Source organism: Streptosporangium sp. NPDC020145, from assembly GCF_040631275.1.
Lineage (GTDB): Bacteria > Actinomycetota > Actinomycetes > Streptosporangiales > Streptosporangiaceae > Streptosporangium.
This window is the reverse complement of sequence record NZ_JBEXZT010000002.1, coordinates 113,076-170,746: the sequence shown is the minus strand read 5'-3', so window position 1 is coordinate 170,746 and position 57,671 is coordinate 113,076. Positions and strand designations below refer to the sequence as shown.

50 protein-coding genes (2 of these 50 cut by a window edge) are annotated in these 57,671 nt (G+C 71.1%); 29 read left to right on the top strand and 21 right to left on the bottom strand.

The features are described 5' to 3' along the window. The 7 genes from ABZ463_RS03390 to ABZ463_RS03360 form a co-directional block, all read left to right on the top strand. Positions 1-313: the 3' end of an LLM class flavin-dependent oxidoreductase gene (locus ABZ463_RS03390; RefSeq protein ID WP_352009887.1), read on the top strand. Its footprint begins 545 nt before the window's first position; only the last 313 of its 858 coding nucleotides appear in the window; its start codon lies beyond the left edge, outside the window; its stop codon occupies positions 311-313. An 87-nt stretch (positions 314-400) separates the two neighbouring features. Next, positions 401-1,999, top strand: a complete 1,599-nt coding sequence (locus tag ABZ463_RS03385; protein ID WP_352009886.1) for an MFS transporter — start codon at positions 401-403, stop codon at positions 1,997-1,999. A gap of 303 nt (positions 2,000-2,302) precedes the next feature. Continuing rightward, positions 2,303-3,739 (top strand): ABC transporter substrate-binding protein, encoded by a 1,437-nt coding sequence (locus tag ABZ463_RS03380; protein ID WP_362772481.1) that lies wholly within the window; start codon positions 2,303-2,305, stop codon positions 3,737-3,739. Then, entirely contained in the window at positions 3,736-4,695 is a 960-nt protein-coding gene (locus tag ABZ463_RS03375) for an ABC transporter permease (RefSeq protein ID WP_362772478.1), read from the top strand. The genes ABZ463_RS03380 and ABZ463_RS03375 overlap by 4 nt, the downstream gene beginning before the upstream one ends. Further along, positions 4,692-5,537 carry an ABC transporter permease gene (locus ABZ463_RS03370; protein WP_352009883.1) on the top strand — a complete coding sequence of 282 codons (846 nt, stop codon included), beginning with the start codon at positions 4,692-4,694 and terminating at the stop codon, positions 5,535-5,537. Before ABZ463_RS03375 ends, ABZ463_RS03370 begins: the two co-directional genes overlap by 4 nt. After that, positions 5,534-7,201: an ABC transporter ATP-binding protein gene (locus ABZ463_RS03365; protein ID WP_362772474.1), complete on the top strand. Its 1,668-nt coding sequence runs from the start codon at positions 5,534-5,536 to the stop codon at positions 7,199-7,201. The genes ABZ463_RS03370 and ABZ463_RS03365 overlap by 4 nt, the downstream gene beginning before the upstream one ends. Beyond that, positions 7,198-8,079 carry a glutathione S-transferase C-terminal domain-containing protein gene (locus tag ABZ463_RS03360; RefSeq protein WP_352009881.1) on the top strand — a complete coding sequence of 294 codons (882 nt, stop codon included), beginning with the start codon at positions 7,198-7,200 and terminating at the stop codon, positions 8,077-8,079. Before ABZ463_RS03365 ends, ABZ463_RS03360 begins: the two co-directional genes overlap by 4 nt. A gap of 110 nt (positions 8,080-8,189) precedes the next feature. On the opposite strand, the gene ABZ463_RS03355 is transcribed toward ABZ463_RS03360, so the two are convergent. Both ABZ463_RS03355 and ABZ463_RS03350 read right to left on the bottom strand, forming a co-directional pair. Next, the gene (locus ABZ463_RS03355) at positions 8,190-8,432 is read right to left on the bottom strand and encodes an acyl-CoA carboxylase epsilon subunit (RefSeq protein WP_362772470.1); all 243 of its coding nucleotides are present in this window, start codon (positions 8,430-8,432) and stop codon (positions 8,190-8,192) included. 8 nt (positions 8,433-8,440) lie between these two features. After that, a complete protein-coding gene (locus ABZ463_RS03350) occupies positions 8,441-9,952 on the bottom strand; it encodes an acyl-CoA carboxylase subunit beta (RefSeq protein ID WP_352010170.1) in 1,512 nt (503 codons plus the stop codon). Positions 9,953-10,221: 269 nt separating this feature from the next. Here ABZ463_RS03350 and ABZ463_RS03345 point away from each other — a divergent pair, with 269 nt between their 5' ends. Continuing rightward, positions 10,222-10,830: a response regulator transcription factor gene (locus ABZ463_RS03345; RefSeq protein ID WP_352009879.1), complete on the top strand. Its 609-nt coding sequence runs from the start codon at positions 10,222-10,224 to the stop codon at positions 10,828-10,830. On the opposite strand, the gene ABZ463_RS03340 is transcribed toward ABZ463_RS03345, so the two are convergent. The 3 genes from ABZ463_RS03340 to cofD form a co-directional block, all read right to left on the bottom strand. Further along, complete coding sequence (locus tag ABZ463_RS03340; protein ID WP_362772467.1) at positions 10,795-11,769, bottom strand: histidine kinase; 975 nt, start codon at positions 11,767-11,769, stop codon at positions 10,795-10,797. The genes ABZ463_RS03345 and ABZ463_RS03340 overlap by 36 nt on opposite strands. A 344-nt stretch (positions 11,770-12,113) precedes the next feature. Further along, positions 12,114-13,433, bottom strand: coding sequence for a coenzyme F420-0:L-glutamate ligase (locus tag ABZ463_RS03335; protein ID WP_362772464.1), 1,320 nt, complete (start codon positions 13,431-13,433; stop codon positions 12,114-12,116). Then, the gene (gene cofD / locus ABZ463_RS03330) at positions 13,430-14,395 is read right to left on the bottom strand and encodes a 2-phospho-L-lactate transferase (protein ID WP_352009876.1); all 966 of its coding nucleotides are present in this window, start codon (positions 14,393-14,395) and stop codon (positions 13,430-13,432) included. The genes ABZ463_RS03335 and cofD overlap by 4 nt, the downstream gene beginning before the upstream one ends. Positions 14,396-14,656: 261 nt before the next feature. On the opposite strand from cofD, the gene ABZ463_RS03325 reads away from it, so the two are divergent. The 4 genes from ABZ463_RS03325 (at position 14,657) to ABZ463_RS03310 (ending at position 21,524) form a co-directional block, all read left to right on the top strand. Then, a complete protein-coding gene (locus ABZ463_RS03325; protein WP_362772461.1) occupies positions 14,657-16,585 on the top strand; it encodes a hypothetical protein in 1,929 nt (642 codons plus the stop codon). 229 nt (positions 16,586-16,814) lie between these two features. After that, positions 16,815-17,075 carry a WhiB family transcriptional regulator gene (locus ABZ463_RS03320; protein WP_012888122.1) on the top strand — a complete coding sequence of 87 codons (261 nt, stop codon included), beginning with the start codon at positions 16,815-16,817 and terminating at the stop codon, positions 17,073-17,075. A 178-nt stretch (positions 17,076-17,253) separates the two neighbouring features. Then, on the top strand, positions 17,254-20,115 hold the full coding sequence (locus tag ABZ463_RS03315) for a glycosyltransferase family 2 protein (protein ID WP_362772458.1): 2,862 nt from the start codon (positions 17,254-17,256) through the stop codon (positions 20,113-20,115). Beyond that, positions 20,112-21,524 carry a DUF5719 family protein gene (locus ABZ463_RS03310; RefSeq protein WP_352009873.1) on the top strand — a complete coding sequence of 471 codons (1,413 nt, stop codon included), beginning with the start codon at positions 20,112-20,114 and terminating at the stop codon, positions 21,522-21,524. Before ABZ463_RS03315 ends, ABZ463_RS03310 begins: the two co-directional genes overlap by 4 nt. Positions 21,525-22,052: 528 nt before the next feature. Here the strand turns inward: ABZ463_RS03310 and ABZ463_RS03305 are convergent. Further along, positions 22,053-22,448 (bottom strand): metallopeptidase family protein, encoded by a 396-nt coding sequence (locus ABZ463_RS03305; protein ID WP_352009872.1) that lies wholly within the window; start codon positions 22,446-22,448, stop codon positions 22,053-22,055. Positions 22,449-22,676: 228 nt separating this feature from the next. Here ABZ463_RS03305 and ABZ463_RS03300 point away from each other — a divergent pair, with 228 nt between their 5' ends. The 5 genes from ABZ463_RS03300 to ABZ463_RS03280 all read left to right on the top strand — a co-directional run bounded on the left by ABZ463_RS03300 (position 22,677) and on the right by ABZ463_RS03280 (position 27,201). Beyond that, on the top strand, positions 22,677-23,063 hold the full coding sequence (locus ABZ463_RS03300) for a DUF3499 domain-containing protein (protein ID WP_352009871.1): 387 nt from the start codon (positions 22,677-22,679) through the stop codon (positions 23,061-23,063). Between the two features lie 500 nt (positions 23,064-23,563). Continuing rightward, positions 23,564-24,919 (top strand): phosphomannomutase/phosphoglucomutase, encoded by a 1,356-nt coding sequence (locus ABZ463_RS03295; RefSeq protein ID WP_362772453.1) that lies wholly within the window; start codon positions 23,564-23,566, stop codon positions 24,917-24,919. A 4-nt stretch (positions 24,920-24,923) separates the two neighbouring features. Then, positions 24,924-25,097, top strand: coding sequence for a Trm112 family protein (locus tag ABZ463_RS03290; RefSeq protein WP_184712993.1), 174 nt, complete (start codon positions 24,924-24,926; stop codon positions 25,095-25,097). Then, on the top strand, positions 25,094-26,200 hold the full coding sequence (locus tag ABZ463_RS03285) for a bifunctional phosphoglucose/phosphomannose isomerase (protein WP_362772450.1): 1,107 nt from the start codon (positions 25,094-25,096) through the stop codon (positions 26,198-26,200). The genes ABZ463_RS03290 and ABZ463_RS03285 overlap by 4 nt, the downstream gene beginning before the upstream one ends. Positions 26,201-26,241: 41 nt before the next feature. Next, a complete protein-coding gene (locus tag ABZ463_RS03280) occupies positions 26,242-27,201 on the top strand; it encodes a cation diffusion facilitator family transporter (RefSeq protein WP_362772448.1) in 960 nt (319 codons plus the stop codon). Between the two features lie 10 nt (positions 27,202-27,211). Here ABZ463_RS03280 and ABZ463_RS03275 read toward each other — a convergent pair whose 3' ends face one another. The 3 genes from ABZ463_RS03275 to ABZ463_RS03265 all read right to left on the bottom strand — a co-directional run bounded on the left by ABZ463_RS03275 (position 27,212) and on the right by ABZ463_RS03265 (position 29,567). Then, positions 27,212-27,988: a response regulator transcription factor gene (locus ABZ463_RS03275; RefSeq protein ID WP_362772445.1), complete on the bottom strand. Its 777-nt coding sequence runs from the start codon at positions 27,986-27,988 to the stop codon at positions 27,212-27,214. Further along, entirely contained in the window at positions 27,985-29,163 is a 1,179-nt protein-coding gene (locus tag ABZ463_RS03270) for a histidine kinase (RefSeq protein ID WP_362772442.1), read from the bottom strand. The genes ABZ463_RS03275 and ABZ463_RS03270 overlap by 4 nt, the downstream gene beginning before the upstream one ends. A 68-nt stretch (positions 29,164-29,231) precedes the next feature. Beyond that, positions 29,232-29,567, bottom strand: a complete 336-nt coding sequence (locus tag ABZ463_RS03265) for a MerR family DNA-binding transcriptional regulator (protein ID WP_352009865.1) — start codon at positions 29,565-29,567, stop codon at positions 29,232-29,234. Between the two features lie 201 nt (positions 29,568-29,768). On the opposite strand from ABZ463_RS03265, the gene ahcY reads away from it, so the two are divergent. Both ahcY and ABZ463_RS03255 read left to right on the top strand, forming a co-directional pair. Then, the gene (gene ahcY / locus ABZ463_RS03260) at positions 29,769-31,196 is read left to right on the top strand and encodes an adenosylhomocysteinase (protein ID WP_352009864.1); all 1,428 of its coding nucleotides are present in this window, start codon (positions 29,769-29,771) and stop codon (positions 31,194-31,196) included. A gap of 63 nt (positions 31,197-31,259) precedes the next feature. Then, positions 31,260-32,501, top strand: coding sequence for an adenosylhomocysteinase (locus tag ABZ463_RS03255; protein WP_352009863.1), 1,242 nt, complete (start codon positions 31,260-31,262; stop codon positions 32,499-32,501). Between the two features lie 2 nt (positions 32,502-32,503). On the opposite strand, the gene ABZ463_RS03250 is transcribed toward ABZ463_RS03255, so the two are convergent. Further along, on the bottom strand, positions 32,504-33,163 hold the full coding sequence (locus ABZ463_RS03250) for a DUF305 domain-containing protein (RefSeq protein WP_362772437.1): 660 nt from the start codon (positions 33,161-33,163) through the stop codon (positions 32,504-32,506). Between the two features lie 184 nt (positions 33,164-33,347). Between ABZ463_RS03250 and ABZ463_RS03245 the strand changes: the two genes are divergently transcribed. Further along, complete coding sequence (locus ABZ463_RS03245; protein ID WP_362772434.1) at positions 33,348-34,757, top strand: hypothetical protein; 1,410 nt, start codon at positions 33,348-33,350, stop codon at positions 34,755-34,757. A 52-nt stretch (positions 34,758-34,809) separates the two neighbouring features. On the opposite strand, the gene ABZ463_RS03240 is transcribed toward ABZ463_RS03245, so the two are convergent. Next, on the bottom strand, positions 34,810-35,754 hold the full coding sequence (locus ABZ463_RS03240; RefSeq protein ID WP_362772431.1) for an RDD family protein: 945 nt from the start codon (positions 35,752-35,754) through the stop codon (positions 34,810-34,812). A 48-nt stretch (positions 35,755-35,802) separates the two neighbouring features. Then, positions 35,803-36,327, bottom strand: coding sequence for a pyridoxamine 5'-phosphate oxidase family protein (locus tag ABZ463_RS03235; RefSeq protein WP_352009859.1), 525 nt, complete (start codon positions 36,325-36,327; stop codon positions 35,803-35,805). Between the two features lie 100 nt (positions 36,328-36,427). Between ABZ463_RS03235 and ABZ463_RS03230 the strand changes: the two genes are divergently transcribed. Beyond that, on the top strand, positions 36,428-36,919 hold the full coding sequence (locus ABZ463_RS03230; protein ID WP_352009858.1) for a helix-turn-helix domain-containing protein: 492 nt from the start codon (positions 36,428-36,430) through the stop codon (positions 36,917-36,919). On the opposite strand, the gene ABZ463_RS03225 is transcribed toward ABZ463_RS03230, so the two are convergent. Both ABZ463_RS03225 and ABZ463_RS03220 read right to left on the bottom strand, forming a co-directional pair. Then, entirely contained in the window at positions 36,888-37,580 is a 693-nt protein-coding gene (locus tag ABZ463_RS03225; RefSeq protein WP_352009857.1) for a phenylalanine--tRNA ligase beta subunit-related protein, read from the bottom strand. The genes ABZ463_RS03230 and ABZ463_RS03225 overlap by 32 nt on opposite strands. Before the next feature lie 90 nt (positions 37,581-37,670). Continuing rightward, positions 37,671-38,507, bottom strand: a complete 837-nt coding sequence (locus ABZ463_RS03220) for an arylamine N-acetyltransferase (protein ID WP_362772426.1) — start codon at positions 38,505-38,507, stop codon at positions 37,671-37,673. A gap of 105 nt (positions 38,508-38,612) precedes the next feature. Here ABZ463_RS03220 and ABZ463_RS03215 point away from each other — a divergent pair, with 105 nt between their 5' ends. Beyond that, positions 38,613-39,608 carry a stage II sporulation protein M gene (locus ABZ463_RS03215; RefSeq protein WP_362772423.1) on the top strand — a complete coding sequence of 332 codons (996 nt, stop codon included), beginning with the start codon at positions 38,613-38,615 and terminating at the stop codon, positions 39,606-39,608. A 16-nt stretch (positions 39,609-39,624) separates the two neighbouring features. Here ABZ463_RS03215 and ABZ463_RS03210 read toward each other — a convergent pair whose 3' ends face one another. The 5 genes from ABZ463_RS03210 to ABZ463_RS03190 all read right to left on the bottom strand — a co-directional run bounded on the left by ABZ463_RS03210 (position 39,625) and on the right by ABZ463_RS03190 (position 45,493). After that, a complete protein-coding gene (locus ABZ463_RS03210) occupies positions 39,625-40,992 on the bottom strand; it encodes a DUF58 domain-containing protein (RefSeq protein ID WP_352009854.1) in 1,368 nt (455 codons plus the stop codon). Positions 40,993-41,047: 55 nt separating this feature from the next. Further along, entirely contained in the window at positions 41,048-42,055 is a 1,008-nt protein-coding gene (locus ABZ463_RS03205; protein ID WP_362773270.1) for a MoxR family ATPase, read from the bottom strand. Positions 42,056-42,282: 227 nt separating this feature from the next. Then, positions 42,283-43,476, bottom strand: coding sequence for a DUF4350 domain-containing protein (locus tag ABZ463_RS03200; protein ID WP_362772420.1), 1,194 nt, complete (start codon positions 43,474-43,476; stop codon positions 42,283-42,285). Continuing rightward, positions 43,473-44,150, bottom strand: a complete 678-nt coding sequence (locus tag ABZ463_RS03195; protein ID WP_362772417.1) for a DUF4129 domain-containing protein — start codon at positions 44,148-44,150, stop codon at positions 43,473-43,475. Before ABZ463_RS03195 ends, ABZ463_RS03200 begins: the two co-directional genes overlap by 4 nt. Then, positions 44,135-45,493, bottom strand: a complete 1,359-nt coding sequence (locus ABZ463_RS03190) for a glycerophosphoryl diester phosphodiesterase membrane domain-containing protein (RefSeq protein ID WP_362772414.1) — start codon at positions 45,491-45,493, stop codon at positions 44,135-44,137. The genes ABZ463_RS03195 and ABZ463_RS03190 overlap by 16 nt, the downstream gene beginning before the upstream one ends. Before the next feature lie 360 nt (positions 45,494-45,853). Between ABZ463_RS03190 and mtrA the strand changes: the two genes are divergently transcribed. From mtrA to ABZ463_RS03160, 6 genes are all read left to right on the top strand, one after another. After that, positions 45,854-46,531: an MtrAB system response regulator MtrA gene (gene mtrA, locus ABZ463_RS03185; RefSeq protein WP_030907316.1), complete on the top strand. Its 678-nt coding sequence runs from the start codon at positions 45,854-45,856 to the stop codon at positions 46,529-46,531. Between the two features lie 27 nt (positions 46,532-46,558). After that, positions 46,559-48,295 carry an MtrAB system histidine kinase MtrB gene (gene mtrB, locus ABZ463_RS03180; protein WP_352009850.1) on the top strand — a complete coding sequence of 579 codons (1,737 nt, stop codon included), beginning with the start codon at positions 46,559-46,561 and terminating at the stop codon, positions 48,293-48,295. Then, positions 48,285-50,048, top strand: a complete 1,764-nt coding sequence (locus ABZ463_RS03175; RefSeq protein WP_362772410.1) for an LpqB family beta-propeller domain-containing protein — start codon at positions 48,285-48,287, stop codon at positions 50,046-50,048. The genes mtrB and ABZ463_RS03175 overlap by 11 nt, the downstream gene beginning before the upstream one ends. Before the next feature lie 71 nt (positions 50,049-50,119). Further along, on the top strand, positions 50,120-50,824 hold the full coding sequence (locus ABZ463_RS03170) for a phosphoribosyltransferase family protein (protein WP_362772407.1): 705 nt from the start codon (positions 50,120-50,122) through the stop codon (positions 50,822-50,824). A gap of 518 nt (positions 50,825-51,342) precedes the next feature. Continuing rightward, entirely contained in the window at positions 51,343-52,014 is a 672-nt protein-coding gene (gene raiA, locus ABZ463_RS03165) for a ribosome-associated translation inhibitor RaiA (RefSeq protein WP_352009847.1), read from the top strand. Positions 52,015-52,108: 94 nt separating this feature from the next. Then, complete coding sequence (locus ABZ463_RS03160; RefSeq protein ID WP_184713016.1) at positions 52,109-52,813, top strand: response regulator transcription factor; 705 nt, start codon at positions 52,109-52,111, stop codon at positions 52,811-52,813. Between the two features lie 54 nt (positions 52,814-52,867). Here the strand turns inward: ABZ463_RS03160 and ABZ463_RS03155 are convergent, their stop codons facing one another. After that, positions 52,868-54,049, bottom strand: a complete 1,182-nt coding sequence (locus ABZ463_RS03155) for a crosslink repair DNA glycosylase YcaQ family protein (RefSeq protein ID WP_362772402.1) — start codon at positions 54,047-54,049, stop codon at positions 52,868-52,870. A gap of 336 nt (positions 54,050-54,385) precedes the next feature. Between ABZ463_RS03155 and secA the strand changes: the two genes are divergently transcribed. Further along, positions 54,386-57,184: a preprotein translocase subunit SecA gene (secA, locus tag ABZ463_RS03150; protein WP_352009845.1), complete on the top strand. Its 2,799-nt coding sequence runs from the start codon at positions 54,386-54,388 to the stop codon at positions 57,182-57,184. 97 nt (positions 57,185-57,281) lie between these two features. On the opposite strand, the gene ABZ463_RS03145 is transcribed toward secA, so the two are convergent. Continuing rightward, positions 57,282-57,671, bottom strand: the 3' portion of a protein-coding gene (locus ABZ463_RS03145; RefSeq protein ID WP_352009844.1) for an Rv3235 family protein. It continues 96 nt past the right edge of the window; 390 of the gene's 486 nt are visible here — the last part of the coding sequence; its start codon lies beyond the right edge, outside the window — the gene reads right to left on this strand; the stop codon is at positions 57,282-57,284.

Sequence of the window (57,671 nt, the reverse complement as noted above, 5' to 3'; positions counted from 1 at the left end):
GGAGTTCACCCCCGGCCTGGCCAAGGCCTGGGCGGACGCGGGCAGGCCGGGCGCCCCGAGGGTGGTCGCGACCGTGATGTTCGCCCTGGGACCGGACGCCCGCCGGGCGGTCTCGGCCGCCATCGAGCCCTACTACGCCTTCGCCGGCGAGGAGTACGCCTCCTACGGCGCCTCGGCGGCGCTCACCACGCCCGAGCAGATCACGACGGCGGTCGCCGGGTTCGCCGAGATCGGCGTCGACGAGCTGATCTTCGCGGGCAACGACCCCGACCCCGCCCAGGTCGACCTGCTGGCCGACACGATCGGGCTGTGAACCCGGGGGCGTGAGGACAGCCCCCATCCCACGCGGACCGTCGCGGCGCGGCGGCCTTCCGGACGAACTCGACGAAGGGATCAACCGATGGTCGCCGCTGCACCGGCGCGCGCAACCACGCGCGACTGGCTCGGCCTGGCGGTGCTGGCACTGCCGACGGTCGTGATCGCGATCAGCATGACCGTGCTGAACCTGGCCGTGCCCAAACTGAGCGCCGACCTGCGGCCCGACAGCACGCAGCTGCTGTGGATCATCGACGTCTACGGGTTCGTGATCTCCGGATTCCTGATCACGATGGGCAACGTGGGCGACCGCATCGGCCGCCGCAGGCTGCTCATCTGGGGGGCGGGCGCGTTCGGCCTGTCCAGCGCGTTCGCCGCCCTCGCCCCGAACGCCGAGCTGCTGATCCTGGCGCGGGCGCTGATGGGCGTCACCGCGGCGACCCTGATGCCCTCGACGATGTCGCTGATCCGCACCATCTTCGAGGACCCGCGTCAGCGCGCGGTCGCGGTCAGTGTCTGGATCTCCAGCTTCACCGCGGGCGCCGTGCTCGGCCCGGTCGTCGGCGGGGCGCTGCTGGAACGGTTCTGGTGGGGGTCGGTGTTCCTGCTGGCCGTACCGGTGGCCGTGCTGCTGGTCGTGCTCGGCCCGATCCTGCTGCCCGAGCAGCGCGACCCGGAGCCGGGACCGCTGGACTTCCTCAGCGCCGGGCTGCTGCTGGCGACCGTGCTGGCCGTGGTCTACGGGCTCAAGCGGATCGCCGCGGCCGGGGTGAGCCTGCCCGCCGTGGCCGTCACGGTCGCCGGGGTGGCCGTCGGCGTGGTCTTCGTCCGGCGGCAGCGGGTGCTGCGCGACCCGCTGCTGGACACCAGGCTGTTCGCCAACCGGGCCTTCACCGCCTCGCTGGGCACGACCGCCCTGGCCATCGCGGCCTCCGCCGGCATGCAGTTCTTCATCAGCCAGTACCTGCAGACGGTGCTCGGGCTGTCGCCGCTGCGGGCGGGCCTGGTGGTCGTGCCCAGCGCGGTGGCGAGCATCACCGGCACCATGCTCGCCCCGGTGCTCGCCCGCCGGATCCCCAGGGCCTACCTCATGGCGTTCGGGCTGGCCCTCTCGGCCCTGGGCATGGGGGTGCTGACACAGGTCAGCGCGGACGCCGGGGTCGGGATCGTGGTCGCGGCCACCGTGATGACCTCGCTGGGGTTCGGGCCGACGCTCGCGCTGGGCAGCGACCTGGTGCTCGGCTCGGTCCCCGTACGGCAGGCGGGGGCGGCCTCGGCGATCTCGGAGACCGGCTCCGACCTGGGTCTCGCCCTGGGCATCGCGGCCATCGGCAGCGCCGGGATGGCCGTCTACCGGGGAGAGGTGGCCGGGAACCTGCCCCGGGGCCTGCCCCCGCAGGCCGTCGCCGCGGCCCACGACACGGTGGGGGCGGCCTTCTCCGCCGCGGCGCGGCTGCCCGGTGAGCTGGGCGAGAGTCTGCGCCTGGCCGCGGGGCAGGCGTTCACCCACGGGCTGCGGCTCGCGGCGGGCATCGGCATGGTCACCGTCTTCGGGCTCGCGGTCGCGGTGGTCCTGCTGCTGCGCGGTGTACGGCCCGCGGACGCCCATGGGTCAGAGCAGTCGGATAAATCGGAGAAGCCCGAATTAGTAGAACATCGCGCCGAAGCGCCTGACATGTCATGAAAAGAAGGCTACATTTCCTACCAGGAAGATATGTAATATGGACGGCCGGCCCCGGGCCGGTTCCTGGCACGCACTACCCGTAAAGGTGCTGACGGAGTGTACTTGACCGGCAGATTCGCGCCTCCCGCGTTGCTGCTCATCACCGCCCTTGCCCTCTCCTCATGCGGCGCCGCCGCTGAAAGCGACACGAAATCCACCAAACCGGTCAGCGGGGGAATTCTTCGCTACGCGGTCAATACCGAACCGAGTAATCTCGACCCGCACGCGAGCCCCTCCGACATAACCGCCGTTTTCACTCGGCCCGTGCTCGACTCCCTGGTCTCCCTGGACCCCAAGGGCGGGGTGCACCCCTGGCTGGCGACGTCATGGCAGGTCTCGCCGGACGGGAAGAGCTACACCTTCGAGCTCCGCAAGGACGTCACCTTCAGCGACGGCACGCCGTTCGACGCCGCGGCGGTGAAGGCCAACCTCGACCACGTCGTCGACCCGAAGACCAAGTCCGAACTCGCCGCCGGGCTCATCACCCCCTACAAGGGGACCGAGGTGATCGGCCCGCACACGGTGCGCGTCGACCTCTCCCGGCCGCACTCCCCGCTGCTGTCGGCCCTGTCCACCCCCTACCTCGGCATCCAGTCACCCGCCTCGCTGAAGCTCGGCGCCGACGCCCTGGCCAGGAAGGTCGTGGGCTCGGGGCCGTTCGTGATCGACGCCTTCACCCCGCGTCAGGGCATCACCTACCACCGCAACCCGAAGTACGCCTGGCCGCCGCGGGGCACCGCGCACACCGGCCCCGCCTACCTCGACAAACTGGAGTTCAAGGTCCTGCGGGAGGACTCCGTCCGGGTCGGCGCGCTGACCAGCGGCCAGGTCGACGCCATCGGAAGCGTCCCCCCGGTCAACGTCAGCCAGGTCAAGGCCGACTCCAGACTCTGGCTTGAGACCCGTCAGGCCCCCGGCGGCAACTACAACTACTACCCGAACACCGCCAAGGGCGTCTTCTCCGACGTCCGCGTACGGCAGGCCTTCCGCGCGGCGATCGACCTCAAGACGATCATCGGCAAGCTCTACTTCGGCGTCTTCCAGCCCGCCGCGAGCCCCATCGCGCCCAGCACCTTCGGCTACGACCCCGGCACCGAACAACTCGGTGGATACGACCCGCAGGCGGCGGCGAAGCTGCTCGACGAGGCCGGGTGGACCGCCCGCGACGCCCAGGGCTACCGGACGAAGAACGGCGAACGGCTGACCGTCCGGTGGATGTTCGTCAAGATGATCGCCCGCGAGCAGCGCGCCGTACTGTCCGAGCAGGTGCAGGCCGAGGCCAGGAAGGCGGGCATCGACGTCCAGTTCCTCGACGTCACCCCGAGCAACTACGCGCCCATCGCCCTGCGGGGCGACTACGACCTGTCCGACTACAGCTGGCAGCGGGTGGACGCCGACGCCCTGCGCGACCTGTTCGCCTCCGCCAACATCCCCAACGACCAGGGCGGCTCGGGGGCCAACGCCTCCCGCTACTCGAACAAGGACGTCGACGCCTGGCTCGACCAGACCCTCGACACCGTCGACCCGGCCAAGCGCGCCGAGCTGTACGCCAAGGTGCAGCGCAAGGTCGTCGAGGACGCCGCGGTCTTCCCCGTCTACACCTTCAACTACGTGCTCGGCGCCGCCAGGAGGGTGCACGGCGTCACCTGGGAGGCGCAGGCCTACCCGAGCTTCTACGACGCCTGGGTCGCCGCGCGATGAGCGGGACCGTCCCCGGCCTCCGCCACCGGCGCCGCCTGCGCGCGGTGCTGGTCAGGCTGGCCACCTCACTCCTGGTGATCTGGGGGGCGGCCACGGTCTCCTTCGCGGCCCTCCAGCTCACCCCGGGCAGCGTGGCCGACGCACTGGTGGGAACCTCGATCGTCTCCCCGCAGGTCAAGGCGCAGATCATCGCCGACTACGGGCTCGACAGGCCCGTCCTGACGCAGTACCTCTCCTACCTCGGCATGGTCGTCAGGGGCGACCTCGGCCACTCCTACCAGCTCAACGAGTCGGTCGGCACGGCCATCTGGTCGCAGCTGGGCGCCTCGCTCCAGCTCACCGCCGCCGGGATGGGGCTGGCGCTGGTGCTGGCGACGGTGCTGGCGCTGCTGACCGCCAAGCGCTCCCGCTGGATCCGCGGGGTCTCCTCCGGCGCCGAACTCGTCGGCACCTCCGTGCCGATCTTCTGGGTGGGCATCCTGCTGCTGACGGTCTTCTCCTTCCAGCTCGGCTGGTTCCCCGCGGCGGGCGGTGACGGCCTCGCGGGGCTGGTCCTGCCCGCGATCTCCATGGCCCTGCCCGTGACGGCCCTGCTGGCCCAGGTCATGCGGGAGGGACTGGAACGGGCGCTGGACGAGCCGTTCGTGCTGACCGCCCGCGCCCGCGGCATGTCCGACGCCGCCGTACGGCTCAGGCACGCCCTCAGACACGCCCTGCTGCCGGTCGTCACCCTGGCCGGATGGCTGTTCGGGCTGCTGCTCGGCGCCATGGTCGTGATCGAGCAGGTCTTCTCCAGACAGGGACTCGGCACGCTCATGCTCGGCGCCGTCACCGGCAAGGACCTGCCGGTCGTGATGGGCGTCACGCTGCTCACCGCGACCGTCTACGTCGTCGTCAACGCCCTGATCGACCTGCTCTACCTGGTCATCGACCCCAGGCTGAGGGAGGCCACATGACGGCCGTCACCCTGCGGGCCGCGACCCGTGAACGACCCGGCGTCCGGCCGGGCGTCTGGGCCGCGGGCATCGCGCTCTCCCTGATCGTCCTGGCCGCCGTGGCGCCCGGCCTGCTCACCGACGGCGCCCCCCACGAGTCGGACGCGCTGATGGCGCTGCAACCCCCGGGGGAGGGTCACCCGTTCGGCACCGACGCCATCGGCAGGGACGTCTTCACCCGCATCGTGTACGGCGCCCGCCAGTCACTGCTGGCCGGGGTCGGCGCCACGGTGCTCGCGGTGGGCGCGGGCACCCTGCTCGGGCTGCTGGCCGCGCTCGGCGGGCGGGTCGCCGACGAGATCATCATGCGGCTGACGGACGTGACGCTGTCGCTGCCCACCCTGCTGCTGGCCCTGCTCGTCCTGACGATCACCGGCCCCGGCACCCTCAACTCGATCTACGCCATCGCGCTGTACACGATGCCCAGCTACGCCCGGCTGGTCAGGGTGCAGACGATGGTGATCCGCCGCTCGGGCCACGTGGAGGCCGCGACCTCGCTCGGCCTCACCCGCAGCCGGATCGTCCTGCGTCACATCCTGCCCAACGCCTTCGCCCCGCTGCTGGTACTGGCCACCATCGAGGTCGGCACCGCGCTGGTCGCGGCCTCCTCGCTCAGCTTCCTCGGGCTGGGCGCCAGGCCGCCTGCCCCCGAGTGGGGGGCGATGCTGGCCGGCGGGCGGGACTACTTCTCGGTCGCGTGGTGGGTCGCGGTCTTCCCCGGCGCGGCCGTCACGCTCACCGTGCTGTCGATCACGGTCGTCGGACGCGCCCTGCAGCGGCGCCTTGAGGGGAGGGACCGATGAACGGTGACCCGCTGGTCGAGGTCGAGGACCTGACCGTGTCCTTCGGGGCGATCGAGGCCGTACGGGGAGTGTCCCTGGCGGTGAGCCCCGGCGAGTGCGTGGCGATCGTCGGGGAGTCCGGCTCGGGCAAGAGCGTCACCGCCCGCAGCCTCATCGGGCTCACCGGAGAGGGCGCCACGGTCGGCGCCGCCCGGCTGCGCGTCGGCGGGCAGGACGCCCTGGCGTTCGGCGAACGGCAGTGGCGTCAGGTGCGCGGCACCGGGATCGGCTACGTCCTGCAGGACGCGCTGGTCTCCCTCGACCCGCTGCGGCCGGTCGGCAGGGAGATCGCCGAGACACTCAGGCTGCACCGCGCGGTGCCGCGCGCCGAGATCGACGGGCGCGTCATCGAGCTGCTGCGCGAGGTCGGGGTGCCCGAGCCCGAACTGCGGGCCGGGCAGTACCCGCACGAGCTGTCCGGCGGCCTGCGCCAGCGGGCGCTGATCGCCTCGGCCATCGCCTGCGACCCCGAGCTGCTCATCGCCGACGAGCCGACGACCGCGCTCGACGTGACCGTGCAGGCGCAGATCCTGCGGCTGCTCGACGAACGGCGGCGGGCGGGCACCGCGCTGCTGCTGATCAGCCACGACCTGGCGGTCGTCGCGCGGCTGGCCGACCGGGTGCTGGTCATGAAGGACGGGACGGTGGTCGAGGAGGGGCCGACCGGCCGGGTCCTCACCGCCCCGTCCCACCCCTACACCCGGGCGCTGCTGGCCGCCATCCCGGGAGAGCACAGCAGGGGCACCCGCCTATCGGCGACGTCCGGGCACGTACGGCCCGAGCCGCGCCGTGCCCCGGGGGAGGTGGTGATCGAGGCGCGCGGCCTGGTCAAGGACTTCCGTGGGCGGCGTGCCGTCGACGAGGTCTCCTTCGAGCTGCGCGCGGGTGAGACGCTCGGACTGGTCGGCGAGTCGGGGTCGGGCAAGACGACCGTCGCCAGACTGGTGCTCGGCCTCCTCGAATCCGACGGCGGGCAGGCACTGGTCGAGGGCAGGACCTGGGGGGAGATGACGGCACGGCAGCGCCGTGAGGCCCGCCGTCACGTCCAGGTGGTCTACCAGGACCCGCTCAGCTCCTTCGACCCCCGCTTCAACGTCAGGCGCATCCTCGACGAGGCGCTCATGGTCGGCGGGGTGCCCCGCGCGGAACGCCGCGACCAGGCCCTGCTGCTGCTCGACCAGGTCGGGCTCGACGGCGGCGTGCTGGAACGCCGCCCCCGGCAGCTGTCGGGAGGCCAGCGGCAGCGGGTCGCCATCGCCCGCGCCCTGGCCCCGCGGCCCCGGGTGCTGGTCTGCGACGAGCCGGTCTCCGCCCTGGACGTCTCGGTGCAGGCGCAGGTGCTCGACCTGCTGGCCGACCTGCAGGCGGAGCTGGGGATGGCCTACCTGTTCGTCTCCCACCACCTGGGCGTCGTCCACCACGTCAGCGACCGGGTCGTGGTGCTCAAGGAGGGCCGCGTCGTCGAGACCGGCGACGTCGGCCAGATCTTCACCGCGCCCCGGGCCGACTACACCCACGAACTGCTGGCCGCGATCCCCAGACTCGACCGGCCGTCCGAACAGGCGGGTACGGCCCACCTCGTCCCGGCCGCCCGGCCCCGACCAACGACGGAGGCAATCCAGTGAACGGTTCCGCGCTGAAGGGACGTGTCACCGCCGACGGCTCAAGCGGTTACCCCGCGGAGCCCGGCCGCTACCACCTCTATCTGGCCTGGTCGTGTCCCTGGGCGCAGCGGACGGCCATCGTGCGCGACCTCAAGGGCCTGCGGGAGGTCGTCACGCTGTCCTACGTCGAGGACGACCTCGGCGCCGAGGGGTGGACCTTCGGCCCCCGGCGCGGCCCCGACCCGGTGAACGGCTTCGGCCGCCTCAGGCAGGCCTACGAGGCGACCGTGCCCGGCTACGACGGCCCGGTCTCGGTGCCCGCGCTGTGGGACCGGGTGACCGGCGGCCTCGTCAGCAACGACTACGCCGCCATCACCGTCGACCTCGGCACCCAGTTCGAGGAGTGGGGCGACCCGGAGGTCCGGCTCTACCCGCCCGAGCTGCGCGCGGAGATCGACAGGCTCAACGCCTACCTGCACGCCGACCTCAACGGCGGCGCCTGGGAGGTGGCGATGACCACCACCCAGAAGGGGTACGAGGCGGCGCGCGGGCGTGTCGTCGCCGTCCTCGACCGGATGGAGAGACGCCTGGCCACCCGCCGGTTCCTGTTCGGGGACACGATCACCGAGTCCGACGTCTGGCTGTGGCCGACCCTGGCCCGCTTCGACCTCCTCGACAACCCGCTCGGGAAGATCAGCGAACGGAGCCTGAGCGACTTCCCGAACCTGTGGGCCTACGCCCGCGACCTGTACCAGCGGCCCGCCTTCCGCGACACCACGGACTTCGGGACCTTCCGCAGGGACCGCTCCTCGATCCGCAGACCGGGTCCGGCGCGGATCGAGGTCGAACCGGTCGAGGCGGACTGGGAGCTGCCACACGGCCGCGACTCGGTCCTGTGAACGGCACGCCGCGTGTCTTCGGCGGGGCCCGCCCGCGATCCGGTCCTGTGAACGGCGCGGCCGGGCCGTCCACGCCGCGTGTCTTCGGCGGGGCCGTCCACGGTTCGGTCCTACGGGTGGCGGGACTCCCGGGGAAGCCCCGCCCAGGAGGGGTGCTCACCGGAGGCCCAGGAGCCGGGCGGACGGTAGCCGTCCAGCCCCTCCGACCATGGGACGGGCCGTGAGGCGCCCTCGCGGGGCGGTGTGGCGCCGGGTGTGCCCCGCCTGCCCAGCGCGAGCAGCACGACGGCGAGAGCGGCGAGCTCCTCGGCTCCCGCCTCGCCCCGGACGACCAGGATCGGCGTCGCTGTCATCGTCGCTGTCACTGTGGCTGGTTTCCGTGCTTGCGCGAGGGCAACACCCGGTGCTTGCCGCGCAGCATCGCCAGGGCGCCGATCAGCGCGGAGCGGGTGTCGGCCGGGTCGATGACGTCGTCGACGAGGCCGCGTTCCGCCGCGTGGTAGGGGTGCATCAGCTCCTGGCGGTACTGCTCGGTCCGCAGGTCGAAGACCGCCTTCGGGTCCTCGGCCGCGGCGATCTCCCGCCTGAAGATGACGTTCGCGGCGCCCTCGGCGCCCATCACCGCGATCTCGTTGGTCGGCCACGCCAGCGACAGGTCGGCCCCGATGGAGCGCGAGTCCATCACGATGTAGGCGCCGCCGTACGCCTTGCGCAGGACGAGCTGGACGCGGGGGACCGTGGCGTTGCAGTAGGCGTAGAGCAGCTTGGCGCCGTGCCTGATGACGCCGCCGTGCTCCTGGTCCGTCCCGGGCAGGAAACCCGGGGTGTCGACCATCGTCACCAGCGGGATGTTGAAGGCGTCGCAGAACTGGACGAATCTGGCGGCCTTCTCCGAGGCGTCGATGTCGAGCACCCCGGCGAGGCTGGCGGGCTGGTTGGCGACGATGCCGGTGACCTGCCCGTCCAGCCTGACCAGCGCGCACACGACGTTCGGCGCCCACTGCTCGTGCAGCTCCAGCATCTCGCCGTCGTCCACGATCTCCTCGATCACCGCCCGCATGTCGTAGGCGCGGCCGGTCTCGACCGGGACCAGGTCGAGCAGCCGTTCCACCCGCCGGTCCGGCGGGTCGGCGGGCGCGAGGACGGGCGCGGACTCCCGGTTGTTGGACGGCAGCAGCGACAGCAGGTACCTGACGTCCGCCAGGCAGGTCTCCTCGTCGTCGTAGACGAAGGAGCCGACGCCGGAGCGCGCGTGCACGTCGGCGCCGCCGAGCTCCTCGTGGGTGACGCTCTCTCCGGTCACCGTCTGGACCACGTCGGGGCCGGTGATGAACATCTGCGCCACCCCGCGCACCATGAAGACGAAGTCGGTGAGCGCGGGGGAGTAGGCCGCGCCCCCGGCGCAGGGGCCGACCACCACGCTGATCTGCGGGATCACCCCGGAGGCGCGGACGTTGCGCTGGAATATCCCGCCGTAGCCCGCCAGCGCCGTCACCCCCTCCTGGATGCGCGCGCCCGCGCCGTCGCACAGCCCGACGATCGGGGCGCCCGTCGTCTCCGCGAGGTCCATCACCTTGTGGATCTTCTCGGCGTGGGCCTCGCCGAGGGCGCCGCCGAAGATCCGGAAGTCGTGCGCGTAGGCGAAGACCTTGCGCCCGTGCACCCGCCCCCACCCGCACACCACGCCGTCGGTGTACGGCCTGCGGTCCTCAAGGCCGAAGCCCGTCGCGCGGTGCCTGCGGAAGGCCTCGATCTCGGTGAAGGTCCCCTCGTCGAACAGCAGCCTGAGCCGTTCCCTGACGGTCAGCTTGCCCTTGGCGTGCTGTGCCCGGGAGGCCTGCTCGCCGGGCCCCACCCTGGCACGGGCCCGCATCCACGTCAGCGCGGCGACGCGCTCGCGCATCGGAGAGGCGGGGCCCGTGGTCACGGGCTCGGGCGGTTCGTGCGTGACGGTGCTCATCGACATCCCCCTCGGCGGCTCGGCCTCCGGCGTGCGTTCGACCGGGTCCCAGCATGGCCGGAGCCGATCGAGGAACACTTGAACCAGCCTCGCACCCGACCTATTTGGTGGGATATGACAGCTTTTAAAGCGCTACAGGTGGATTTTTCGCAGAAAAGCGGCACACCAGCCAAGGGGGCGTAGTGATCCGAGTCCTGATAGCCGAGGACGTCAACATGATCCGGGGCGCACTGGTGGCCCTGCTCGAACTCGAAGACGATCTCAAGGTGGTCGCCGAGGTCGGCGACGGCGACCGGATCGTCTCCGAGGCCGTACGGCACCGGCCCGACGTGGCCCTGATCGACGTGGGCCTGCCGGGACTCGACGGCATCAGCGCCGCCAACAGGCTGCGCGAGACCCTGCCCGGATGCCGCACCCTCATCCTCACCGGCCTGGGAAGACCGGGGACGCTGCACCGCGCCATCGAGGCGAAGGTCTCCGGATACGTCCTGAAGGACGCCCCGCCTGAGGAACTCGCCCACGCCGTACGGGCCGTGGCCGACGGGCAGCACGTCTTCGACCCCAAGCTGGCGCTCGCCGCGTGGAACGACGGGGCCAACCCCCTCACGCTGCGCGAGGCCGAAGTGCTCAGGATGGCCGGGTCGGGGGCGGGAGCGCGGGAGATCGCCGCCCGCCTGTCACTGTCGCCGGGGACCGTGCGCAACTACCTCACCGCCATCGTCGGCAAACTGCGCGCGCGCAACCTCATCGACGCGCTACGTCTCGCACAGGAATCGGGGTGGCTCTCCTGACGCCCGCTCGGCCGGGACGCCGGAGGCACCGGAGGAGCCCAGGGAGTTCGGGGACCCCGGGGAGCCGGGGGAGAAGGTGTCCCTGGGGATCGCGACCTCAAGGACGAACCGGCCGCCGGAACGGGCCGCGGAGAAACGGCCGTTGACCGTGGCGACCCGGGACGCGAGGTTGGCCAGCCCGTTGCCGTCCTTCGCCGGGCGCCAGGGGCTGCCCGGCGCGCAGTCGTTCGCCAGGACCATCGTGACCGCCTCGCCCGTGGACCGGACGGAGACCTCGCACCACCGGCCGGTGCCGTGTTTGAGGAGGTTGGTGACGCCCTCGCGCAACACGATCGCCAGGACGGTCCCGGTGTCCGGGTCGAGAGGCTCGGGGGAGATGTCCGCCTCGACCCTGATGCCCAGGCCGGACAGCGTCGAGAGCACCGAGTCCAGTTCGTCCCGCAACGACATCCTGCTGTGGTTGTGCGAGAGTTCGCGGACTTCGGCCAGAGCCTTGCGTGAGATCTCGATGATCTCCGAGAGCTCCTCCCTGACCCGGGGGGACTCCGCGGGGGTGATCCGCCGGGCCAGCTCGCCCTTGAGGGCGATCGTGGAGATCCCGTGGCTGAGCAGGTCGTGCAGGTCGCGGGCGATCCGTTCGCGCTCCTGCGCGATGGCGGCGGCGCACAACAGCTCCGCCCTGGCCGCCTCAAGGGCCGTCCGGTGCCCCCGCCACCTGACCAGGGCGTCTCCCAGCCGCCTCAGGGTGAGGAAACCGATCCCGGTCGCACCGGCGACGGCCAGCGCGACGACCCCGCCGAGCAGCAGGTCCTCGCCGAAACTCGCATCGAGGACACGGCCACCCCAGAAACCGCACTGGGCGGCGATCAGGACCGTCGCGAGCGAACGCAGCCGTACGGGCATCCGACGCGGAGCATCTGACCTTGCGATTTCTTCCATCGTCACACTCCAAAGCACATGCTGGGGCGTCGACTGCAACGGATACGTAGATCAGCGGTCCATAGCAACTGTACGAGGGCCGTGCCCGGGGCCGCTCCGCGCCGCCACGGGGCCGCCGGGCGGCGGGGACGCGCTCGCAGGAGTGACGTCGTGGAGGAGTGGGGCCGGGCGCCGAGGGCGAACTCCACCCCGCGAGGGCGCCGCCGTACGGGGAGACCGGGCCGGTCCCGCGCGACCGGGGCGGGCCGTCGTGCCCGCCCGTGAGCCGGGCCCGGTCGTCCGCGGAGAGTTCCCCGGCGGGGGGTGCCCAGGAGGGGGCTGGAAACCGGGGGACGGTGAAAGGTTCAGCGGACGACGATGAAGTCGTCGGCCTTTCTCGGGGCGCGGTCCCTGGGCGGGGCCGCGGGGCGGCCGACGGCGACGGCGCCCATCGGGTCCCAGTCGCCGGGCAGACCGAGCACCTCGCGGACCACGTCGCGGCAGAACATCGTCGAGGAGACCCAGGCCGAGCCGAGCCCCTCGACCGCGAGCTGGACCAGGAGGTTCTGCACCCCGGCACCCGCCGCGACCACGAACATCTCCCGCTCGGCCGCGTTGCGCCGCTCGTCGCGGTAGGTGTGCGAGCCGTCCGTCACCAGGCAGGGCACCACCAGGTACGGCGCGCCGCGCAGCACCTCCCCGCGCGTGACCCGCCTGGTGATCGCCTCCTCGGAGAACCCGTCCCCCCGGAGGTCGGCGATCCACGCCTCCCGCATGGCGTCCAGGAGCTTGGCCCTGACCTCGGGCGACTCAAGCAGGACGAACCGCCACGGCGTGGTGTGGTGCGGGGCGGGGGCGGCGATCGCGGCCTCCACGGCCCTGCGGACCTTGGCGCCGTCGACGGGCTCGGCGGAGAAGGAACGCACGGTCCTGCGGGCGAAGAGCACGTCCCGCGAGCCGTACCGGAACATGTCCTCCTCCGACGGGCGGACCAGTTCGCGGACGCCGGGGCCGTCCTCCTGGGTGGTGTACTCGGCCATCCCCCTGATCACCGCCACCGGGGTCTGGGCGAGCTTGCCCTTGACCAGGTCACCCGCGGCGGCCAACTCGTCGGCGACCGCGGTCAGGGTGACCTCAAGAGCGTTGCCGTGGTCGTCGGACATGCCCCGGTAGTCGAGGATGGGGGTCACCCCCGCCACACCGATCGCCACGTCCGTCTGGCCGTTGCGCCACGGGCGGCCGAAGGTGTCGGAGACGATGACGCCGACCGAGACGCCGAGCCTGCGCCGTACGCTCTCCCGCACCGCGGTGGCGGAGGCGTCGGGGTCGACGGGCAGCAGCACGACGGTGCCCGTCTCGGTGTTGGAGGCGTCGACCCCGGCCGCGGCCATGACGAACCCGTGCGTGGTCTGCGCGATCACCGTCTCGCCCCAGCGGGCCACGACCCGGGTGGTCTCGGCGGTGATGGCCTCGGCCCGGGTGATGCCTCGCCTGACCCGCCCCTCGGCCTTGCTGGAGATCTTGGAGGTGACGACGAGGATGTCGCCGTCACGCAGGTCGGGCGCGGCGTCCGCGATCAGCTCGCCGACGTCGTCGCCCTCCCTCACCTCGGGGATGCCGGGGACGGCGAAGATCTCCAGCCTGGCGTCCTGGGAGCCGTCCCTGGTACGGCGGACCCTGCTCATCGGGCCTCCCCGTCCGAGCCGCCGGTCCCGGCCAGGGAGACGGCAAGGTCGAGGGCGGCCCGCGCGATGTCGGCGGCGGCCTCGACGTCGTGCATGATCAGGGGACGGGCCTCGACGCGCACGCCGTCGAGGGCGACCCCGGCGTCCTCCTCGGCGACCAGCCAGCCGTCGATCAGCGGCGAGCCGTACAGGTCGAGGACCGCCTGGGCGGTGGTCTCCACGCCGATCGCGGTCAGGCAGGCGTCGGCCATGCCGCGTACGGGGGCGCCGCCGACGATGGGGGAGACGCCGACGACCGTCTTGGCCTCAAGGGCCTCGCGGATGCCCTTGATCTGCAGGATCGTGCCGATGCTCACCACGGGGTTGGACGGGGGCAGGATCACCACGTCGGCCTCGGCGACGGCCTGGAGCACGCCGGGGGCGGGACGGGCCTCCTCCGCGCCGACGAGGATGATCCGCTCGGCGGGGACCGAGGCGCGCAGCCGTACCCACCACTCCTGGAAGTGGACGGCCCTGCGGCCCCGCTCGTCGGAGATGACCACGTGGGTCTCGGCCCTGTCGTCGGTCATCGGGATCAGCCGCACGCCGGGCTGCCAGCGGGCGCACAGCGCCTCGGTGACGGCCGACAGGGGGTATCCGGCGGAGAGCATCTGGGTGCGCACGATGTGCGTGGCGAAGTCACGGTCCCCCAGGCCGAACCACTGCGGTTCGACGCCGTAGGCGGCCAGCTCCTCCTTGACGACGTGGCTCTCCTTCTGCCTGCCCCAGCCCTGCTCCTCGTCGATGCCGCCGCCCAGGGTGTACATGACGGTGTCCAGGTCGGGGCAGACCTGCAAGCCGTACAGGGTGATGTCGTCACCGGTGTTGCCGATGACGGTGATCTCTGAATCGGGGACGGCGGAACGGAGGCCGCGCAGGAAACGGGCACCGCCGATCCCACCTGCGAGGGACACAATGCGCATGCGGTCCAGTGTTCCACTGCCGTACCGGTACCGCCCTGATGGGGTATGGGAGCGTTCGTCAAGGGGGCGGGACGACTTGTCTTGATCGTTATGCACGGCGTCTTCGCTGGCAGCGTGATCTTCAGGGCTGCCCGAAATATGTCCGAATAGGATGCTATGTAGTACTTATGGGATAAGTGGGCTTGCTGGGACTCCAGACACCTAAGTCGGCCATGTGCAAAACTTGCCCCGGGTTTACCTGAGAACCCTTTGGGAGTAATCGTGATCAATGCGGAAGCGGGCAGGCTCAGGGAGCCGGCCGCGTGGCTCATGATCGCCGTAGCGTCCACGGGCGTTCTCGTCGATGTCGAGCGGCTGCTGTTCGGTACATCGCTCGGAGGGTCCTTCGCGTTTCGCGCGGCCGGCCAGGTGGGCGGACTCACCTCCCCGGTGACCACCGCGCTGCTCGTCGGCGCCGTGCTGCTGGCGGGAAACGCGGGCCCGGCGATCGCGCGGCTGAAACTCATGACGCAGATCGCGGTCGGCACGCTCGGCCTGGCCGCCCTGTTCGGCACGGTCGGCCTCTTCGGCGGCCTGTTCGCCGGTGAGACCGGCCTCATGGAGAAGGTCGAGTTCCTCCTCGTCAGCCTCCCCACCCTTGGGCTGACCGGCCTCGCACTGGCCTATCTCCTGCCCAGGATGGCCGCCGCCGGGCCCGCGCGGAAGGAACCGGTCTTCTCCCACGGCCAGGCCTTCCCCACCCCGCAGCCCGGCGCGCACTCCGTTCCGCAGCCCGGCGCACAGCCCGGTGCGCCCTTCCCGGGGGCCCACCCCCAGGAGCAGGTCCCGCAGCACGGCTTCCCGCCCCAGGAGCAGCACGGCTTCCCGCCGTACGACCAGCAGGGCGCGCCGCAGGGGGCCAACGTCCAGGAACAGCCCCCCGCGCACGGCCGGCCGCCGCACGAGCAGGTCCCGCCGCAGTACGAGCAGGCGGCCCGCCCCCAGGAGACGGCCCAGCACGGCTTCCCGGTCCAGGACCAGGGCGGCCATGGTTTCGCGGCTCAGGACCAGGGCGGTCACGGCTTCCCGGCCCAGGACCAGGGGAGCCACGGGTTCGCGCAGCAGGCTCCGCCCGCCCCCGCGAGCAGGCCCGCGCACAGCCAGCCCGCCCTTCCCCCCGGCCCGGCCGCCGCCGAGGCGTACGGCGCCGAGGGATACGGCGAGAGGTACGGCCAGGACCTGCTGACCCCGCAGACCGGCTCCCACGCCTCCCCGGCCCCCTCCTACGGCGCCGCGGAGTCCTACAACGATTCCTACGGTGAGTCCTACAACCCGGGGCCGTACGTCCCGGCGGACGTCCAGCCTCCGGCGCCGTCCTACGACCCGCCCGCCTACGACCAGTCCGGTTACGGACCGAGGACGGAGCCGCAGCCACAGCAGCAGCCACCGTCACAGCCGCAGGCCCCGTCCTACACCGACGCCTACGCCGACCCCCAGCCGTCCGCCTACCCGCCGCCCGCCGAGCCCCAGGCCACCGGGTACGGCCAGCAGGCCGGGCAGTTCCACGGCGCCGACTCCTACGGCGGCCGCCCCGAACCGCAGGCGGCCTCGCCGTACGGCTCCGACAGCGAGCCGCGGCTGACGTTCGACGCGCAGGGGCAGCACTCCTTCCCGCAGCCGCCGGACAACTACGGCCAGCCGTTCACCGGCTACTCCGGCTCCGAGTACGTCCGCCAGACCGAGCCGAACCTGCACTACCCGGCGCCCGACCCGGTCGACCCCCGCTCGCAGCAGATGGCGCAGGCCTACCAGCAGGCGGAGAACTACCAGCAGTCGCAGGCGGGCACGCCGGAACCGCAGCTGCGCGTCCCCGAGTACACCTCGAACCCCCAGACCCCTCAGCAGGGCGGAAACTACGACAGCCTCGGGTACCCGCAGGCGCAGCCGTACCAGCAGGGCGGCGGCCAGTGGGAGGCCCCGGCCGAGACGACGCTGAGGTTCGACCCCGCCGCATACCAGGGCGACCCGCTCAACGGCCCGAGCCCCTCGGGGCGCTCGTGGGACTCGCAGCCCCCCATCGACCCCACCGCGATTTACAAACCGGAGCGCTCGACCCAGGTAACGGGAGAGGAAAGTCCGGACAGAGAAAGGGTGGGTCCCGGTCAGGAGCAGAACATGTCCTGGTACGGTTCCGACCGCCGAGAGCACTGAAGAGCCAGGCGATCGTCACGGGAGACCGGGGTGAACGCCGTATTTGGCAGTAGGACGATCCACTACCGGGGAGAGCAGGTCTTTCCCCGGATACCGGCATGCCGCTTGACGTCACACAGGCCACGCGCGTGTAATTACACACGTGTTGTTACGCCTTCCCGCTGGTGGGTAAGAGGGGAGGCGTTCATAGGGGGGCTCCATTTGCGGGCAGGCGGCAGGGAGGTGTGCAGTGGCCGACCTGGTCATCGCACAGGACAGCATCGCTGAAGAGCAGCTTGGTTGGCAGGAACGCGCGCTGTGCGCGCAAACCGACCCCGAGGCGTTCTTCCCCGAGAAGGGGGGATCCACTCGGGAGGCCAAAAAGGTCTGCCGCTCGTGCGAGGTGCGTGCCGAATGCCTTGAGTACGCTCTGGAGCACGACGAGCGGTTCGGGATCTGGGGAGGGCTCTCCGAGAGGGAGCGCCGCAGGATCAAGCGCGAGGCGGTCTGAGCGGACGATTGACGCGCTCACCGGGGGCCACGGGTTCACGGAGAGTGCTTGATCATATATCGACGGAGCATGTGGCCGACCGGCCACATGCTCCTTTTTTGGTGCATCAGGCATACCTCAACAGAGGGTGCCGTATCGTGGTCGCGCCGATCATCAGCCCTTCCTGAACACGGGACGCATGTCCAGCACCGACTCCCCCCGCCCCAACCACACCGTCACCGCGATCGTCGTGGCCCACGACGGCGCACGCTGGCTTGGGGAGACCCTCGCCGCGCTGCTGCGGCAGACCCGCCCCATCGACCGGGCGGTCGGGGTCGACAACGGCAGCAAGGACGGCAGCGCCGCGCTGCTGACCGGTACCCTCGGCCGCAACGCCGTGCTCACGCTGCCGCGCTCGACGAGCTTCGGCCAGGCCGTGGCCGAGGTCCTCGACCGGCTCGGGCCCTCTGAGGGAAACGAGTGGCTGTGGCTGCTGCACGACGACTGCGCGCCGGACGACGGCGCCCTCGAAGCCCTGCTGAAGGCCGCCGACGACGACCCGGGCGCGGCCGTACTCGGCCCCAAGCTCCGCGACTGGCTCGACCGGCGGCTCCTGCTTGAGGTCGGCGTCACCGTGGACCTGCGAGGACGCAGGGACACCGGCATCGAACCCCGCGAGTTCGACCAGGGCCAGTACAGCGGCGCCAGGGACGTGCTCTCGGTCTCCACGGCCGGGATGCTGGTCCGCAGGGACGTCTGGGAGGAGGTCGGCGGCCTCGACCCCTTCCTGCCGTTGTTCCGTGACGACCTCGACCTGTGCTGGCGGATCAGGAGTGCCGGATACCGGGTCCGCAACGTCACCCAGGCCGTCGCCTGGCACGCGGAGGCGGCTGGCAGGCGCCGCCGCCGCATCACCGTCAGCGGCGACCACCCCCGCCGCCTCGACCGCCGCAACGCCATGTTCGTGGTCATGGCGAACCTGCCCGCGCGGTCTCTGCCGTGGGCGCTGCTGCGCAACCTCTTCGGCTCGCTGGTCAGCACACTGCTGTTCCTGCTGGCCAAACAGCCCGCCGACGCGCTGGACGAGGCGCTCGCGCTCGGCTCGATCCTCAGGCACCCGGGCAGGCTCGTCAGGGCCAGACGCGTCCGCGCCGCGGGCAGGAGACGCGGCGGCGCCGCGGCGGCCAGGCTGCTCACCCCGCCGGGCGCGGGCTACCGTCGGCTGGCCGACCGGTTCCAGGGCTACCTGGCGGGCAACGGCCTCGTCGAGTCGGCGGGACGCCACCACGCCGCGACCCCCGTCCAGGAGGACGGGGAAGAGCTGCTCACCGACGACGTCGGGGCGACCCGGCGCCTGTTCGGCAGTCCGGGCATGGCGCTGTTCCTGGTCCTGGCCGCCGTCACGCTGGTCGCGGAACGCGGCCTGATCGGCGGCTCCCGGCTGGGCGGCGGCGCGCTCGTCCCCGTGATCGGCGGCGCCTCCGACCTGTGGGACCTCTACACCGAGGGCTACCGTCAGGCGGGACTCGGCGGTGACGGGTGGGCGCCGCCGTACGTGGCGGTGCTCGCCGGGCTGTCCACGGTGTTGTTCGGCAAACCCTGGCTCGCCGTGACCGTGCTGCTGCTCGGCTGCGTGCCGCTGGCCGGGCTCTCCGCCTACACCGCGACCAGGGCGATGATCCCGGGCCGCTGGACCCGCGTCTGGCTCGGCGCCTCCTACGCGCTGCTGCCCGTCGCCACCGGGGCGATCGCGGCCGGGAGACTCGGCACCGCCGTGGTCTTCACGCTGCTGCCCTGCTACGCGGCGCTGGCCACCAGGATGCTGACCGCCGACCCGCGCCGGGCGCGCCGCGCCGCCTGGGGACTCGGCCTGCTGCTGGCCGTCGGTACGGCCTTCGCCCCGCTGATCTACCCGCTCACGCTGGTCCTGGGCGCGCTGGCCGCGCTGGCCTTCCCCCGCAGGGGACTGACCGGCTCGGTCGTCATCGCCTTCGGCGTCCCGGTGGCGCTGCTGCTGCCCTGGCTGGTCCAGGTGGTCTCCACCCCCGGGCTGCTGCTGCTCGAAGCGGGCCTGCACCGGCCCGAGCTGGTCGACGCCGCGCTGCCCGCCTCCTCGCTGTTGCTGCTCAGCCCCGGCGGCCCGGGGATGCCGCCGCTGTGGGTGACGGGCGGCCTCATCGCCGCCTGCCTGGCCGCGCTGCTGATGCGCCGCGACCGGACGGTCGTCGCCGTCGGCTGGGGCGTCGCGCTCTTCGGCACGCTGGTCGCGATCCTGGTCAGCAGAACCCCGGTCACCTCGCTGAACGCCGACACCCGGGCCCCCGCCTGGCCCGGCGTGCCGCTCGCCCTCGCCGCGATCGGCATGCTCGTCGTCGCCGCGCTCACCGCCAACCGCATCGCCGACCTCAGGAAGGCGGGCGGGCCGCGCAGAGCCGTGGCGGTCGCCGTCGTCGCCGTCGCGTTCTCGACCCCGGTCCTCGCGGCCGGAATGTGGATCACCAGGGGGGCGGGCGGCCCCCTCGGCGGTGACGTCGGCGACGTGATGCCCGCGCTGGCCGCCCTCAACTCCGGCGGCGGCGAACGGACCCTGCTGCTGCGCGAGAAGGACGGCGCCCTGGCCTTCACCGTGCTGCGGGGCCGTACCCCGCTGGTCGGCGAGGCCGACATCCCCACCCCGCCCGGCCCCAGGGAACGGGTCGCCGTCGCCGCGGGAGGACTGGCCTCGGGCAGGGGCGGTGACGACGCCGACGTGCTCGCCTCCTACGGCATACGGTTCGTCGTGGTCGTCCCGCCGGTGACCGAGACGATCAGCCACGCCCTCGACTCCCAGCCCGCCCTGGCCAGGATGAGCCTGTCGCGTGCCATAGGCGTGTGGCAGCTGACCCAGCCGGTCACCGTGCCCCCCACCCCGCAGGACGACCCCTGGCACGGCCGCTGGCTGTGGGCGCAGGCCGTACTGCTGCTGGTCGTCTCCGTCCTGGCCGCCCCGGCCTCACGCGGCGCCGACGGTCAGATTCGCACCGAGGTCCCCGAGCCAGGCAGGGAGCCGTCCAGCCGATGAAGTCCCTGATCGAGAACCGGTTCAGCCTCCTCGCGCTCGTCCTGGTCGCCCTGCTGGCCCTGTACGGCGTAGCCTCCGCGACCAGGCCCGCTCCCGAGGCCGAACCGGCCAAGGGCCTCAGACGGGTCCCCGTCGCCTCGGTGACGGTCGTCTGCCCCGACCCCGGCGACACCGACGCCGCCGTCGTCACCCCGCCGGGCGGCCAGGACGCGGGAACCGCCACACTCGTCACCGGGGACACCACGGTCACGGCCCTGCGGACCCCCGGCACCCTCTGGCACGAGAAGATCCCCGCCAAGTCGGCCCCGCTCGTCGTGACCGCCAAGGCGAACATGGCGGCGGGCCTTGAGGCCTCCCAGACCCGCAGGGAGACCTCGGGCAGGCACCGCGGGCTGGCCGGAGTGCGGTGCGTCGAGCCCGCCGCCGACACCTGGCTGGTCGGTCCCGGGCCCGCGGCGGCCGACGTCACGCTCTACCTCGCCAACCCGGGACTCGCCCAGGCGACCGTCGAGCTCACGGTCTACGCGGGGGAGGGGCCGGTGGTCTCCGACTCGGGCGACGTGATCACCATGAAGCCGGGCGAGACCAGGGCGATCGACCTCAAGGACGTCGCGCCCTCACCGCTCGTCATGGCGGTCGGGGTACGCACCGTCTCCGGCCGGGTCACCGCGGCGGCCCGGGCGATCATGCACGGCGGAAAGGGCGTGGACTGGCTGCCCGCCTCGGCCCCTCCCGCGACCCGCGTCGTGGTCCCCGCCGTCCCCGGCGGAGGCGGCACCCGCCAGCTGCTGGTCGCCTCGACCGCCGAGACCGACACCCTGGTCGAGATCAAGGCGATCACCTCGGACGGGACCTACGCCCTCAAGGGCAAGGAGGTGCTCGAAGTGCCCGCCGAGTCGGTCGCGACCCTGGACCTGTCGAACGCCGTGGACGACCGGTCGGCCGCCCTCGTGCTGACCTCGGAGACCCCCATCCTCGCCGGGGTGACGGTCACCGGGACCGGCAAGAAACCCGATGTGGCCTTCACCGCCGGAGCCGCCCCCATCGACCTGGGCAGCGTGGTCGCCGACAACCACACCGGCGGGGACAAGGGCGCGAGGCTCGTGCTGAGCGCGCCGGAGACGGCAGGCAAGGTGAGCGTGCGGGTCCTGCCACGCAAGGGAAAGGCACCGGAACCGTTCGAGGTGGACATCCCCGCCGCCCGCACCAAACAGGTGAGCCTCCCCAAGGTCGACGGCCCCTTCGGAGTGCTGGTGCTACCGGTGGAAGGATCGGGGCCCGTGTACGGCGGGCGGGTGATGGACGAACGAATCAAGAAGGGCCTGGCCCTGACCGTCCAACCCCTCGCCGCGGCCCGAGTGTGGGCTCTGGTGCCACCTACGACGGAATCGATGGGGGTGGTGTTGTGACTCTTTGCTCCGCCTTCGGCGTCGCGGGTTCGGGCGCTTCGAGCCAACGCTTTCCCTCGTCGTTCGTCCGCTGCGCTCCTTCGCTCCTCAGTCCAAGCACCGACGCGCCCAAGCCGTGTCTTTTTGCTCCGCCTGGCGGCGTCGCGGGCTTGGGCGCTTCGAGTCGGTGCTTTCCCTCGTCGTTCGTCCGCTGCGCTCCTTCGCTCCTCAGTCCAAGCACCGACGCGCCCAAGCCGGACACTCCTCACACACGGCGCCGGTAAGGCACGAGGGCAAAAGCTTCACACCGGGAGCTGGTAAGGCAGGGGGCCGAAACCCTCACACTTGGGGGCGGTAAGGCACAAGGGCAAAAGCCTCGTGTGCGGTGCCGGGAGTGGTCGGGTTCTTTGGGGGAGTCCGCTCTTGGCGCCGGGGTGAGTTCCCTGGGGGTCGTACTCGGGGGAACCTGGGGTGGCGTGGGGCGGGGGTGGTGGAGGGGAGTGGTGAGGTAATGGAGATCTGGCGGTGAGGTAAGGCAGCCCGATTGGGCTAGTCGTCTTCCTCGTAGCCGGGGTCTACGGATTCGGGGGACAGACCCAGGAGACCGGCGATCTGTTCGACCACGGTGTCGTGGACCAGGGCTCCCAGCTGGTCGCGGTCGCGGGCCCTGGCCTCAAGGGGGCGCCGGTAGACGATCACGACGGCGGGGCGCTTGCCGACGGCGGGTTCCGAGCGGCCGAACGGGATCGGCTCGCCGGACAGCAGGCCCGGGCCGTCGCCCAGCTCCGACAGCGGCGGCACCTCCTCGATCGCGAACTCGACGGACGCGAGCTGGGTGCCCCAGCGTGGCTTGAGACGGTCCACGGCGTCCAGGACGAGATCGTCGAAGCGCTCGCTGCGCGACTTGGCGATCGGCACATGGGAGGGTGCCAGCGGGCCCCGCATGCCACGACCGTGTCGGTCGCGTTTGCGAGGAGGGCGAGGTCTACCTGGTGCCGGGCTCACGGGCCAAGCTTAGACATGCCTGGTGGGAAGGTGGAAAGGGGTTGACGGGAGGGTGTGCAAGCCGTACAGGCGGGTGGAAGCCGGGACACGTGTCCGAATTGTGGCGACACGCTCGTTAAGAGCGCTCAGATAGTGGCGCCCTGGACGCTTACCGGATACGGTCCCACCGTGAGCCCCGTCCGCCGCTGTTCCCGCACCGCGTGCAGTCAGCCTGCCGTATTCACGCTCACGTACGTCTACGCCGACTCGACCGCCGTTCTCGGGCCCTTGGCGACGTACGCCGAGCCGCACTGTTACGACCTGTGCGCCGAGCATGCGGAGCGGCTCACCGCCCCACGGGGCTGGGAGGTCGTCCGGCTGCCGAGCGACGGAGCGCCGCCGAGCACCGACGACCTCGAAGCGCTCGCCAACGCCGTCCGGGAGGCGGCCAGGCCCGCGACGAAGGGCACCGAGCCCGTGGGCCAGGGAGTCGAGGTCGGGCGTCGTGGACACCTGAGAGTGTTGCGCTCAGCCCAGCCACAGCCCCACCCCGCGCAGCCCCAGCGCGACCGCTGAGCCGTACGTCCCCACCCCCCGGAGCGGCGAGGGTTCCGGAACCCGGGACACAGCTCAGAAGAACCTCATCACGGAGACGCCCCACCTTGCGCCCCCGACAACGGTGCCCGCAGTGGAGAGTCCACTCAGAACGGCCTTCTTCGGCGCGGCGAGTGAAGAGTTTCGCATGTGCCTTACCGGCGCCAAGTGTGAGGAGTTTGATCTTTGCTTTACCGGTCCCGTGTGTGAGGAGTGTCCGGCTTGGGCGCGTCGGTGCTTGGACTGAGGAGCGAAGGAGCGCAGCGGATGAGCGACGAGGGAAAGCACCGACCCAGGGCGCCCAAGCCCGCGACGCCGTCAGGCGGAGCAAGGGGGCACAGCGACGAGGGAAAGCGTTGGCTCGAAGCGCCCAAGCCCGCGACGCCGCCAGGCGGAGCAAGGGGGCACAGCAGGCGGCGCAAAGGGACACCGACCCCCTAGGCTTGGGGGCGGCAGAGACGAGTCAAAGGGGCGGAGCTGGAGTGGGCGACCTCGCCAGGATCTTCAAGGCGTACGACGTGCGCGGCGTCGTGCCGGACGAGTTAGACGAGGAGACCGCGTGGGCGGTCGGCGCGGCCTTCGTTGAGGTCACCGGTGCCGGGTCCGTCGTGGTCACGCACGACATGCGTGCCTCATCGGCTCCGCTGGCCGCGGCCTTCGCCGGCGGGGCCGTCTCACGTGGGGCCGACGTGGTGGACACCGGTCTCGGCTCGACCGACATGCTCTATTACGCCAGCGGCAGTCTGGGCATGGCCGGGGTGATGTTCACCGCCAGCCACAATCCGGCCCGTTACAACGGCATGAAGATGTGCCGTGCGGGCGCGGTGCCGATCGGTGGGGAGACCGGGCTCACCGAGATCCGCGACCGGGCGGCCGAACTGCTCGCCGCGGGCGGCGAGGGCGGCGAGGGCGGCGGTACGGTCTCCCGGCGTGATCTGCTGCAGGGCTACGCGGACCACCTGCGCACGCTGGTCGACCTGTCCGGTGTCCGGCCGTTGAAGGTCGTGGTCGACGCGGGCAACGGGATGGCGGGGCACACGGTGCCGGTGGTCTTCGAGGGGCTTCCCGTCGAGCTGACCGCGCTCTACTTCGAGCTCGACGGCGACTTCCCCAACCACGAGGCCAATCCGATCGAGCCGGAGAACCTGCGTGACCTGCAGAAGGCCGTGCTCGACGTGGGCGCGGACATCGGCCTCGCCTTCGACGGCGACGCCGACCGCTGCTGGGTCGTGGACGAGCGCGGCGAGTCGGTCTCGCCCTCCACGATCACCGCGCTGGTCGCCGCCCGTGAGCTGGCCAAGCAGCCCGGCGCCACGATCATCCACAACCTGATCACCTCGCGGGGCGTTCCCGAGATCGTCGCCGAGCACGGCGGGGTCCCGGTCAGGACCCGGGTCGGGCACTCCTTCATCAAGGCCGAGATGGCCAGGAGCGGCGCGGTCTTCGGCGGTGAGCACTCCGCGCACTACTACTTCAAGGACTTCTGGTTCGCCGACACCGGCATGCTGGCCGCGCTGCACGTGCTGGCCGCGCTGGGTGAGCAGGACAGGCCGCTGTCGGAGATCCTCGCGGGTTACGCCCGCTACGCCGCCTCCGGGGAGATCAACAGTACGGTCGCCGACCAGCGGGCCGCGACGGCGCGGGTCAGGCAGGTCTTCGAGGGCAGGGACGGCGTCACCTTCGACGACCTGGACGGTCTGACCGTCTCCGGCCCCGGATGGTGGTTCAATCTTCGTCCGTCCAACACCGAGCCGCTGCTCAGGCTGAACGCCGAGGCGGCCGACGAGATTCAGATGGCGGCGATCAGGGACGAGGTCCTCGCCGTCGTGAGGAGCTGAGCACGTGAAGATCGACGAGTGGTTGCTGGAGATCCTGGCCTGCCCCAACTGCAAGTCTCCGTTGCGTGCGGAGCCGGAGGTGGACGAGCTGTCGTGCACTTCGGCCTCGTGCGGGCTGGTCTATCCGGTTCGTGATGACATTCCGGTCCTGCTGGTCGACGAGGCTCGGAAGTCGTGAGCTGGGAGTCGGATCGGCTCGACGACCAGGGGTGGCTGACCGAGGCTGACCCCTCAGGCATGTTGCGCGCCGTCGCCGCCTCGGCGGCGCAGGTGCGCATCTCACATCGGGGTGTCCGTGAGGCCGACCTCACCCGGGTGATCGGGGAGGGCAGGCCGAGGGCGATCGTGGTCGCGGGCATGGGCGGTTCCGGCATCGCCGGTGACATCCTCGACGCGGTGTGCGGCAACGGGGCTCCGTTGCCGATCGTGACGGTGCGTTCCTACCAGTTGCCCGGCTGGGTCGGCGCGACGGACCTGGTGGTCGCCGTGTCGTGTTCGGGCAAGACCGAGGAGACACTCGCGGTGGCCACGGAGGCCGTCCGCAGAGGGTGCCGCCTGCTGGTGCTGGCCGCGGCGAACTCTCCGCTGCACGCGGTCGCCAGGCAGTCGGGCGCGCCGTTCGTGCCGGTGACCACCGGCGGGCAGCCCCGGGCGGCGGTCTGGGCGCTGTCGGTGCCGTTGCTCGTGGTCGCCGCCGAACTCGGCGTGCTCCAGATGGACGACGGGGTGATCGAGGAGGTCGCCAAGCGTCTTGAGGAGATCGCCCACCGCTGCCGTCCGGTGAGTGAGTCCTTCATCAACCCGGGCAAGACGCTGGCGATGGAGCTGGCGGAGACGGTGCCGATGATCTGGGGTTCCTCCCGGCTCTCGGCCGTGGCCGCCTACCGGTGGGCCAGCCAGCTCAACGAGAACGGCAAGTACCCGGCCGTCTGGGGACAGATCCCGGAGGCCAACCACAACCAGGTGGTGGCCTTCGACGGTCCGTTGGCGCAGCGGGACATCTTCGCCGACGACGCGGGCCGGTCGCTGCGGCTGTTCATGCTGCGTGACACGGAGGAGCATCCGCAGGAGGCGCGGCGGCGTGAGGTCTCGGTGCGGATGGCCGAGGACAGGGGCGTTCCGGCCACCCAGCTCGTCGCGGAGGGCGCTCATCCGCTTGAGCGGCTCGCGACGCTGATCGGACTGGGCGACTACGCGAGTACCTATCTCGCCCTGGGGTACGGGATCGATCCGACCCCCGTGTCGGCCATCACGGAACTAAAGGCGAGAATTTCCCAATAGTATCCTCTCGTCTTTTTCGGACTATGTAAGCGGAGGCTGTCGTGAGTGCGGGCGGCGGTACAAAGGCGATCATCGCGGCGTTGAGCGCGAACCTTGCGATCGCGGCGGCCAAGTTCGTCGCCTTCCTGGTCACGACTTCGTCGTCCATGCTCGCCGAGTCGATTCACTCCCTCGCCGACTCGGGGAACCAGGTGTTGCTGCTGGTCGGCGGGAAGCGGGCCGAGCGCAAGCGCACCCCGGAGCACCCCTTCGGCTACGGCAGGGAACGCTACTTCTACGCCTTCGTGGTCGCGGTGGTGCTGTTCACGATCGGTGCGCTCTTCTCCCTCTACGAGGGCTGGCACAAGATCAGTGACCCGCACCCGGTGGAGACGCCGATCGTGGCCTTCGCGGTGCTGATCTTCGCGATCATCGCGGAGGGCTTCTCCTTCCGCACCGCGATCAAGGAGTCCAACTCGCTGCGCGGCAAGCAGACGTGGGTCCAGTTCATCCGCAGGTCCAAGTCGCCCGAGCTGCCGGTCATCGTCCTGGAGGACCTGGGCGCCCTGGTCGGCCTCGTCCTGGCGCTGGTCGGTGTGACGCTCGCCGTCATCACCGGCGACGGCGTCTGGGACGGCGTCGGCACGATGGCGATCGGCGTGCTGCTGGCCGTCATCGCGATCGTGCTGGCCATCGAGACCAAGTCGCTGCTGATCGGCGAGAGCGCCGGCCCCGAGGTCGAGGGTCAGATCATCGCCGCCCTGGAGAGCGCCCCCGAGGTGGTCAGGGTCATTCACATGCGCACCCTCCACCTCGGCCCCGAGGAGCTTCTGGTCGCCGCGAAGATCGCGGTCGACCACGACGACACGGCCGCCGAGGTGGCCAGGGGCATCGACGAGGCGGAGCAGCGCATCCGCTCCGCCGTGCCGATCGCCCGCGTCATCTACCTGGAGCCCGACCTCGACCGGGCCAAGACGGGCGGGATCACCCCCGGGCCGCACGCGGCCAACGGCCGGGTGTGACCGGGGAGGTTCACGCGCCGGGGACCACCAGTCCCGTCTCGTAGGCGTGGATGACGGCCTGCGTGCGGTCGCGCAGGTTCAGCTTGGCCAGCAGCCTGGCCACGTGGGTCTTGACGGTGTGTTCGGTGACCACGAGGCGGGAGGCGATCTCGGCGTTCGACAGCCCCTGGGCGATCAGCCGCAGCACCTCGACCTCACGCGGGGTCAGCGGCCCGCCGTCCGCGGCGGGCCTTCGCTGCCGGGAGAACTCGGCGATCAGTCGCCTGGTGATCCTGGGGGCCAGCAGCGCGTCCCCACGGGCCACCGTCCGCACGGCCTCCGCCAGATCTCCGGCCCTGACGTCCTTGAGCAGGAACCCGCTCGCCCCCGCGGTGAGCGCGTCGTACACGTAGTCGTCGAGGTCGAACGTGGTGATCATGATGATCCTGGTCGCCTCGGTCTCCAGGATTCGGCGGGCCGCCTCGATGCCGTTCATCTCCGGCATCCGGATGTCCAGCAGCGCGACGTCGGGACGGGTCCGCCGTGCCAGCCGTACGGCCTGGGCGCCGTCGGGGGCGGTTCCCACGACGGTGATGTCGGGCTGGGCCCTGAGCACCGCGGCGAAGCCCCGCAGCACGACCGGCTGGTCGTCGGCGATCAGCACCCGGATCCGGCCGTCCACGGCCGTCCCGGGAGGAGCCCCGGAGGCCGTCCCGGGGAGAGCCTCGGCTTGAGGACCGGGGAGGGCTTCGGCCGGAGGGCCGGTGACAGCCTCGGCGTCAGGGGCGGGAGGTTCGGGGGTGGTCATTCGAGGGGGAGACCCACCTGGATGAGGAAGCCACCGGAGGGGCCGGGGCCCGCCTTGAACCAGCCGCCGAGGGCGAGGGCGCGTTCGCGCATGCCGACCAGGCCGTGCCCGTTCTCGGTGTCGCCGGAGGGGCCGGGGCCGTTGTCGGTGATCCGCAGCGCCAGCAGGGCAGGGCGGTAGGCCAGCTCGATCGAGACCCGGGCGCCGGGCGCGTGGACGCGGACGTTGGTCAGCGCCTCCTGGATGATCCGGTAGGCGGAGACGTCCACGGCCTGCGGCAGGGGGACCTCCTCCCCGATCACGTCGAGGTCGACCTCGCCCTCGTGTCGTCCGACCAGTTCGGGAAGCCGCGCCAGCCCCGGTTGTGGCGCGGTCTCCGGGGCGGTGACGACGTCGGCGCGCAGCACGCCGAGCAGGCGGCGCATCTCGGTGAGGGTGGTCCGGGCGGAGGTCGCGATCTCGGCGAACTCCTGGAGGGTCCGCTCGTCGAGGCCGTCGAGCGTGTAGGGGGCGGTCTCGGCCTGCACGGCGATCTTCGAGACGGAGTGGGCCACGATGTCGTGCATCTCCCTGGCGATCCTGGCCCGCTCGGCCATCGCGGCCTGCTCCCTGAGCGTCTCCAGGTTGCCCGCGCGCATCTCCGTGATCGTGCTGGCGCTGCGCCGTACATGGGCGAGGAAGATCAGCAGGACGGTTCCGAGGAACAGGACGACGAGCGGGGAGAGCGCCTGTCTGTCGATCGTGGTGATGGACAGCACCTCCCTCCCGTTCCGCAGGAACACGGCCGCCAGGAGCAGGATCGTCAGGGCGCCGATGACCAGCCCGACGACGAGCGGGCCGACGATCCGCGCGATCGTGTAGAGGGTGAGCGCGCCGGACAGCACCACGCCGAACGGGGGGTAGTCGGGCAGTACGCCGGTGTAGAGCAGGCAGAGCGCGCCGAAGGAGACCAGCGTGACGACCGCCCAGGGGTGCCTGCGCCGTACGACGTGCGGCAGCGTGGCGAGCACGGCGGCCAGCATGGTCAGGGAGGACCGGCCGCCGAGCTGGGCCAGGGCGAGGAACATGAGCAGGACGCCGACGGCGACGTCGGTGAGGGGGGAGGCGATGACCCGCCGGAGGTTCAGGGCGTCGACCCTCCGTTCGGCCTCGGTTAATACGGTTGCGACGTTCATGGGGAGAATTGTCGCGACGGAGGCCGTCCGGCGTCGTCACTCCTGGGAGCGACGTTCCCCTCCGGCGGTCAGGAGCGCCCCTGGAGCAGGCGCAGGGCTTTCTCCTTCTCGAAGTCCAGCGCCCTGCGCGGGGCCTGGAGGCGGCCGATCCGCAGCCCGAGATCCCGTACGGCCTGCGCGACGGCGGGCTCGCTCAGCACCCGCAGCGCGAACGCCAGCTCGGCGGGGGAGACGTCGAAGCGCTTCTCCAGCTCGACGCCCTGTGCCACGGCGGCCAGTTCCTCCTGGCCGAAGCGGCGGTGCGCCCCCTGGGTCCTGACGGGCGGGAGCAGTCCCAGGGCCTCGCGGTAGCGGAGCATTCTGGGGGACATTCCCAGCCGTTTCGCGGCCTCGGTGATCCGCATATCGCGCCTTTCCTGGAAACCTCACATTCTTGTGTAAGGTTACCGCCTCACAAGGTGCGCGGAGCCGTATCGGGCGCCTACACTCACTTCGTCTGCTTTCCGGTGGAGTGAGAGCCGTGCCCGGAAGCGAAGCGGGGCCGCGCACGCGGCGAGCCCGGCGGGGGCATGCGGCGCCAGACCATCAACCAGAGGGGTTAATTCATGGACTTCAAGGTCGCCGACCTTTCCCTGGCCGCTTTCGGGCGTCGGGAGATCCAGCTCGCCGAGCACGAGATGCCGGGTCTGATGGCCGTCCGCAAGGAGTACGCGGACTCCCAGCCGCTGGCCGGCGCGAAGATCATGGGCTCGCTGCACATGACCATCCAGACCGCCGTGCTGATCGAGACGCTGGTCGCGCTCGGCGCCGAGGTTCGCTGGGTGAGCTGCAACATCTTCTCCACCCAGGACCACGCCGCCGCCGCCGTGGTCGTCGGCCCCGAGGGCACCGTCGAGGACCCCAAGGGCGTTCCGGTCTTCGCCTGGAAGGGCGAGACCCTGGAGGAGTACTGGTGGTGCACCGAGCAGGCGCTCGTCTGGCCCGGCGGTGACGGCCCCAACATGATCCTCGACGACGGTGGCGACGCGACGCTGCTCGTCCACAAGGGTGTCGAGTACGAGAAGGCCGGTGCCGTCCCCGGCGCCTCCGAGGGCGACTCCGAGGAGTGGCAGGTCATCCTGGAGCTGCTGCGCCGTACGGTCGGGCCGGACAAGCGCTGGACCGAGATCGCCTCGCGCATCAAGGGCGTCACCGAGGAGACCACCACCGGTGTCCACCGCCTGTACGAGATGTTCAAGGCGGGCTCGCTGCTCTTCCCGGCGATCAACGTCAACGACTCGGTGACCAAGTCGAAGTTCGACAACAAGTACGGCTGCCGCCACTCGGTCATCGACGGCCTCAACCGCGCCACCGACGTGCTGATCGGCGGCAAGGTCGCGGTCGTGGCCGGTTACGGCGACGTCGGCAAGGGCTGCGCCGACGCCCTCAGGGGCCAGGGCGCCCGGGTCATCGTCACCGAGATCGACCCGATCTGCGCGCTCCAGGCGGCCATGGACGGCTTCCAGGTCACCACGCTCGACGACGTCGTCGGCATCGCCGACATCTTCGTCACCACGACCGGCAACTTCGACATCATCACCGCCGACCACATGTCGCGGATGAAGCACAACGCGATCGTGTCCAACATCGGGCACTTCGACAACGAGATCGACATGGCCGGCCTGGCCAAGATCCCGGGCATCGTCAAGACCGAGGTCAAGCCGCAGGTCCACACCTGGGCCTTCCCCGACGGCCGTCAGATCATCGTGCTCGCCGAGGGCCGTCTGATGAACCTGGGCTGCGCCACCGGCCACCCCTCGTTCGTCATGTCCAACTCGTTCACCAACCAGGTGATCGCCCAGATCGAGCTGTTCACCAAGACCGAGCAGTACCCGGTCGGCGTCTACGTGCTGCCCAAGCACCTGGACGAGAAGGTCGCCCGCCTCCACCTCGACGCCCTCGGCGTGAAGCTCACCAAGCTCACCAAGGAGCAGGCGGAGTACATCGGCGTGGACGTCGAGGGCCCCTACAAGGCCGACCACTACCGTTACTGATCGAACCGTCAGACCCGGCCCCCGCGTGGCACGCGGGGGCCTTCGGGCCATCTGGGGAGGACCGTGGACAGCGCGCTGACGGCCGCCGGGGAGCGGCGGATCGGGTGGGCGGCGCGGGCGATGCCGGTGCTCACCGCGATCGGGGAACGGTTCGCGGCCGACGAGCCGTTCGACGGGCTGCGGATCGCCGCCTGCCTGCACGTGACGGCGGAGACCGCCGTCCTCATGGGTGCCCTTCGGGCGGGCGGGGCCGAGATCGCGCTGGCCGCCTCCAACCCGCTGTCCACCCAGGACGACGTGGCCCAGGCCCTCGGCGCGTACGGCGTGCGCGTGCACGCGCTGGCGGGGGTCGACCGGCAGACCTACTACCGGCACATCCACCAGGCCCTGGACATCGTCCCCGACCTGGTTCTCGACGACGGCTGTGACCTGGTCAACATCCTGCACACCGAGCGGACCGAACTCCTCGAAACGGTCTCCGGCGGCTGCGAGGAGACCACGACCGGGGTCATCAGGCTCCGGCAGATGGCGGCGGAGCGGGCGTTGCGCTTCCCCGTCGTCGCGGTCAACGACACCCGGACCAAACGGATGTTCGACAACCGGTACGGCACCGGCCAGTCGACCCTGGACGGCATCATGCGCGCGACCAACACGCTGCTGGCGGGCAAGGTCGTGGTCGTCGCCGGGTTCGGCTTCTGTGGCCGGGGGGTGGCCGAGCGGGCCAGGGGCCTGGGCGCCCGGGTCGTCGTCACCGAGATCGACCCGGTCAAGGCGCTCGACGCCTCGCTGCAGGGTTACGACGTGCGGACCATGGCCGCCGCGGCGGTGGTCGGCGACGTGTTCGTCACCGTGACCGGCAACCGCGACGTCATCAGGGGTGAGCACCTGGCGGCGATGAAGGACGGGGCGATCCTGGCCAACGCCGGCCACTTCGACGTCGAGATCGACGTCAGGGCCCTTGAGGAACTGGCCCGCGAGGTGCGGCCCGGGGTGCGGCCGAACACCGACGAGTACGTCCTGGCCGACGGGCGCAGGCTGTTGCTGCTGGCCGAGGGTCGTCTGGTGAACCTCACGGCCGCCGAGGGGCACCCGGCCGCCGTCATGGACATGTCCTTCTCCGCCCAGGCCCTCGCCGTGGCCTGGCTGGCCCGTGAGCGGGCCCGGCTCGAACCCGGCGTCTACGACGTTCCCGAGGAGGTCGACGTGGAGGTGGCCAGGCTCAAGCTCGCCGCCGCGGGCATCGAGGTCGACCACCTGACCACGCAGCAGGAGGAGTACCTGCGCTCCTGGCGCCTGGGCTCCTGACCTCAGGGGGAGGCCAGGAGGCGGGCCATCCTGCGGATCTCCCCGGCCTGGACCGTGGCGATCTCGTTGGCCATCTCCTCGATCCTCAGGTGCGAGCCGTTGGTCAGGACCTCCGCCGACATCGTGATCGCGCCCCGGTGGTGGGCCGTCATCAGCCGCAGGAAGAGGCGGTCGAACTCCGGGCCCGAGGCGGCGGCCAGGGTGCCGAGCTGCTCGGGGGTGGCCATACCGGGCATGACGCCGTGGTTCGTGTGGTGGTCCGGCAGCCGCATGCCCTGCTCGGTCAGCCACCGGGACATGACCTGGATCTCCGGCCCCTGTGAGTCCCTGATCCGGGAGGCCAGGGCGCGGACCGTCGGGTCGCCCGCGTGGGTGAGGGCCAGGGTCGCCATCTCCAGGGCCTGCCGGTGGTGGACGATCATGTCCTGCGCGTACCGCACGTCGGCCGCGTTCGCCGTCGGGGTGGGCACCGCCGTCGCCGCCTCGTCCGCCCCGAGCGTCCTGGCGGCCTCGCCCGGCCTGCCGGGCGCGATGACGGGCGCGGTCGGCGGCGCGGCCGACAGCGGGGCGGACAGCGCCGCCGGTCGCCCGCCGGTCGAGCAGGCGGTGGCCGACAGGGCCGACAGGGCCGTGAGAACGGCGAGCACCAGTCTGACGCGCACCCGGCCTCCTTCGTGATCTCCCGACTCCCCCGGGCAAGGACGATAACCCGGGGAGAGAAAGGAGTAAAGGCCGCAGAACGGGAAAATTTACTGACGTGGTCAGGTCTTGTGGTGTCTGCCGTTCGGATAAACAATTCAGTTATTTATCTGTGCTTTATGGCATAAGCGGCAAGGAGGATCACCGGTGTTATCCCCTCTCAGGAAGGGCCTTGGTGGCCGATTCCTGATCGCGGCCGCGGCCGCGGCGGCGCTGGTCCTGGCCACCGTACCGGCCCAGGCCTCCGATCTCCCGGCCCCCGGCCAGGTGGTCACCAGTGCGAATGTGGCGCATGTGACGAATGTTCCCAAGCCCGCCGGGCTGGAGAAGACCATCAACACCGACATCGCATTCCAGGGTGACTATGCGTTCGTCGGAAATTACGGCGGTTTCGCTATCTACGACATTCGCGACCCGAAACACGTCAAGGTGGTCAGCAGCGTCGTATGCCCCGGTTCCCAGATGGACGTCACCGTCCACGACAACCTGCTGTTCACCGCGGTCGACTCCTCCCGCAACAACGACTCCTGCAGCAGCACCGCGCAGAGCGCGTCGGTCAAGGAGTCGTGGGAGGGCGTCCGGATCTTCGACATCAGCGACAAGGCACATCCGAAGTACATCAAGTCGGTCGAGACGAACTGCGGCTCCCACACCCTGACCCAGGTGCCGGGCAAGGGCAGGGACCGCTGGAGGAACGTCTACCTGTACGTCTCCTCCTACAGCCCCAACGCGGCCTTCCCCGACTGCCAGCCGCCGCATGACAAGATCTCGGTCATCAAGGTGCCGCTGCACAGGCCGGTGGACGCCGCGGTCGTCACCACGCCGGTCGTCTTCCCCGACGGCGGCAACGAGACCCAGCCCGGTCTGCTGCTGCCGACCACCGGCTGCCACGACATCACCGTCTACGCGGAGAAGGACATCGCGGCCGGGGCCTGCATGGGTGACGGCGTGCTGCTGGACATCTCCGACCGGGAGAACCCGGTCGTCACGGCCCGGGTGACCGACCCGAACTTCGCCTTCTGGCACTCGGCGACGTTCAACAACGAGGGCACCAAGGTCATCTTCACCGACGAACTCGGCGGCGGCGGCGCGGCCACCTGCAACGAGGAGACGGGACCCAACCGGGGAGCCGACGCCATCTTCGACATCAGGCGCGGCAGGCTGGTCTTCAAGAGCTACTTCAAGATCTCCCGCTACCAGGGGGAGACCGAGAACTGCGTCGCGCACAACGGCTCACCGATCCCGGTCAGGGGCCGCGACATCCTGGTCCAGGCGTGGTACCAGGGCGGCGTCTCCGTCATCGACTTCACCGACTCGGCCCACCCGAAGGAGATCGGCTTCTTCGAGCGCGGTCCCGACCCCAGCGGTGGCTCCGGCGGCATCTGGTCGGCCTACTACTACAACGGCTACGTCTACGGCAGTGACTTCAACTTCGGGCTCGACGTCCTCAACATCAGCGACAGGCGCACCGACCCGGCGAGGTGGGTCCGCTTCGACCGGTTGAACGTGCAGACCCAGACCTCCTACAGGGGCTGGTTCGGCGTCGGGGCGGAGTGACCGTTCCCCTTCTCCGGTGCCCCGGTCCGCCATGGCCGGGGCACGTCGGTGTTCAGGCGGGCGGGACGAAGCCGCCGGGGGTGGTCGTGGGAGGCGCCTGTGGGACCTGCGGGGGCCGAGGGGGCTGAGGGGCCTGGGGGGCCGGCGTGGGGGGAGCGAAGGGCAGGCCGTACGGCGCGGGCGGCTGCGGATACGGCTGGTACGGAGCCTGGGACGGGGCCTGGAACCGGGGGTCGGGCGGGGGAGCGCCGATCCGCTGCGCCAGCCGCACCTGGTCACGCCTGCGGCGCTCGGCCAGTACGGCGGTCAGGTAGGCGAACGGCGGCACCCCGGACGGCGGGGGCGGTGAGACGAAGGCCGACATCTCGGTGGCGATGCGCACCCCCATCTCGTGCTGCACGGCGGGCGAGAGGTCGTGCCAGCGCATGAGGTACTGCCTGGCGGTCGCGGCGACCCCCTCGGGCAGCCGGGACAGTTCGAGCGTCGCGGCCCAGGCGGCCAGCGGCGGGGGCATCTCCAGGGGCGGGCCGTACTGCCTGGGGGAGCGCTCGGCGATCACGACGGTGCCCGCGAAGACGTCACCGAGCCGTTTGCCCTTCTCGGAGATCAGCGAGCCGATCAGCGCCGGGGCGCCGCCGAGCATCCAGAACTCCACCATTCCGGACAGGCCGCGGAACAGCGCCTGCCGGAACCGCTCCGGGCCGCCGTCGTCGCTGACGACCCTGAGCCCGAGGGCGAGTTTGCCCAGGCTGCGGCCCCTGCTGAGGGTCTCGAAGACCACGGGGTAGCCGACGAGCACGGACACGGTGAAGGCGATGTAGAGCATCACGACCAGTGCCTCGTCGGCGTTCCAGGCCAGGACGCCGATCAGCTGGGAAACGCCGAACAGCGTCACGAACTGGACCGTCATGTCGATCAGCAGTGCCAGGGCCCGGCTCGGTAGCTGGGCGATCCTGACTTCGACGACGACGGCCTCGCCGGTTACGACATCGGTCACATCAGCACCCTACCTATGACGGACCATCCCACTCCCCTACGCAGTTGGTCACTCTCCCTCGAACCGCCAGCGTGTCGCCGTCGAGCCGTCGGCGCCGTAGCCGAAGGCGCGGGTCGGAATGATCCGGTAGACACCGTACTCGGGGGAGCCGGGCAGGTCGTCGGCGAAGGCGGAACCGTCGCGCACCGACAGCCCCCAGCCGTACTTGGCCCCGAAGGCGTCGAGGACCCGCCTGATGCCGTCCTCGTCCGTGATCCGTACGGCCTCGCCCTCGATGACGAGGTCGAGTGTCTCGTCGGCGGCGGTGAGGACGCAGCGGGGGTCGCCGGCGAGGTTCCTGCTCTTGCGGGAGTGGGGGCGGCTGGTGAAGCAGGGCGCGCCGTCGACCCAGACCGGCATCAGCGGCACGGCGTGCGGGCCGCCGTCCGGCCGTCCGGTCGACAGCCACGCCCGGTGCGCCGACTCGACGCACGTCCGTGCCAGGTCCCAGGACTTCACCGTCGCCGGGTCGGTGCTGATGGGGGTGGCGTCGGCCTCGCTGAACAGGAGCTCGGCCACCGGGTTCTTCGACATCGCGGATCAGTCCTCTCCTCGTCAGTTCCCTGAGGGAACTCATAGGGCGACCGTAGCAGAGACCATTCCCTGAGGGAACCCACTCGCCTAGACTGGGCCGATGCAACGCACTCGGTTCGGTGACATGGCCTGTTCCATCGCCCGCACGCTGGACGTCGTGGGCGAGCCGTGGTCACCGTTGATCCTGCGGGACGTCTACGTTGGAATGAACCGCTTCGAGCAGATCCAGCAGGACCTGGGCATCTCCCGCAAGGTGCTCGCCGAACGGCTCAGATGGCTGACCGAGAACGGCGTGCTCGAACGACGGGCGTACTCGGAGCGGCCACCCCGCGACGAGTATCTGCTCACCGCCAAGGGCAGGGAGCTGTGCGACCTGCTGCTGGTGATGGTGCGCTGGGGTGACCGCTGGACCTCGGGCGAGGCGGGGCCGCCGGTGCTCTACCGCCACCACGCCTGCGGCGAGATCGGCCACGTCGAGCTGTGCTGCTCCTCGTGCGGGCAGCCGATGCGCGCCACCGACGTGGACGTACTGCCCGGCCCGGGAGCGGGCGGGGAGCCGCTCAGAACTCCAGACGCGGAGCCGACCGGCTGAGTGTCACGGCCTTGGGCGCGACCGGCCAGACCTCGCCGAGCTGCCCGGCGACCGTGGCCGTGAGCTCCTCGACGTCCCCGGCCGCCGAGTCGTGCAGCGCCTCGGCGACGATCAGGACCGAGGCGGTGCCCGGCCGTACGGCGGACAGCCCGCTCTGCCGGTTCGTCCACCGGCGGGCGTGCGCCCGGCCCTCGGCGTCGGCGAAGACCACCTCGCGCGGCTCCGGGTTCTCGGTCTCCCCGGAGAAGGTCAGGTAGGTCTCCTCGCCGGTCGCGTGCCTGACCTCAAGGCCCCCGGAGACGTTGGCCAGGTCGAACACGGCGATCGGGATCGCGAACGCGATCGAGACCGCGTTGCACAGGTCGATCAGCGGGTGGATCCGGGGAAGGTCCCCCTCCTTCTTGAAGCGCCGCAGCAGCGCCTCGGAGGCGCAGCGGTACTGGGTCGGCTTGAGGCCCATCTTGGAGAAGGTCCGCCGCCAGGCCTGGATCTCGGGGAACTCGGCCTCGGAGCCCGCCGCGAGCCGTCGCCCGGCGACGGCGGCGAACTCCGTGATCCGCTCCTCGACGGACGCCTCCGGGGTGATCCCGGTGGCCAGGACCACTCCGGCGGCGAGGCCGGGGTGCTCCGCCCAGATGTCGTCCGCGTGCTGGAAGTACATGAGGCCGCTCCCCGTGGGTTCATGTGTCTAGGAGGACACCGTAACCGGTGTCGATCACCGGTACGGTTCGTGGGAACGGGCCGGGACGGGTCAGGAGAGACGGGCGGTGAGGGCGGCGGCGTCGGCGGGGCCGAGCCGGACGCCGAAGGTCTCCTCAAGGACCTTCGGCACCTCGCCGGGTTCGAGATGCCGCTCCTCGGCGGAGCCGTCGGGGTGGTGGGCGGTCAGCGTGGTCCCCAACAGGCCGTACAGGACCCCGGGGCCGGGTCGCCTGACCACGAGACGGTTGACGAACGGCGAGTTCGGATGAGTTGAGATGTAGTGATTTATCACGACATAGTCGACCGGGTAGCGCGGGTCGAGAGTGAAGGAGTGCAGGTCGAGCCAGCCGTCGGCGGGGCTGCGCAGGGAGTTCAGCACCCACTCCCGCCCAGACCGTTCCAGCCGGAAGCGCCGGCCGCCCTGCTCCGACTCGGCGCCCTCGACCAGCTCGATCGGCTCGGTCGGCCCCTCGCCGAAGCCGACGTCGCAGATCCACCCGCTTTCCGGGGACCCGGGCACCTCGACCAGCAGGAGCGCGTGCGTCGCGGCCCGCAGCCTGTCGGAGCCCATCCGCACCCGTGCGGCGAGCCCGGTCACGCCGAACCCCAGCCGTTCGAGCGCCGCGGCGAACAACCGGGTGTGCTCGTAGCAGTAGCCGCCGCGTGCCCCGCGCACCATCTTGTCCTGAAGGGCTTCGAGGTCGAGGAGGACCGGGCGGCCCAGCACGACCTCCAGGTTCTCGAAGGGGATCGCGGCCGCGTGCGCCCGCTGCAGGGCGCGCAGCGTCCGCGCGGTCGGCGCGAGGTCCCCCTCGAAGGAGATCCGCGCCAGATAGGCCGCCAGGTCCAGCGTCTCGCCGTCCCAGCCACGCCCCGCCTGGTTCATGTCCCGTCCCCGTCCGGCTCGACCACTCCACAGGTCTCCGAACCTAGGACCTCAATCCCCCTTGAGGTCAAGAAGGGCCCCCGGGCGCGGCATTAGGCTTTCCTGGTGGACATCGACGCCTTCGTCAACGCGCACCGCCCCGTCTGGGACCGCCTTGAGGAGCTGGTACGGCGCCGCAGGTCGCTGAACGGCGCCGAGATCGACGAACTCGTCGAGCTCTACCAGAGGGTCGCGACGCACCTGTCCATCGTGCGCTCAGGCCGGGCGGACCCGTTCCTGGTCGGGCGGCTCTCCGCGCTGGTGGCCAGGGCCCGTTCCGCGGTGACCGGCGCGCACACCCCCGCCTGGCGGGAGTTCGTCCGCTTCTTCACGGTCTCCTTCCCCGTGGTCGCCTACCGCGCCCGCTGGTGGTGGATCGCGACGACCGGGGCGTTCCTGCTGGTCTCGGTGGTCATGGCCGTCTGGGTCGCGCGCGACCCCGCGGTCCAGGCCGCGGTCGGCACGCCGGAGGAGATCCGTCAGCTCGTCGAGCACGACTTCGCCGACTACTACTCGGAGCACCCCGGGGCCTCGTTCGCGGGCCAGGTCTGGGTCAACAACGCCTGGGTCTCGATGCAGGTCATCGTGATGGCCATCCTGCTCGGCCTGCCGATCCCGTACATCCTGTGGCAGAACGCGGCCAACGTGGCCGTCTCCGCAGGTCTGATGGCCTCCCACGACAGGCTGGACGTCTTCTTCGGGCTCATCACGCCGCACGGCCTGCTCGAACTGACCGCCGTCTTCCTGGCCGCCGCCGTCGGCATGCGCCTGGGCTGGACGGTCGTCAACCCGGGGCCGCGCGGGCGGGGCGAGGTCCTCGCCGAGCAGGGCAGAGCCGTGGTGAGCGTGGCGCTCGGGCTGGTCGTCGTCCTGCTGGTCTCCGGGCTCATCGAGGGCCTGGTCACCCCCTCGGGCCTGCCGACCTGGGCGCGCGTCGGCATCGGGGTCGTCGCGGAGGCGGCCTTCCTGGCCTACGTGATCTTCTTCGGCCGCCGTGCCGTGGCCGCGGGGGAGACCGGAGACCTGGAGCGGGCGCCCGACCTGGCCCCGAGCGCCGGATAGGAGCCCGGGGGCCGGGTCACAGGCGGCCCGCGGCCTTCAGGGCGAGGTAGGCGTCGGCGAGGGCGGGGGCGATCTGCTCGGGGGCGGCGTCGACCACCTCGACGCCGTGTCGTCTGAGCCGGGCGGTGATCCTGCGCCGCTCGGCGCTGTGCCGTTCGGCCGCCGCGGCGTTGTAGACCAGTTCGGCGGTGCCGCGCCCGGCCTCCATCGCCGCGACCTGAGGGTCGGAGACGGCGGCCAGCAGTACCAGGTGCCGGGAGGAGAGCTGGGGGAGCACGGGCAGCAGCCCCTCCTCAAGCGAGGCCGGGTTCAGGTCGGTGAGTACCACGACCAGGCAGCGCCGCTTCGCCCTGGACAGCACGGCCGAGACCATGTCCGCCGAGTCGGCCTCGATCAATTCGGCCTCGATCGGGGCCATGGTGTTGACCAGGGTGGACAGCAGGTCGCCACGGCCCGCGCCGGAGACCCAGGCCCGCACCGCGCGGTCGTGGGCCATGAAGTCGACCCGGTCGCCCGCCCGTGAGGCCAGCGCGGCCAGCAGCAGGGCCGCGTCCATCGACCAGTCGAGGCGGGGCCAGCCGGGCGCCACCCCGGTTCCACCAGGGATGTCCCGGTTGCGGGGAAGCTCACCCGCGAGCGGGATCGGGGCGGTGCCGACCCGTCCCGCCGAGGTGCGCCCGGTGTCCAGGACGATCAGCACCCGGCGGTCGCGTTCGGGACGCCAGGTGCGGACCACCACGTCGTGGCGGCGGGCGGTCGCCCGCCAGTCGATCGAACGGACGTCGTCACCGACCACGTACTCGCGCAGCGAGTCGAACTCGGTGCCCTGCCCCCTGATCATCGAGGGGTGCCTGCCCTCAAGCTCCCTGAGCCTGGACAGCTTGGCGGGCAGGTGCTTGCGGCTGAGGAACGGCGGCAGCACCCGGACCGACCACGGCACGCTGTGGGAGCCCTGGCGGCCCGCGATGCCCAGCGGGCCCAGCGTCCGTACGGTGACCGTGACCGCCTCCCGGTCCCCCCTTCGGGACGGGGTGAGCGTCGTGACCAGGCGGCGGCGCTCCCCGGGAGGGACGTCGAGGACGAAACGGCGCGGAGCCGCCCCCGCCGACGGGGGCCAGGCGTCCCTGAGCAGTCCCTTAGCCCTGCGAGGGCCGGGGTTCTCCACGATCAGCTCGACCGCCGCGGTCTCGCCGAGCCGTACCAGGCGGTCTCCCGCGCGGCTCAGGCGCAGCGGTCGCACGCCCGCGGCCAGCGCCAGGTCGATCGCGACCAGCGCGACCAGCAGCAGCGCGACGGCGGCGACCGCCAGACCGGGCCTGGGCGCGAACAGCACGACCAGCGTCCCCAGCAGGGCCAGCAGCGCGGCCCGTCCCGTCAGTGCCATGTCCGCACCGCCTCGCCCTCTCCTTCGCGCGTCCTCATCACGATCGGTGCCACGCTCAGCGGGGGACGGGGACGGAGGCGAGGATGGCGTCGATCAGGCCGTCCGCGGTCGCGCCCTCAAGCTCGGCCTCGGGACGCAGCTGGATCCTGTGCCGCAGCGCGGGCCTGGCCAGAGCCTTGACGTCGTCAGGGGTCACGTAGGAACGGCCGGAGAGCCACGCCCAGGCGCGGGCGCCGGCGAGCAGCGCGGTGCCGCCACGCGGTGAGACGCCGAGTTGCAGTGACGGCGACTGGCGGGTGGCCCTGGCGATGTCCACGATGTAGCCGAGCACCTCGGGCCCGGCGTGCACCTGGCTGACGGCCGCGCGTCCCGCGTCCAGGTCCTCGACGGTGGCGACCGCCCTGATGTGGGACAGGTCGCGCGGGTCGAAGCCGAGCGCGTGCCGTTCCAGCACCGCGATCTCCTGGTCGCGGGCGGGCAGCGGCACGGTCAGCTTGAGCAGGAACCGGTCGAGCTGCGCCTCGGGGAGCTGGTAGGTGCCCTCGTACTCGACCGGGTTCTGGGTCGCGGCCACGATGAACGGCTCGGGCAGCGCGCGCGCCCTGCCCTCGACGCTGACCTGGCGCTCCTCCATCGCCTCCAGAAGGGCCGCCTGCGTCTTCGGAGGCGTGCGGTTGATCTCGTCGGCGAGCAGCAGATTGGTGAAGACCGGGCCCTGCCTGAACTCGAACTCCGAGGTCTTCGCGTCGTAGATCAGGGAGCCGGTGACGTCGCCGGGCATCAGGTCCGGGGTGAACTGCACCCGCTTGAAGTCCAGGGAGAGCGCGGCGGACAGCGTCTTGACGAGCAGGGTCTTGGCGACGCCCGGCACGCCTTCGAGCAGCACGTGCCCCCGGCAGAGCAGGGCGATGACCAGCCCGGTCACCACCGCGTCCTGCCCGACCACGGCCTTGGCGACCTCGGCGCGCAGCGCGCTGAGGGCCTCACGCGCCTCACGCGCCCTGTCGGTCCCCGCGACGGGAGGCGCCGGGGGCCCTGGGGGCACAGCGGGCGCCGGGGGCATCGGGGGCGCCGGGGGCCCTGGGGGCACAGCGGGCCCGGCGGGGAAGGAGGCGGGCGGTCCGGGAGGCGGGGCGGGAGGCGCCGCGAAGCCGCCCTGGCCGCCGGGGAAGGGCGTCTGGGGCCCCGGGGACGGCGTGCCGCCCTGACCGCCGTTGTCCGGCGGCGTGCCCGCGGGGTCGCCGCCGGTCCCGGGATCGGGGTATCCGGCGCCCGGCTCGCTGCGCTCGCTCACGACTCTCTGACCTGCCTTTCCAACATGTCAAGGTATGCGGCCACGGCTATCAGCCCGGCCTCGTCCGCCGGCGCCCTGCCGTACAGGGCGGAGCCCACGTAGGCGGCGGGCTGACCGGTCCTTTCTGCGATCGCGCCGACCACGGCTTCGGGGCCCGCCCCCGCGGGCAGTCCGAGCCTGGGGGTCACGCGGTCGACGAAGCCCGTCCTAAGGGCCGAGACGGCCCGGTCACGGGCCCGCCTCGCCCGGTAGAGCCTGGCCCGTCCCTCGACGGTCTCCGCCGCCCTGACCACGACCGGAAGCCGTTCGGTCACCACGGGACCGAGCCTGCGGCCCTGCCAGAGCGCGAGCAGGAGGACCACGACGGCCAGCTGCACGACGGCCCAGACAACCGCGGACGGGATGAGGTCGTACAGGGTCGGCGGTGTGGCGCTCACGGTGGGCGGCGTCTCCGGGGCGACGAGCCAGACCAGCGTGGGCCGCGTTCCGGCCAGGTTCATCGCCAGCGCGGCGTTGCCGTCCTCGGCCAGGCGCAGGTTGCTCATGAACTGGCCGTCGCCGACGACCGTGATCGTACGGCCCGCCTCCTCGTATCTGACCAGGGAGGGGGAGCCGTCCGCCGGGTAGCAGCCGGTCGCCCACGAGGGGGCGGTGAAGGTCGTCCCGCCCAGGTAGGCGCTGCCCGCCCTGACCGCGGCGGGCAGCGCGCAGCGCGGCTCGCGCGAGCGCGCCCGTGTCTCCGGGCCGGGGCTCACACCGGGTGCCAGCCGGCCGAGGTACGGCTGGGCGCCGACCACCAGCCGGTCCGCGGGCGTCGAGGCCAGCTGGTCGGCCTCCTCCTCGGTGAGGAAGGAGGTGTCGCCGAGCAGCAGCATGCTGCCGCCGGGGGCCTTCGGGGTCCCGGCGGCCTCGACGGCCTCGGTCACGGAGGTGACCCTGACGACCCGGACACCCTCGGCCCGCAGCAGCTGCGCCAGGCCCCTCGCCCCGGACAGCGAGGTGCTCTCCGGGTCGAGCGGCTTGCCTTCGCTCTGGCCGCCGCCGAGCAGCACCCCGCCGACGGCCACCAGCACGACCAGGAGGGCGATCGACAGGGCGCCCCTACCGCCGCGCCACAGGCTCCGCGCGGTCGGCGAGGTCGGCGTCGGCCCGAGGGCGTTCACGGGGGCCAGGCCCGTCTGGGAGCTCACGGGACGGCCACCTTGGAGGTTTCCGGGGAGGCTTCCTGGGCGAACACGGGCCGGGCGGTGCGCAGGCGCTCGTCGAGGTCGCGCATGACCTCGTAGGCGGCGGCGGTCCCCGGCACCTCGCCGTAGGTCACGTCGTCGAAGATCCGCGCGGCGGCGGCCAGGTCGGCGGCCAGGCCGGGCAGCGCGCGCCCCGCCTCGACGGCCAGCTCGTCGGCGGTACGGCCGGGCATCGAGTCGATGACGACGCGGTCCTCCAGGTCCCTGGCCACGGCCCTGAGCCGTTCGCGGATCGCCTCGGCCCACTGCTCCCGCGCGGCCAGGTGCTCGGCCGCCTGCCGGTGCTCGGCCGCGCTGCGGCGGCCGTCGCCGAAGACGCCCTCCCGCCTGGTGGAGCCGCGCCCGGCCGTCCTGCGGGCGACCAGGAAGACCGCGGCGAGCGCGGCCAGGACGATCACGCCCAGGACGATCCACGCGATCACGCTGCCCACGGTGCCCGCCGCCTCCTGGTCGAGCAGGTCGCCGAGGAACTGGTTGACGACCCGCATGACGCGGTCGACGACGTTCTCCTTGGCGTACTCGGCCTTGAGCAGCTCACGGATCGCCTCACCCGCCGCCCGCCCGCGATCGGTGTCGACGGGGACCGTGAGAGCCGACGCCGTCAGCGGCCCGGCCACGGGGCTCCCTGGCCCGGCTGCCCGGGGGTGGCGGAGGAACTCCACAGGTCGTCGGCGGAGGCGTGCACCCACCCCTGGCGCTGCTGCTCGATGGCCGCGGTCTGCAGCACCAGGTCGAAGGCCTCTGCGCGCATCCTGCGGTCGGCGTAGAGCAGGCCGTACACCCCGGCCTGGAACGGGTAGGTGATCATCGCTCCGACGGTCCCGCCGATCGCGAGGAGGATCGCGAGGAGGATCTGCACGCCCGTCCCGCCCGAGACGAGAATGCCGACGAAGGCAGCGGCGAAGGAGAACGGGACGGAGATCACCAGGCCGACCAGGCCCGCGAGGATGCTCGTGAGCAGCAGGATGCCGAACAGCCGCCAGAAACTGCCCTGGGTCAGCCGCCACGACCTGCTCAGCGAGGCCATGACGCCCGTCTTCTCCAGCACCGCGGCGGGTGCCGCGAGCACGAGCCGGGTGGTGATGAAGGCGGCGTAGACCATGTAGAGGATCATCACCAGCACCATGACCAGCACGAACGCCCCGAGGTCGATGCCGGAGACGGCGGTCGCGTACAGCAGCCCCACGACCGCGGCCAGCGGCAGCAGCAGGATGCCCGCCTCGATGGCGACCAGCCCGAACAGGGTGGGCACCCGTCCCCTGGTCAGCCGCCACGCCTCACCGGTGGTGATCTTCCCGCCGAAGACGGCGCGGCCGAGGATGCGGGTCAGCACGCCGCTGAGCAGGGTCACCGCGACGAACTGCACGGCGTAGGAGATGAGGGAGCCGCCGTAGTCGGCGAGGAAGTCGGTCTGCCCCGTGGTCTCCAGCGCCGTGGGGTCGTTGTTCCTGAAGGCGTCGCCGATCCTGCCGAAGGTCAGGGCCTGGCCGATCGCGACCGGGATGGCGCCGAGCGCGGCGGCGATCGCGGACAGGCCGAGCACGGCCTTGGGGTTGGAGCGGATCAGCTTGATCGCGCCGTCGATGACGTCGCCCACGCCGAGGGGGCGCAGCGGGATGATCCCGGGCCGCAACGCCGGGGGCGGCTGCTGGTAGCCGTACGGAGGCGGGGGGTAGCCCTGCCCCGGATGCGGCTGTCCCGGCGGGTACGGCTGCCCCTGGTACGGCTGCTGCCCGGGGTGATGCCCGGGGTGCTGCTGGTACGGCGGAGGCGGGGAGGAGGGCGGCTGCTGCTGCCCGTGCTGCTGCCCGTACTGTGGCGGGGGCTGGGACGGCGACGGTCCGCCGGGCCCCGATCCGGGCGCGGCCCACGGCGTTCCCTGGGCGTCGCCGTACGGCGGGGGCTGGTTGGACGCCCAGCCGGGTGGGGTGTCGGGAGTGGAGCCGTGTCCGTCTGACATATCCCAATCCTGACATGTGGCCCCACTGCTTGGGCTGCTCGGGAGATCACGGCGAGGTTTCACCGCCCGGGGTGGCCGGGTCCGTCCCAGGGATGGCCGAGACGGTGTCGTTTACCTCAGACTGGGACCGTGACCGTCGCCGATCCGGTGCCCGAGGGCGCCGTGGCCGGAGGTGGCCACGTGGGGGGCTTACGCCGCGTGGGGGTGCTACTACGCGCTTTACGTCGTGTGCGCCTAAAATTCGGCATTCGGATGTCTGGTGGTCAGACTGTGTCATCCGGTGGTCCGGCGAGGGTAATCTTCGACAGCCGTGCCGTTTACCCCAAAAACTCCCAAACTGCGTAAAACGAATGAGGGGCCATGAAAGGACGCGTGCTGGTCGTCGACGACGACGCCGCTCTCGCCGAGATGCTCGGCATCGTGCTACGCGGGGAGGGCTTCGAGCCTTCCTTCGTCTCCGATGGGGACAAGGCGCTGGACGCGTTCCGTGACACCCGCCCGGATCTGGTGCTGCTGGATCTGATGCTTCCCGGGGCCGACGGCATCGACGTGTGCCGGCGCATCCGCGCCGAGTCCGGCGTGCCGATCGTCATGCTGACGGCCAAGAGCGACACCATCGACGTCGTCCTCGGTCTGGAGTCCGGCGCCGACGACTACATCGTCAAGCCGTTCAAGCCCAAGGAACTGGTCGCCAGGGTCCGCGCGCGGCTACGCCGCACGGACGAGCCGACGCCGGAGATCCTGCAGATCGGCGACATCACCATCGACGTCGCCGGTCACTCGGTCAAGCGTGAAGAGGAGACCATCAACCTCACCCCGCTTGAGTTCGACCTGCTGGTCGCCCTGGCCCGCAAGCCGCGCCAGGTCTTCACCAGGGAGGTGCTGCTCGAACAGGTCTGGGGCTACCGTCACGCGGCCGACACCCGCCTGGTCAACGTGCACGTCCAGCGGCTCCGCGCCAAGATCGAGAAGGATCCCGAGCACCCCGAGATCGTGGTGACCGTGCGCGGCGTCGGCTACAAGGCCGGTCCGGCCTAGGCCTGCGGCCTCCCCGGGACTCCCGAGATGCCCACCCAGAAGAGGCGCCGCCGTACCCTCCCGCAGATCGTCAGGGGGGGACGGCGCAGGGCACGGCGCGCGGTGGGCGGCGTGCGCAGGGTCTGGCGGCGCTCCCTGCAACTGCACGTGGTCACCAGCACGATGGTCATCTCCATCGTGGTCGTCGCCGTGCTCGGCGTCTTCCTCATGCAGTCGATCAGCGCGACCATCCTGGGGGCCAGGGACCGCGCGGCGCGCAGCGAGGCGCAGGCCGACCGCAAGGCGGTGCTCGTCTACCTGAACCAGCAGGACGGCGACGCCTCGAAGCAGTCGACCGACCCCGGCCAGGGGGCGCAGCAGGGCGAGGACAGCCCGCTCGGCCGGGCGCTGGCGGCGCTGGCGGCGCGGGCGGGACCCGCGGTGAGATATTCGGTGATCGTCCGCAATGAGAACCGGCCGGGCGAGTTCTACGGCACCACGAACATCGACCCGGCGAGCATCCCTCCCAAGCTGCGCGAGGAGGTGCTCAGGAAGCCCGCGGACGAGGACAGCACCCAGTACTGGAACCTGCGCTACATGGGCAGGCCCGAGCCGGTGCGCGGTCTGGTGATCGGCACCCGGCTCGACACCTACGGCACCGGCCTGGACGACGGCTACGAGATCTACCACCTGATCCCGCTTGAGGAGGAGGAGAAGAACCTCACCTCGGTCAGGCAGATGCTCATCCTGGTCGGCGTCGCCCTGGTCCTGCTGCTCGCGGCCATCGCCTCACTGGTGACCCGCCAGGTCGTCACCCCCGTACGGCTGGCCCGCCAGGCGGCCGAACGGCTGGCGAACGGGCACCTCGACGAGCGCCTGAAGGTCAGGGGGGAGGACGACCTAGCCCGCCTGGCCGCCTCCTTCAACGAGATGGCCACCACCCTGGCGCTGAAGATCCACCAGCTGGAGGAGCTCTCCCACGTCCAGCGGCAGTTCGTCTCCGACGTCTCGCACGAGCTGCGCACCCCGCTGACCACCGTGCGGATGGCCGCCGACCTGCTCTACGACGCCCGCGAGGACTTCGACCCGATGGCCGCGCGCTCGGCCGAGCTGATGCAGAACCAGCTGAACCGGTTCGAGTCGATGCTCGCCGACCTGCTGGAGATCAGCCGCTACGACGCGGGCGCCGCCGAGCTGGACATCGAGCCGGTGGACATCAGGGACGTGGTGCTGCGCGCGGTCGCCGACTCCGAGGCACTGGCCGAACGCCACTCGACCCGCTTCGACCTGCGGCTGCCCGGTGACCCCTGCATGGCCGAGATGGACAGCCGCCGGGTCGAGCGCATCCTGCGCAACCTGCTGTTCAACGCGATCGAGCACGGCGAGGGCCGCGACATCGTCGTCTCCGTCGGGGCCGACCGCGACGCGGTCGCGGTGGCCGTACGGGACCACGGGGTCGGCCTGAAACCGGGGGAGGAGAACATGGTCTTCGACCGGTTCTGGCGGGCCGACCCCTCCCGGGCGCGGACCATCGGCGGCACCGGCCTCGGCCTGGCGATCTCCCGCGAGGACGCCATGCTGCACGGCGGCTGGCTTCAGGCGTGGGGAGTACCGGGGGAGGGCTCGCAGTTCAGGCTCTCGCTGCCCAGGGTCGCCGGGGCGCCGCTGCGGGGCTCACCGCTGCCGCTGGTGCCGCCGGAGGTGGAGATGCGGCGCACGTGGCGGGGACAGATGACGCCGGTGCTCTCTCCGGCGGTGGCCGACGGGGGGCGCGATGCCGACTAGGACTCTCAGGGCCCGCGCGGGGGTGACGGCCCTGGTGGCCACGCTGGCCTGCGGGCTGGCCTCCTGCTCGGTCATCCCCGTCGGGATGCACTCGACCGTGGGGGAGAACGGCCACAAGGGCAACCCGCTCGGCGACCCGTACGCGCGGGTGATCGCGGTGGCGCCGAGCGCCGACTGGTCGGCGGCCGACGTCGTCAACGGGTTCAAGGCCGCCATGGCGAGCGTGGACGACCCCGGGCGTGAGGTGGCGCGCAAGTACCTCACCGACTCCTTCGCCAGGACCTGGAACCCGCAGAGCGGGGTCACGGTCTACCGGCAGGGCGAGCCCCCGGTCGTGCAGGTCGGGGAGGGGGAGAAGGACACCCGGGTGACCCTCAAGGGGACCGTCACGGCGCTCATCGACCAGGACGGCCGCTACCGGCCGAGCGGCGGACCGCTGAACGAGCCCTTCGTCCTGGTCAAGGGGGCCGGCGGCTGGCGGATCGACAGCGCGCCCCCGGGGTTGTTGCTGTCGGAGGCCGACGCCGAGCGCGCCTACCTCAAGGTCGACCTCTACTTCCTCGACGCCGAGGAGAAGGGCCTGGTGATCGACCAGGTCAGGGTGCCGATCGACCCCGCCTCCAACTTCGCGAAGACGACCGTGGAACGGCTGCTGCGGGGACCGAGCAGCTCACTCAAGGGCGCGGTGCGCTCGGCGTTCGACGGCACCAGGCTCATCGACGTCACCACCGAGGACAACCGCGTCGTGGTCGACCTGACCAACCGGGTCGCCCCCGACCTCGTCGGGCCGATGACGGCCCAGCTCGCCGGGACGCTCGCCGCGCTGACCAAGGGCGGCTGGGGCTTCGAGGTCAGGGTCAGGGGCGAGCCGTACTACACCGACAACCCGCTCACCGTCGACGCCCAGGAGCAGACGAGGTTCGACCCCTGGATGGCGCCCGGCGAGATCTACCCCTACTACGTGGCCGACGACGCGCTGTGGCTGCTGGGCAAGGACAACACCGGTCAGCCCGTGCTGGGCAAGGCGGGGGAGAAGGACGGCACGAGAACCGACATGGCGATCAGTGCCCACGCCCAGGTGGCGGCCCTCTCCCACAACGGCACGGCGCTGTCGGTCGCGCCGCTGGCCACCGGTGGCGAGTGGCGGCAGTGGGCGACGGGGCGCTCGCTGGCCCCGCCGTGCTGGGACCGCTACCAGACGCTGTGGACGGTCGAGCGCCCCGACGACCACACCTCCCGGGTCATCCGCATCCGCGACGGGCAGCGGTACGCGGTCTCGGCCCCCGACCTGGACACCGTCCACGTCAGCCTGCTCAAGGTCGCGCGGGACGGCGTGCACGTCGCGGTCGTCGTGCGGGACGGCACCGGCGAGCAGGTCAAGGTCGGCACGGTGATCGGCAGGGGCGGCGCGACCCGCATCACGAACCTGCAGGTCGTGGTGCCGGTCGAGGACAAGCAGAAGATCAGGGACATCGCCTGGAAGGACGGCAAGACCCTCTACGTCCTGACCGACAAGTCCGACCTGCTTGAGGTCTCGCTCACCGGAGAGTCGAAGTCGCTGCCCTCCAACACGGGCATCCAGAACATCACCGCCCTGGACGGCTCCCTGCTGGCCGGAGCGGTCGACGACGACGGCAAGCGGCAGATCCTCTACTGGACCTCCTCCAAGTGGGAGCCCCGGGTCAAGAACGAGAACGGCAGGACGGACTTCGCCGAGCAGGGACCGGCCTTCCCCGCCTACCCCCTGGACTGAGGCGCGGCTCGTCGGTGGTTTGTCGGTGGTTTGTCGGTGGTTTGTCGGTGGTGCCTGGCACGGTTGGTTCCGTGCCGACCGCTCTGCTCGACCTGGTCCTGCCCGCGCGCTGTGCCGGATGCGGCGCGGCGGACGCCCTCGTGTGTCCCCGCTGCGCCGCGCTGCTGCACGGCGAGCCCGAGCGCAGGACACCCGACCCGTCCCCGCCCGGCCTGCCCGAGTGCTGGTCGGCCGCCGACTACTCCGGGGCCGTCCGGCGCGCCCTGCTCGCCTACAAGGAGCACGGCCGTACGGCGCTGGCCGCCCCGCTCGCGGGCGCACTGGCGCTGGCGGTCGCCGCGGGGGCGGGCGGGCGGCCCGTCGTCCTCGTCCCGGTGCCCAGCGCGCGCTCGGCGGGCAGGCGGCGCGGGCACGATCCGGTGAACCGGCTCGCCACGCTGGCGGCGGCCTACCTCCGCTCGGCGGGGTGGCCCGCGACGGTGGAGAGACTGCTCCTGCAACGCCGCCGTGTCGCCGACCAGGCGGGGCTGAGTTCGTCGCAGAGGGCCGCGAACCTCTCCGGGGCATTCAGGGTTGCGGCCGGCCGGAACGGCCCCGTGCCGGGATTCTGGGGTGGCCCAGGGGCGGTTGTGCTGGTCGACGACATCGTCACCACCGGAGCGACCCTGGCGGAGGCCGCCAGGGCGCTGGGCGCGGCCGGGATCACGGCGCGTCTGGCCGCGACGGTCGCCGCGACACGCCGGTGGGAGCGACCCCGCGATCGTCACCGAGGGTGAGCGGGCAGGGGAACGGGCCTGTCACCACGGCGTCGGATCTCCCTGTCCCAGGCGGAAGTTCGCCGCTGATGGATGGATATGGGAAGTGTCCATATATGGGTATATCGCCTGATCCTGCGGGACCCTCCGACGGGAGGCCTTCCCTGGAGATCACACAACGTGAGGTTCGGGCGGTCTCCCAGGCTGACATTCGGCCCCGATGCGGATAGCGTCTGTGCCATGGCACCCGCTCGGGTCCGTGGTTGCGCCGGACCGACTCCCTCTGGGGGGCCGGCCTGGCTAGCCGATGCCAGCCGCAGGCTAAACGGTCCACGTAAGACGACTTTTCGTCGGTCGATCACGGTGCGGCTTAGAGGTAAGTCCTGCCTTCCCGAGGAGCCAGATGTTCCTCGCCAGAAGAGAAGGGCATGTAGTGGCAAAGAGCTGCGAAACCCTCAGCAGGCGGATGTGGGGACGAAGACCAGGTCGGCCGAGCGGGTGCCGCTGTACCACCGTCGAGGTTCGAAGGGGGGCTGTGCATGGAAATCATCGTCAAGGGTCGGCACACCGGAGTGAGTGACCGATTCCGAGACCACGTGACAACCAAGCTGGCCAAGATCGAGCGTCTGGACCACAAGCTCATCAGCGTTGATGTGGAGGTGACCAGGGAGACCAACGAGCGGATCAACGGATCGCGCGAGCGGGTCGAGCTGACCATCCACTCGCGGGGCCCGGCCGTCCGCGCCGAGGCCGCCGCAGACGACCGCTTCGCCGCCCTCGACATCGCCATCGGCAAGCTTGAGGGAAGGCTCAGGCGCCTGGCCGACCGACGCAAGGTCCACCACGGCAACCACTGCCCTCCCTCCGTCGCCGAGCTGACCGCGACCGCCACCGCGCTCGCGGAGTCCGCCGAGGCCGACACCGTGCGGGCGGACACCGGTTCCCTCAACGGGACCCGCAGGCGTGAGGACGACGCCGATCACTCCGAGGACAAGGCCATCGTCCCGATCGAGATGGACGGCGACGGCCCGCTGGTGGTGCGGGAGAAGCACCACCAGGCCGAGCCGATGACCGTCGACCAGGCCCTCCTGGAGATGGAGCTGGTCGGACACGACTTCTACCTGTTCCGTGACAAGGAGAGCGGGCAGCCGAGCGTCGTGTACCTCCGGCAAGGCTACAACTACGGCGTGCTGCGGCTCGTCGAATCCTGACGGTCGCGTTCGAAGATCCTCTCCGACCAACCCTAGGACCTGAAACCCGTGTAATCATGGCGGTCCAACGGCTCTGGCCCCCCGAGGAGGAGGCGTGACGGAACCCGACGAAGCGACCCGCCCTGCCAGGCGAGGCGACCCGATCCGCGTGCTGATCGTCGACGATCACGCGCTGATCCGCCGAAGTCTGGAGATGGCGCTGAGCGCGGAGACGGACATCGAGGTGGTGGGTGAGGCGAGCGACGGGCAGGAGGCGATCGAGCTCGCCGACCGTCTCACCCCGGACGTCATGCTCATGGACGTCCGTATGCCGCGCAGGAGCGGTATCGAGGCCGCCCGTGAGATCAAGGCCTCGGTGCCGAGCACGCGGATCATCATGCTCACGGTGAGCGACGAGGAGGAGGACCTCTTCGACGCGATCAAGGCGGGTGCCACCGGCTACCTGCTGAAGAACGTGCAGCTCGACGAGGTCCCCGAGGCCGTGCGCGGCGTTCACGAAGGGCAGTCGCTGATCAATCCGGCCATGGCCGCGAAGCTGATCACCGAGTTCGCCAACATGAGCCGCAAGGAGGCGGAGCGTCCCCCCCAGCTCCCGGTCCCGAGGCTGACGGACCGGGAGATGGAGGTGCTCCGCCTGGTCGCGAAGGGCATGAACAACCGCGAGATCGCCAAGCAGTTGTTCATCTCGGAGAACACCGTGAAGAACCACGTCCGCAACATCCTGGACAAGCTGCAACTCCACTCCAGGATGGAGGCCGTGGTCTACGCGGTCCGAGAACGGATGCTGGAGATCACCTGACGGCCGGTTCCGGCCGGGTCCCACGGGAACCGGCCGGAACCCCGGCCCGAGCGCTCAGCGCATCAGGGCCTCGAACAACGGCGCGGCGAGCCGGGGATCGACACGGTCGACCCGCACGTCGTCGCAGCCGACCCAGCTCGCGGCCTCCCACAGGGCCTCGGCCATCCCCTGGGCGGCCCTGCGCGGGCTGACGCCCTCCTCGACGCCGACCTGCCGCGCGACCAGCGTCGTCCCCTGGCGGGCCGGGTCGATCCTGCCGATCAGACGGCCGCCGGAGAGCACCGGCATGGTGAAGTAACCGTGGACGCGCTTGTCCTTGGGGACGTAGGCCTCAAGCCGGTGGTTGAAGCCGAAGACCCTGGCGGTGCGGGCGCGGTCCCAGACGAGGGAGTCGAACGGCGAGAGCGGAGCCGTGCGGTGGCGTCCCTTCGGCTCGGTCTCCAGGGCCACGGGGTCGGCCCACGCGTTCACCGAGCGCTCGGGCCAGCCGGGGACGCGCACGGGCGTGAGCCCCGCCGAGCCGTCGAGCAGCGCGGCGTCGAGCAGCGCCGCCTCCGGGGCACGAAGCCGGAGGAAGTCAACCAGGTCGGCGCGGGTCGCCACCCCCAGCGCGCGGCCCGCGACCGTGGCGAGACGGGTGACGCACTCGGCGTCGGAGAGGTCCTCGGCCAGCAGGTGGGCGGGCACCGCCCGCTCGGCCAGCTCGTAGACACGCCGCCATCCGGTACGGCGGGTGCACACGACCTCGCCCACGTTGAGCAGCCACTCGATGGCGATCTTGGTGTCCGACCGGTCCCACCAGCCGCCGCCCTTCCTGCTGCCGCCGATGTCGGCGACCGTGACGGGGCCGGCCTCGCGGACCTGGTCGAGCACCTTGTCCATGGTCGCGGGAATGTCGTCCCTGCGGTGCTTCCAGGAGCGCATGTGCCTCCTGCGGAAGGCGTACAGCGGCCAGTCCTCGATCGGCAGGACGCAGGCGGCGTGGCACCAGTACTCGAAGGCGCGGGCGGGCTCGTCCCAGTAGGCCCGCTCGATCTCCGCCCTGCCGACGGCGCCGAGACGGGCGTAGGCGATCAGCTCGTGGGAGCGGGCCAGGACGGAGATCGTGTCGAGCTGGACCGCGCCGAGGCGGCGCAGGGTGGCGGCGACGCCCGCGCGCCGGGCGTCGGCCCCCAGGAACCCCTGGGCGTGCAGGATGATCCGGCGGGCCTCGTCCGGGGAGAGGGCGAGCGTCATGGCCGGATGGCGGGGAGAGAACACGTCAGCATGGCCCAGAGGCTAGCGCGCCACACCGACGAAAATGCTACGCCGGTGTCATCAGGGACTTCGGGGCCCGGGCGCGACGCGCCGTACGGCCTGACTCATCGTCATACAACTCTGCAAAGCGACATACCCTTTAAAGTGAGCACTAGCCTCTATGAATAGGGTGCCGGGAACTCCGCGGACACGAAGAGCGTCTTTCAGGTGGCTGTGTCGGGTGGTGGAACCGCCTACGATGGCAGCGGAGAACCATGACTCGTCCTCATCCGGAGCCGTCCGGCCACGGAAGACCTGCGAGGAGCCTTACCTAAAGTGCCAGCCTTTCTCGATAAGATTCTTCGCGCAGGCGAAGGCAAGCTTCTGCGTAAGCTCAAGCGGATCGCCGACCAGGTCAACTCCATCGAGGACGACTTCATCGGCCTGAGCGATGCGGAGCTGCGCGCCCTCACCGCGGAGTACAAGCAGCGTCACGCCGACGGCGAGTCCCTCGACGACCTGCTGCCCGAGGCCTTCGCCACCGTTCGCGAGGCCTCCAAGCGTGTCCTGGGCAAGCGCCACTTCGACGTGCAGATCATGGGCGGGGCCAACCTGCACATGGGCAACATCTCCGAGATGCGCACCGGTGAGGGCAAGACCCTGACCTGTACGCTCCCGGCGTACCTCAACGCCATCTCGGGCAAGGGCGTCCACGTCATCACGGTCAACGACTACCTGGCCAAGCGTGACGCCGACGAGATGGGGCGCATCCACCGCTTCCTCGGTCTTGAGGTCGGGGTGATCCTGGCGAACATGCCGCCGGATGAGCGCCGCAAGCAGTACAACTGCGACATCACCTACGGGACGAACAACGAGTTCGGCTTCGACTACCTGCGCGACAACATGGCCTGGTCGCTGGAGGAGTGCGTCCAGCGCGGCCACAACTTCGCCATCGTCGACGAGGTCGACTCGATCCTCATCGACGAGGCCAGGACGCCGCTGATCATCTCGGGTCCCGGTGAGCAGTCGGGCAAGTGGTACTCCGAGTTCGCCAAGATCGTGCCCAGGCTCCGCAGGGGCACCGAGGGCAAGGACGGCGAGGAGAACACCGGCGACTACTCCGTCGACGAGAAGAAGCGCACCGTCGGCATCTTCGAGTCCGGTGTGGAGAAGGTCGAGGACTGGCTCGGCATCGACAACCTCTACAAGCCCGAGCACACCCACCTGGTCGGCTTCCTCAACAACGCGTTGAAGGCCAAGGAGCTCTACAAGAAGGACAAGGACTACATCGTCGTCGACGGCGAGGTCCTGATCGTCGACGAGTTCACCGGTCGAGTCCTGCACGGCCGCCGCTACAACGAGGGCATGCACCAGGCCATCGAGGCCAAGGAGGGCGTGAAGATCAAGGACGAGAACCAGACTCTCGCCACGATCACGCTCCAGAACTACTTCCGCCTCTACGCCACGCTGTCCGGCATGACCGGAACGGCGACCACCGAGGCCAACGAGTTCCACCAGACCTACAAGCTCGGCGTCGTCCCGATCCCGACGAACCGGCCGATGATCCGCAAGGACCAGGCCGACGTGGTCTACAAGACCGAGGACGCCAAGTTCCTGGCCTGTGTCGAGGACATCAAGGAGCGCTACGAGCGCGGCCAGCCGGTCCTCGTCGGCACCACCAGCGTCGCCAAGTCCGAGCGCCTGTCCAGGGAGCTCAAGCGCAAGGGCGTCAAGCACGAGGTCCTCAACGCCAAGAACCACGCGCGTGAGGCGTCGATCGTCGCGGAGGCGGGCCGCAAGCACGCCGTGACCGTCGCGACCAACATGGCCGGTCGAGGCACCGACATCATGCTCGGCGGCAACCCCGACTTCCGCGCCGACCTGGAGCTGCGCGGCCGGGGCCTGGACCCCGTCGAGACTCCGGAGGAGTACGACAAGGCCTGGGGCGAGGCGCTGGAGAAGGCCAAGGAGGCCGTCCAGGCCGAGCACGAGGAGGTCACCGGGCTCGGCGGCCTCTACGTGCTGGGCACCGAGCGCCACGAGTCGCGGCGTATCGACAACCAGCTGCGCGGTCGTTCCGGCCGTCAGGGCGACCCGGGCGAGTCGCGCTTCTACCTCTCGCTTGAGGACGACCTCATGCGCCTGTTCAACTCGGCCAGGGTCGAGATGATCATGACGCGGCTGAACATCCCGGACGACGTCCCGATCGAGTCGGGCATCGTCTCCAAGGCCATCGCCTCCGCCCAGCACCAGGTCGAGCAGCAGAACTTCGAGATCCGCAAGAACGTTCTGAAGTACGACGAGGTCATGAACCGGCAGCGCAAGGTGATCTACGCCGAGCGTCGCCGCGTGCTTGAGGGCGCCGACCTTCAGGAGCAGATCCGCACCTTCGTCAACGACGTGATCGATGAGTACGTCGGCGGCGCGACCGCGGAGGGCTTCGCCGAGGAGTGGGACCTCGACAAGCTGTGGAAGGCGCTCGGCCAGCTCTACCCGATCACCCTCGGCCTGGACGACCTCCTTGAGGAGGTCGGCGGCCGTGAGGAGCTCACCGCGGAAGTCCTCGCCGAGAAGGTCAAGGCCGACGCGACGGCGGCCTACGACCGCCGCGAGGAGGAGCTCGGCGCCGAGACCATGCGGGAGCTGGAGCGCAGGGTCATCCTGTCGGTCCTCGACCGCAAGTGGCGTGAGCACCTCTACGAGATGGACTATCTCCAGGAGGGCATCGGCCTGCGCGCGATGGCCCAGCGCGACCCGCTGATCGAGTACCAGCGCGAGGGCTTCGAGATGTTCTCCCAGATGCTCGACGGCATCAAGGAGGAGTCGGTCGGTTACCTGTTCAACCTTGAGGTCGAGGTCCAGACCAACCCGATCGTCGAGGAGCAGGAGGAGCACGAGGACGAGGCGATCGCCGAGACCCGCTCCATCATCGCCCGGGGCCTGCGTGGTCCGCAGCGCCCGGCCGAGCTCGAATACTCCGCGCCCGGCGAGAGCGGCGACGTCGAGCACACCAGGGTCAGCACCAAGGCCGAGCGCGACGCCTACGGCAACGTCGAGCGCAACGCCCCCTGCCCCTGTGGTTCCGGCAAGAAGTACAAGCGCTGCCACGGCGACCCCAGGAACGCCGAGGTCTGATCCATCCGCTTCACAGGGCCCGTACGATCCCGTACGGGCCCTGTGGGCTTTCTCCCTGGAGAAGGGCCGCGAGGCGGCAGGCGGCTCTCCGGGGCTCTCAGGGGGCCGTCTCGACGTCCGTGCACAGCCAGCGGGCGCCCACGCGCTCAAGCCGCAGCGCCAGCACCCGTGACCGGTCACCGCAGTGCACCAGGACGCACATCTCCACCACCCCGTCACGCGGCTGGGACACGTGGGGGACACCGGTCCGCGGGGGCCGCGCGCACCGCATGACCCTCCCGCTGCGCGCCAGTTCGTTGCCGGCCCTGCCGGTGAGGTGGGAGGCGACGCTGGAGGGGGGCCTCAGGCCCGCCAGGACCTCGGCGACGGCCTGGCACAGGGCCCGCAGCCGCCTCCCCTCGGGGACCGCGGGTGGTGGCCCCGGTGGCCCGGCCGTTCCCGTCTCGTGGTCGAGGGCGAGGGCGAGCGCGCCCTGGACGTACGGCGG

Bases quoted from the DNA above. Each gene is read 5' to 3' on its own strand.
- ahcY (WP_352009864.1), top strand. From the start codon at position 29,769: ATGGACTTCAAGGTCGCCGACCTTTCCCTGGCCGCTTTCGGGCGTCGG.
- ABZ463_RS03220 (WP_362772426.1), bottom strand. From the start codon at position 38,507: ATGAACCAGGCGGGGCGTGGCTGGGACGGCGAGACGCTGGACCTGGCG.
- ABZ463_RS03335 (WP_362772464.1), bottom strand. From the start codon at position 13,433: ATGAGCAGGGTCCGCCGTACCAGGGACGGCTCCCAGGACGCCAGGCTG.
- ABZ463_RS03230 (WP_352009858.1), top strand. From the start codon at position 36,428: ATGCAACGCACTCGGTTCGGTGACATGGCCTGTTCCATCGCCCGCACG.
- ABZ463_RS03365 (WP_362772474.1), top strand. From the start codon at position 5,534: ATGAACGGTGACCCGCTGGTCGAGGTCGAGGACCTGACCGTGTCCTTC.
- mtrA (WP_030907316.1), top strand. From the start codon at position 45,854: ATGAAAGGACGCGTGCTGGTCGTCGACGACGACGCCGCTCTCGCCGAG.
- ABZ463_RS03225 (WP_352009857.1), bottom strand. From the start codon at position 37,580: ATGTACTTCCAGCACGCGGACGACATCTGGGCGGAGCACCCCGGCCTC.
- ABZ463_RS03340 (WP_362772467.1), bottom strand. From the start codon at position 11,769: ATGGAAGAAATCGCAAGGTCAGATGCTCCGCGTCGGATGCCCGTACGG.
- ABZ463_RS03310 (WP_352009873.1), top strand. From the start codon at position 20,112: ATGAAGTCCCTGATCGAGAACCGGTTCAGCCTCCTCGCGCTCGTCCTG.
- mtrB (WP_352009850.1), top strand. From the start codon at position 46,559: ATGCCCACCCAGAAGAGGCGCCGCCGTACCCTCCCGCAGATCGTCAGG.
- ABZ463_RS03270 (WP_362772442.1), bottom strand. From the start codon at position 29,163: ATGAACGTCGCAACCGTATTAACCGAGGCCGAACGGAGGGTCGACGCC.
- ABZ463_RS03350 (WP_352010170.1), bottom strand. From the start codon at position 9,952: ATGCGGGCCCGTGCCAGGGTGGGGCCCGGCGAGCAGGCCTCCCGGGCA.
- ABZ463_RS03210 (WP_352009854.1), bottom strand. From the start codon at position 40,992: ATGGCACTGACGGGACGGGCCGCGCTGCTGGCCCTGCTGGGGACGCTG.
- cofD (WP_352009876.1), bottom strand. From the start codon at position 14,395: ATGCGCATTGTGTCCCTCGCAGGTGGGATCGGCGGTGCCCGTTTCCTG.
- ABZ463_RS03385 (WP_352009886.1), top strand. From the start codon at position 401: ATGGTCGCCGCTGCACCGGCGCGCGCAACCACGCGCGACTGGCTCGGC.
- ABZ463_RS03315 (WP_362772458.1), top strand. From the start codon at position 17,254: ATGTCCAGCACCGACTCCCCCCGCCCCAACCACACCGTCACCGCGATC.
- ABZ463_RS03275 (WP_362772445.1), bottom strand. From the start codon at position 27,988: ATGACCACCCCCGAACCTCCCGCCCCTGACGCCGAGGCTGTCACCGGC.
- ABZ463_RS03190 (WP_362772414.1), bottom strand. From the start codon at position 45,493: ATGTCAGACGGACACGGCTCCACTCCCGACACCCCACCCGGCTGGGCG.
- raiA (WP_352009847.1), top strand. From the start codon at position 51,343: ATGGAAATCATCGTCAAGGGTCGGCACACCGGAGTGAGTGACCGATTC.
- ABZ463_RS03205 (WP_362773270.1), bottom strand. From the start codon at position 42,055: ATGCCCCCGGCGCCCGCTGTGCCCCCAGGGCCCCCGGCGCCTCCCGTC.
- ABZ463_RS03355 (WP_362772470.1), bottom strand. From the start codon at position 8,432: ATGACAGCGACGCCGATCCTGGTCGTCCGGGGCGAGGCGGGAGCCGAG.
- ABZ463_RS03370 (WP_352009883.1), top strand. From the start codon at position 4,692: ATGACGGCCGTCACCCTGCGGGCCGCGACCCGTGAACGACCCGGCGTC.
- ABZ463_RS03155 (WP_362772402.1), bottom strand. From the start codon at position 54,049: ATGACGCTCGCCCTCTCCCCGGACGAGGCCCGCCGGATCATCCTGCAC.
- ABZ463_RS03235 (WP_352009859.1), bottom strand. From the start codon at position 36,327: ATGTCGAAGAACCCGGTGGCCGAGCTCCTGTTCAGCGAGGCCGACGCC.
- ABZ463_RS03175 (WP_362772410.1), top strand. From the start codon at position 48,285: ATGCCGACTAGGACTCTCAGGGCCCGCGCGGGGGTGACGGCCCTGGTG.
- ABZ463_RS03265 (WP_352009865.1), bottom strand. From the start codon at position 29,567: ATGCGGATCACCGAGGCCGCGAAACGGCTGGGAATGTCCCCCAGAATG.
- ABZ463_RS03305 (WP_352009872.1), bottom strand. From the start codon at position 22,448: ATGCGGGGCCCGCTGGCACCCTCCCATGTGCCGATCGCCAAGTCGCGC.
- ABZ463_RS03375 (WP_362772478.1), top strand. From the start codon at position 3,736: ATGAGCGGGACCGTCCCCGGCCTCCGCCACCGGCGCCGCCTGCGCGCG.